Raw genomic sequence first — 41,395 nt, 5'->3', positions numbered from 1 at the left:
TGCGCGCGATCGCGCGCACGCGCGCTCCTACAGGTTCCTCGCCGTCTTTCACCCTGTGTAGCGCATCAATGCCCCAGCGTGATGAACGCCGAAACGAACGAGAACAGCATGAAGTAGCCCAGCGAAAACAGCAGGGCGATCCAGAGCATGCCATCGGGTGGCCGCGGGTCGAGCGATCCGGTGCGCTTCCAGTGCATCGCCCAGTTAAGTTGCCCTTGCAGGTACACCACGCCGAAGAAGAAGACGTAGGTGTTATCGATATCGGGGTTCAGGCCGAACTCCGGCAGTTTCCGGCGAAGGCTGCCGGCGATGCTGTAGACCGCGCCCAGCCCGAATCCGAAGCAGGCCAGTTGGTGGGCGGAGTATGCACTTCGCCGGCCGCCTTTTGGGCGGCGGCCTTTCTGTAGGAGCGCGCTTGCGCGCAAACGCGCGCAACCGCGCTCCGACAAGCAGCGTCACGGCTTTTTGTAGATCGCGCCGCCCTTCATCACGAAGGGCACGCTGGACAATACGGAGATGTCCTTCGTCGGGTCACCGGGTACGGCGATGATGTCCGCGTCGAGGCCGGCCTTGAGCTGGCCGATGTGGTCCTGCTGGCGGAGTACCTTCGCATCGACAGCTGTGGCGGCGAGCAAGGCCTTCGCCGGGGTCATCCCGTCGCGGACCATCCACTCGAGTTCCTTGTAATTCGTGCCGTGGGTGAAGACGCCCACGTCGCTGCCTGCGCCAATGGTGACGCCCGCATCGAGGGCGCGCTTGAACGCCGTGGCCGAAGCCTGCATCGATTCGGTGGGTGGCGTGCCCGGCTTCCAGCCACCGAAGTACTCGGCGTAGGCGGCGCTGGCCTCCAACGTGGGCATGTACGCGACGTTATGCTTTTTCATCAGCGCGAAGACTTCCGGCGTGCCGTCGTAACCGTGCTCGATTGTATCGACGCCGGCGAGCACCGAACGTCGCATGCCTTCCGCCGTGGTCGAATGCACGGCCACGGGCAGGTTCAGCGAGTGCGCGACTTCCACGGCGGCGTTCAGCTCGTCCTGCGTAAGCGTGGGCGAGGAGCCTTTCGCCTTGCCGCAATGGTAGTCGGTGTAGAGCTTGATCCAGTCGGCGCCATGCGCGGCCTGGTCACGCACGGCATCCACCATCTGCGCGACGCCGCTCACGGGGATCGCACCCTGCGGCAGATCCATGTCCTCGCGGAAGCCAAGCGGCCCCGGCCCATAGCAATGCGCGGCCACCGTCGCGCGCGTCGCGACGAACAGGTGCGGGCCGGGAATCAGTCCCTTGTCGATCGCGCGTTGCACGTCGACATCGGCGTAGCCCGCGCCTTCGGTGCCAAGATCGCGCAGGGCCGTATAGCCGGCCATCAGCGTATCGCGCGCATGCTTCACGGCTTCGACGGTACGAAAGGCCAGCGTCTCCTTCAGCACCTGGTCGTTCCACAGAGTCTCGTTATACGGGTGCAGGAAGATGTGCGAGTGCGCGTCGATCAAACCTGGCAACAACGTCATGCCCGGGAAGGAGAGCGTCTCGGTGCCGGCCGGCGCGGTGACCTGGCTTTCCGGTCCGACCGCAGCGATCTTGTCACCCTGGACCAGCACGACCCATTCTGTGTGCGTTTGCTCATCGCGCGCGTCGAAAACACGATCCGCCTTGAGCAGCACGGGATGTGCCGCCGGCTTCGGCAGGTCTTCCGCATGCGCGGCGAACGTGAGCGCGAGGCCCGTGGCGAGAGCAAGCAGCGTCTTCTTCATGGCGTGGTGTCCTTGTCACCGGGATGGTAGGCGCGTTCGACGTGGCCTTCGAGTTCGTCGGGCCAGAAATACACCTTGCGGAGGTTGCCCGTGGTGTAGCGCTCGGCCTCGTCATTGAAATGCTTCGCGCCGGGATGACCGCTTTCGCCGCCGGCGGTGATGGCCCGCGCACTCACCCTGGGCCCGAACTCGACTACGGCGACGAAGCTGTTGCCGCTCGTGCCGTAATAGCGCTTTGTGCCCGGCCAGCGATGCGCACCGAAGGAGGCCAGCGAGCCCCACCGTGAAGAGGTGAACGGCACGGGGATGCTCGGCTTTGTATCGTCGAACACCTGCGCGATCGCCGCGTCGTTGCGCTGGTAGCGGTTGACCTCGCCCCACGGCACTCCCCAGCTACCGAAGTCCTTTTCCAGCCGGTCCGCTGCATCGGCGAGCGCCCGCAGCCGCGCCTGCGGCCCGGCCTTCTCTGCCATCACGTCGTAGATGCTCAGCCCTTCCTGCGTGTCTTCCTTGCTGACCTTGTCCCAGAGGATGTCACCCCAGAACACGGCCAGCGTCGTTGGCATGGAGGCGATGCCCCAACGGTAATCCCACGCCCGCAGCAGCCCGACCGGACCTCGCAGCTTTGCTTTCAGCGGGTCGCTGGCGGGCAGCGCATCGTAGTCCCTGATCAGGATCGGAAGCTGGCGTTCGAAGGCAGGCAGGTACGAATCAAACGCCGCCGCCAGCAGCGAGGCCTTGGTGAAGTCGCGCTGGCCGGTGAGCACGCGCGTGGCGTGGATGCCGCGGGGATTCTCGCCCACCGAGTCCATGTATTTCGGGAAATCCGCCTGCTTCGGGCTATCCGGGCCCGCCGCCGAGTACGGCCAGTCGTTCGTGTTGAAGATCCAGCCGGTGCCGGGATTGAACAGGCGGGGCGCCTTGTCCAGCGGCAGGAGCGCCTGCCAGTCAGTCGCCGGATCGCTGCCGTCCACGGGTTTGGTGTAATCGAAGCGATCGTCTCGCTTCGGGATGAACTGTGGATGCAGGTACGCGATGTTGCCCTTGTCATCCGCGTAGATCGTGTTGTTCGACGAATTGGCCTTGAGCTCGGCGACCTTCATGTAGGCCGCATAGTCGTTGGCCTTCGTCCGCAGCCAGCTTTGCTGAAGCGCCTCGAGCGGCTTGTTCATCAAGGCGAAAGCGATCCACTTATCGCCCTGCGTGCGCACGACGGGGCCATGGTGCGTCGCATAGGTGGTGAAGTGCCGGTCGCCCTGCCCCTTCACCCGCACGACGATCTCGCGCGTCGCCACCGGCCGCGTTTCCTCGCCATAGCGATAGAACAGCTTGCCGCCCTGCTTCACGATCGTCTCGGCGAACTCATCGACCACGTCGATACCCGACGAGGTATGCATCCAGCCGATGTGCTTATTGAAGCCCTGGTAGATGAAGAACTGCCCCCAGGTCACCGCGCCGTACGCGTCAAGGCCCTGGTCGCTCGACATCTGTAGTTCCGAGCGGAAGTAGAACGATGTGTGTGGATTGATCAGCAGAAGCGCGTGGCCATCGGCAGTGAGCTTCGGCGCGATGGCGATGCCATTGGAACCGGTCGGCTCCCACCAGCTCGATGGCGGCGTGACCTGCGCCAGCGCGCCCACCGGGTCCTTGCCATAGAAGGCCTGGAGATCCTTCGTCGGCACGCGTTCGACGTCGCCACCGATGCTGCCTTCCGAGAAGCTCAGCGCCATCCACGGTTCGAAATGGGTGATGACGCGCGGATGCGTATCGGCATGGGTGGCGAGGTAATAGTTCAGGCCATCGGCCCAGCCATCCATCAAGGCCTTGAGCCACGCCGGGCTGCGGGAATACATGGCCTTGAGCTGGGTTTCGTCGACGAAGAGCTTCTGGCGCAGGTCTTTCCAGACCGCAGGCTCGCCTTCTGCTTCGGCGAGCCGCCCGAGCGAGACCAGGTAATTGGTCTCCACCCGGTTGAAGTCGTCCTCGGCCTGCGCATAGGCCATGCCGAACACCGCTTCGGAATCCGTCTTGCCATGCACGTGGGCGATACCCCAGTCATCACGGGTAATCGACACCGCGGCGGCCTCCCGCTGCCAACGCGCGGCATCCGCATCGGCGGCGGCATGCGCCGCCGGCACAAGAAGCGACGCACAAAGCACGGCCAACGCGCGACGGCGAATTCCAGACATAATCGGTTACCCCTGACGGACCGCCGATCGTAGCCCGTTACGGCGCGTCGCGGTCAAGTGCCGGCAGGCAGGCGCCCGCGCAACCGAGGCGCGGCAAAATCCAGGAACGCGCGCAACTTCAGCGGCAACGGTGCCTGCCCTTTATGCACAAGGTGGATCGGCAATGGTGCGGTTTCGTAAGAAGCGAGCACGCTGCGTAGCGAACCCTCGCGCAAGGGCGCGGCGACCTGGTACGAGAGCACGCGTACCAGACCCACACCGAGGATCGCCGCATCGATCGCGGCCTCCGCCGTATTGACGGCGAGGCGCGACGGTACCGGCACCGAGACCTGGGCCTTGCCCTCGCCGAACACCCACGCGCGGGTGGATTCGAGGACTTCGAAACTCACGCACTCTTGCTTCGCGAGGTCGCGCGGCGTGTCGGGCGTGCCATGTGCCGCGAGGTAGCCCGGGCTCGCGCAGACCACGCGGCGCACGTTGCCGACGCCGACCGCCATGAGGTTGCTGTCGGGCAATTCGCCAATCCGGATCGCCGCGTCGACCTGCTCTTCCATCAGGTGCACCACGCGGTCGGTCAGGTTGAGGTTCACCCCGATCTCCGGGTACTGGGCCAGGAACTCGGCCACGACCGGCACGACGTGGAGCCGGCCGAAAACCACCGGCGCGGTCACCGTCAGTTCGCCACGCGGCTGCACGTATTCGCCCATCGCATTCCGCTCAGCCTCGCCCACCTCCTCGAGGATCCGCCGGCAGGCGGCGACGTACGAGGCGCCCGCCTCGGTGAGGGTGAGCTGCCGGGTGGTGCGGAGGAGTAGCCGCGTGCGCAGGTGGGTTTCCAGCGCCGCGACCTTGCGGCTCACCGTCGCCAGCGGCAGCCCGAGCTGCCGCGCGCCGGCCGACAGGCTGCCCGCATCGACCACTGCCACCAGGATCGCCATGGATTCGAGCTGGTTCATGCGGCCCTCTCAGAATATGGAAGGATCATTCCCGATCGTGCCAGATTCTCTTGGATCACGGCCAGACCTATCTTCCGGTCATCCCACCCAGGAGCCTGCCGTGCACGGCCCATCCCCCACCGTTGTACCCGCCCCCGCGGAGGCCGCCTCGCGCGGAAAGATCCTGATGATGGCCGTGGTCGCCGGCGCCGTCATTACCAACCTTTATTGCGTGCAGCCGATTCTTCCTCTGATCGCCGGTGGACTGCATGCCACGCTTACCGCCGTAGACCTCGTCGCTGGCGCGGCGCTGCTCGGCTTCTCCGCCGGCCTGGCGCTTTTGTTGCCGCTCGGCGACCGCTTCGACCGGCGCGCGCTGGTGCTCGCGCAGATCGCCGTCGCCTTTGTCCTCGATATCGTCGCGCTGTTCGTCCCCGGCATCGTCGGCCTGGCCATGGTCTCGTTCGGCATCGGCATGGTGAGCTGCGTGCCGCAGCAGCTGGTGCCGTTCGCCGGCGCGATGTCGGCACCGAGCGAGCGGGGCCGCAATGTCGGTACCGTGGTGAGCGGCATTATGATCGGCATCCTCGTCGGCCGCACGGTCGCGGGCCTGGTCGGACAGGCCTGGGGCTGGCGCGCGGTGTATGGCGTCGAAGCCTTGCTCATGGTGCCTTCCGCCATCGTCGCGCTGTCGATGCTGCCGAAGGGCGTGCCTTCGACCACGCTTTCCTATGGCCGCCTGCTCGCATCGCTGTGGCCGCTGATGCGCGACAACCGCCCGATCCGCGAGTCGATGATCGTGCAAGCGTTGCTCTGGGCGGCCTTCAACGCATTCTGGGTGAACCTCGCCGCGTTGCTGGCGAATGGCCCGTGGCACCTGGGCAGTGCGTGGGCCGGCGGGTTCGGCATCATCGGCGCGGCAGGCGCGTTCGCCGCCTCGTTCGGCGGCCGTATGGCGGACCGTAAGGGCACGCGCTACGTCGTGGGCGCGAGCATCGGCATCGTCACGCTCGCTTACCTGCTGCTCGCTGGCGCAAACAGCTCGCTGTCGCTGCTGGTGGTTGGCGTGATCGTGCTGGATATCGGCGTGCAGGCCGGCCTGGTCTCGAACCAGACCCGCGCCTTCGCGGTAGACCCGAAGGCGCAGGGGCGGATCAACAGCCTGTATATGACCGCCACGTTCCTCGGTGGCGCAGTAGGCACCGTGGTCAGCGGCTGGTTGATGAGCCGGTTTGGGTGGAGTGGTGTTGTGGCGTTGGGCGTGGTGCTGGGTGCGCTCGCGATGGTGTTTCATCGCGGAGGCGCGCGTCATTGCTTGCATGCCGGTGAACGGGCCAGCGCCCACTGAGCGTTGCCACCCGGCCAGGGCCACCGCCGATCGTCGATTCAAGCTGAGCACGGCGTGCGGCGGCGGAGTCGTTCCACAATCAGGGTATTCGCCGAGCGGACGCAAGCGCCGTGAATATCCGCAACAGAGAAATCGTGCTTGTTCTCGCCTTCAACGATATGGAGTGACGCGCCGACCTCGTCGAGGATGCCAAGGAATGCGTTGAGCTCGACCAGGATGGGGTCGTCCGACCTGGACTCCGTCCTTGACGAGGCACACGAGTCAGCTACGAGGTCCGCTATCGCAACGGCGATGCCGTGAATGGCCTCAGGGACAAATGATGGCCCGGTGCCTGGGCTCTTTTTCTCACGCAAGATAAAGCCGAAGGGTTCCGACACCGTCACCGTTAGCTGAAGCGGCGGCAGGGATGACCACTTCTCTCGGCCAGCGTCACTACGTGTGTTTAGCGACGACGCCTGACATTCCAGCAGGCGGATATAACCGTCGATGGCACGATTCGCGAGCGGAAGGTCCACGCCGAACATGCCATGACAAGCACCGCCTGCAAAATCCAGTCCGACCTCGCCAATATCGTGAGGCACGGCCTCGAAGGCCCGCAGCTCAGCTTCCAGTCGCTCGGGCCAGCCGGTCCATTGGATGAGCTCGAAGAAGTCATTATCGCGCTGCGCCCTGTTAAACATTTCCCAGGCATTGGCGACCTCGGACCGTTTGTGACGCAGTTCAACACCGTGAAGCATTAACAACCTCCTGTTTTCACAAAACTACCGAATCGTCGCTCAGGTCGATTCTGACGAAACCCTTCCACCGCGCTTTTTTTCGATCGTGTCCAAACACGTTACACCAGTAGGCCGCGCTCGCCACGAGCCGAGCGGGAGACAAGGATGCGGTGTCAACGTAGTAGGCATCGCAACCATAGGTGGCGCGCACCGAATCATGGCAGAAGAGCGGCGCATTCACGCGGAGGCACTCAACCAGCTCGGTGTGATCGGAGCGTAGCGACAGGATGGGAGCGAACGTCACCACGTCTACGTCAGCGGGAGGGCAGCCCCGCTGCGTCTCAGAATCTTCTACAAAACTCAGGTCTAACCTACCTTCGGTGACCGCTCCGCAGGTGCAGACCCGGTCTCTGGGTTGTATGCAGGATTCGCGCTGTCGGTCGGGCCACGCACATGAGGTACACGCGGCAGCGCACTCTCGCGCCACGCGCGATAGACAAGGTCACGCAGCATCGTCGCGCCAGCGGCCGTGCGTTGGTAGATGAGCGCCCTTGCCTCCGGGTCTTTCGGATCGACCCACGCGCCACGTTTGTCGAGCTGGTAAACCTTCTCGACGCTATCGCCCGATCGGGAGAGGTAGGCCAGCACGGCGTCGAACACGTCACCCTCGATCGGGTTCACGGCAGGCACACGGCGCAACAGGTCCTGGTCGCTCAGCCCCATGCCGTCAACGAAATCGCTCTCCATGCGTCCGTGGATCTTCGGGTCGCGGGTGTAATCGTTCGGATTGGGGCCTTGCCAGCCATCGTGGTGGATCGTGACGTGCAGGGGCTGTGCGCCATCGCCGACGTAGTGGCCCATCCACGCCACGTACATCGCGCATGCAATTTCGATATTCGCGGTGTCTTGCGCGTGTGCCTTGCGTTCGCGATAAGCGCGGAATCCATTGACCAGGTGACCGTAGACCTCCACGACGGCGTAAGGCAGCGTACCCGTCCAGCGCACATTGGTTCGCACCGCTTCGGGCGAGTGCGCCGCGGCCAGACGCTGCTGCTCCTTCTGCAGCGCGAGGATGAACTCAAACCGCGACCGCGGGATCGTCTGCATAAAGGTGAACTGCTCACGGAACCAGCCGTGGTTCGGGTCTTCCTCCATCTTGGAGAACGGCGTGGCATGGTCGCGCCAGTCGTCCGGCAAGGTGGAGGAATCCTCGATCAGGCCGAGATAGTTACGCAGGAACACCGGGCCATCGGGCGGCAGGCTTTCTACCGCGGTGCGGTCGATCACCGAATGGCCACGGTGGCCCCAGCCGAGCGCGGGACCAGCGGCAAGGATGATGACTAGGGAAATGGCGGCAGCAAGGCCACGGGCGCGGCGGGGAGGCACGTCGGTCACTCGTATCGATCGGGGCGGCTTAATGTCTCGGACATCCGTGACAGGCGGCTTACATCCGGTCGGCAACCCGCACATCAATCACCGATAGCGTGATGCCCATAGCTAAAAACACGCGTCGCCTGCCAGCCGCTCGTGGTCTGATGCCAGACGACCATGAAGTGCGCCGCACCGAAGCACTTATCCGACTTCAGGTCGCAGAACTCCTGGTCACCTTCTTCGATCGCACCGAAATCCTTGATCGGATAAATCTGCAAGCTCCCCGCGACCAGCTTGCGACGGAAGTGCCCGCAGACGTTCTTCCCGGTCTTCTCGATGTAGTCCTTCCGCGTCCAGCTGACCCCGCCGTTGTCGTGGTAGAACTCGAGGTTCGGGTCGAGCAGCGCCGCGTGCTTATCGAGCTGCCCTGGCTTGTCGCAGGTATTGAAGGTGTCGAAGAGCTGGGTATCCAGCCCTGTCACCGTGCGAACCAGGGTGTCCTGGCTCGCGTTGCCGGACCCGGACGATTGCCCGAGCGGCGCGGCCACGATGCATGGGGCCGCGAGAGCGGCGGCAAGGACAGTGATTAACCAGAGCGCGCTTCGCATCGTGCATTCGTCCTTGCCGGAGGGAAGCTGCAGGTTACTCGATGTTCTGCACCTGCTCGCGCATCTGCTCAATCAACACCTTGAGCTCAACCGCCGCATTGGTCGTCCGCGAATCCACCGACTTGGAACCCAGCGTATTGGCCTCGCGATTGAACTCCTGCATGAGGAAATCCAACCGGCGGCCGATCGGCTCCTTCAGAGCCAGCACGCGGCGGGCTTCACTGATGTGAGTGGCGAGACGATCCAGCTCCTCGTCCACATCAATACGGGTGATCTGCAATACCAGTTCCTGCTCCAGGCGCCCCGGCTCCGCCGGCTGGCGCACATCGGCCAGGCGGGTTTCCAGGCGCGCACGCAGCGCGGTGCGGATCTCGGGCAGCCAACCGCGGACGTCGCGGAGGATCTTCTCAATCGCATCGAGGCGCTCAAGAAGGATCTCGCCGAGCTTGCTGCCTTCACGGCCACGGGTATCCGAAAGCGCTTCCAGGGCCCGGTCGAGCACCTCGAGCAGGGCGGCCTGAAGCGCATCCGCGTCGGCTTCCGGCTGCTGGAGCACACCGGGGAAGCGCAGCAGTTCGGTGAACTCGATGTTCATCCGCGGGAAGCGCTGTTCCAGATCGAGCGCCAGCTCGGAGAGCCGCGAAAGGATCTGGCCATTCATGCGCAGACCTTCGGCGCTGCCCTGCTCGCTGCGCAGGCGCACCGTGACGTCGACCTTGCCACGCGAAAGGCGGGTGGCGATACGCTCGCGCAGAGCGCTTTCGAAACTTCGCAGATCATCGGGCAGCCGGGGGCTGATTTCGAGGTAGCGGTGGTTCACGGTGCGCAGCTCGCAGGTGAGCGTGCCGGACGGGCCAACGCGCTCGGCGGAGGCATAGGCGGTCATGCTGCGGATCATGGGGGGCTCGCTCGCGCGTCAGGAAAGGCTGCAATGGTAAACTGACCCACCGCCCGCGCCCAACCCAGGCCCCAAATGACCTTCTCCCGACCGAGCGGCCGCGCTGCCGACCAGCTGCGTACCGTCACCATCGAGCGCCATTACACCCGCCATGCCGAGGGCTCCGTCCTCGTCAGCTTCGGCGACACCAAGGTGCTGTGCACCGCCTCCATCGAAGAGCGCGTCCCACCCTGGCTGCGCGGCAAGGGCGAGGGCTGGGTCACCGCCGAGTACGGCATGCTCCCCCGCGCCACCACCGACCGTAACCAGCGCGAAGCCGCGCGCGGCGGCCAGGGCGGCCGGACCATGGAGATCCAGCGCCTGATCGGCCGCTCGCTGCGCGCCTGCGTGGATCGCGCTGCCCTGGGCGAGCGCGTGATCACCCTGGATTGCGACGTGATCCAGGCCGATGGCGGCACCCGCACCGCGGCCATCACCGGTGCCTACGTCGCGCTGACCGATGCCGTGAGCACCCTGCTCAAGCGCAACGCGATCAAGCGCAATCCGATCATGGGCGCGATCGCCGCCGTCTCGGTCGGCATCTACCAGGGCGTGCCGGTGCTCGATCTCGACTACGCCGAAGATTCCAACTGCGATACCGATATGAACGTCGTCATGAACGATGGCGGCGGCTTCATCGAGGTGCAGGGAACGGCCGAAGGCCATGCCTTCCGCCGCGAAGAAATGAACGCCTTGCTCGACCTGGCCAGCAAGGGCATCAACGAACTGGTACTCGCCCAGCGTGCGGCACTGGAAGGCACCCCGTGACCGACGTCCGCGCCGCCACGCCCGCTGACCTTGACGCGATCGTCGCCGTGCACCACGCGGCGTTCTGCCGACCGAACGAGGGCGACCTCGTGCGCCGCCTGGTCGACGCGGGCCACGCGACCATCTCGCTGGTGGCCGTGGATGACAACGACACGGTGATTGGTCACGTGCTGTTCTCGCCCCTCACCATCGAGCACGGTGATGACGGCAAGGCCCTCGGCCTGGCCCCGATCGCGGTCCTGCCCGATTACCAGCGCTCAGGCGTGGGTCATGCGCTTATCGAGGAAGGCATCGGCGCCTGCTTCGTCGCCGATGCCCGCGCGGTATTCGTCCTGGGCTCGCCCGCCTATTACGCCAAGTTCGGCTTCGGCAAGGCCTCGGCTCACGAACTGCATGACGCCTTCGAGGGCGGCAACGCCTTCCAGGTACTGCCGCTCACCATCACGGGCCTCGAAGGCTACAAAGGCCGCGTGAGCTACGCGCCTGCGTTTTCGGAAGGCCTCTGATGCGCATCGTCCTGGCCTCGGGCAACGCCGGCAAAGTGGTCGAGCTGGAACAGCTGCTCGCCGGCAGCGGCGTGCAGCTGGTGCCGCAGACCTCGCTCGGCGTGTCCGACGCCGATGAAACCGGCCTTACCTTTGTCGAAAACGCGCTGATCAAGGCGCGTCATGCGGCGCGCGCCACCGGCCTGCCCGCGCTGGCGGATGATTCGGGTATCTGCGTCGATGCGCTGGATGGCGCACCTGGCCTGTACGCCGCACGCTATGCCGGCACGCACGGCGACAGCGCGGCGAACAACGCGAAGCTGTTGCGCGAACTCGATGGCGTGCCGATGGAAAAGCGCACGGCGTACTTCATCGCCGTGCTGGTCCTGCTGCGCCATGCCGACGATCCCGCACCGCTCATTGCTGAAGGCCGCTGGCACGGGCGGATCCTGCAGGCGCCGCGTGGTGAAGGTGGCTTCGGTTACGACCCGCTGTTCCTCCCCGATGGCTCGGACCTCGGTGCTGCTGAAATCGAGCCCGCGCTGAAGAACCGCCTCAGCCACCGCGGCCAGGCGCTCGATGTGCTGAAGGCGCGCTTCGCCGAACTCGCATGACCATGTTGTCGCCGCCGCTGTCCCTGTACGTGCATATGCCGTGGTGCGTGCGCAAATGCCCGTACTGCGATTTCAACTCGCACGGCGTGCGTGGCACGCCCGAGTACGCGACCTACGTGGAGACGCTGCTGGCCGACCTGGATGCGGACCTGCGCGACTTTGGTGCTGCGCTTGCTGGCCGCCCGATCGAGACGGTGTTCTTCGGCGGCGGCACGCCCAGCCTGTTCACCCCGGAACTGATCGGCCGCTTCCTCGATGGAGCGCGCGAACGCCTGCCGTTCGCGGTGGATGCCGAGGTCACCCTGGAAACGAACCCCGGTACGGTGGAGCACGGTCGTTTCGACGGTTACCTCGCGGCGGGGGTAAACCGCATCTCCTTCGGCGTGCAGAGTTTCGACAACGACAAGCTGCATCGCCTCGGCCGCATCCATTCGGCGCACGAGGCGGCCGATGCGGTGCGCCAGGCCCAGGATGCCGGCATCGACAACATCAATATCGACCTTATGTATGCCCTGCCGCAGCAGGACCTCGCCGGGGCGCTCGCCGATGTCGACAAGGCCATGGCGCTGCGGCCCACCCACATCTCGCATTACCAGCTCACACTGGAACCGAATACGGCGTTCGCCGCCAACCCGCCCCCCCTACCCGATGACGACGCGGCCTGGGCGATCCAGGAAGCCTGCCAGGATCGGCTGGGTGAAGGCGGCTACGGGCAGTACGAGGTGTCGGCCTATGCCCTGCCCGGTCGCCGCTGCCAGCACAACCTGAACTACTGGCGCTTTGGCGATTACCTCGGCATCGGCGCAGGGGCACACGGCAAGGTCAGCGGCCCGGCCGGGGTCCAGCGCCGCTGGAAGACCCGCCTTCCCGCCGCGTACCTTTCGGCGGCCGGTGGCCCTGTGCGCATCGGCGGCGATAGCATCGTCACGGCGGACGACCTGCCCTTCGAATACATGCTCAACGCCCTGCGCCTGATCGATGGGGTGCCCATGTCCGACTTCACCGGGCGTACCGGCCTTCCCCTCGAAACCATCGCCAGGGGCCTGGCCACCAGCCGAAGCCGCGGCTGGATCGAGGCCGACCCGGTCACGCTGCGGACCACGGCCCTCGGCCAGCGCTTCCTCAACGATGTGATCGAAGCGTTCATGGCCTGAGTGGCGGTCTCGCTGCCGGCGAGACCTACACCCTTCGCCTAGGTCTTATGCCCTTGACGCCGCGCTGGCGCAGGGGCCGGATGGCCGTCTAAACTTGCGACCAAGGCCGGGGAGGGGCCGAGCTCATGAATCCTGGCACGCCGCCGTTCGGTCGGACGGGACCGCATCCTGTCGCCCTATCGCCGCGTGCCGAACGCGAGGCGCAGCAGGGCCTGTCACTTTGCCTTACCTGGCTGGACATGCCCCTGCGGGAAGCCTTGCGCGATTTCGACCAGCGTATGTTCGCGGCGGCCGAGAGCAGCCGGAACCACCTTGAGCAACAGGATTGCTTCGACAGCCGCAGCATCGTCCAGCGAGAAGGCCCGGCCTTCCGTACCCGCTTTGCTTCTCACCTTTCCGAACGTTTTCGCCGGCTCGGCGAACTGGCCGATAGCCGCCCCTCGACGAATGAGTATGGCGGGCTGAACCTGAGCCTGGTCGACCCGGAAGAACAAGAGCAGACCGATGCGCTGGCCAGCATGGCCGCACGCGCGGAAGCGCGCAGCGCCAGCAGCCTGTTCGAACTCGGTTACCGCCTGGCCGTGCTGGCCGGCACGCCGCCACTGGATGGCGAGGCCTTGCCCGCCGGCCCGCGCGCGCTGACCGCGGCGTTGCAGGCGGCGATGGAAAACATGCTGCTGGTACCGGTCCATCGCCTGATCCTGTTCCAGGCCGTGGATACCCGTGTACTTGGCCATAGCGAAGCCTTCTACGGGGCGCTGAACGAGCATTACCGGACGCGCGGCATCCTGCCGGGTTTCCGGGTTTACCCGAATGTGCGCGTCACCAGTACACCGGTCGGCGATCGCCGCCCCCGCCCTGGCGAGGGCGGTACGGCTGAAGCGGGTCTCGGCGGCGGTGGCAGCGGCGGTAGTGGCGCGGGCGGCGGCAGCACGGGTAGCGCCGCGCCCGAGGGCAACATCGGCGTGCTCGAGAGCCTGCGCCAGTTGCTCTCCCAGCGTGCCCAGACCGGCCGCGGCGCGGGCTTCGCCCCGGGCCGCCTGGCCTCTGACGATGAACTTCAGACGGCGCTGCTTGCGCTGCAAGGCCATGTCACTGACGTGACCGATGCCGCGCAGCGCGAGATCCGCAGTGCCGACGCCCTCCGCAACGAACTTCTGAGCCAGCTCAACCGCGGCCGTCCCGCCGGGGCACCGCAGGCCGAACTGACGCTCGAGCAAGGCGATACGGTCGAACTGACCGCCATGCTGTTCCAGAACCTGGGCCAGCAGATGGGCGAAGCCAGCGCCGGACGCCGTGTGCTTGGCGGCCTGCAGTGGCCCATGCTGCGCGCGGCCGTCAACGACCGTGGCTTCTTCGACCAGCCGGAGCACCCGGCACGGCAACTGCTCAATACCGTGAGCGAAGCCGCGCACCACTGGCTGGATCCGGCCGAAGGCGAGCCCGAAGCCGCCCTGCTTGATCGCCTGGAACGCCTGGTCGTCGATGCCAGCATCGCGCAGGTGATCGACCCGGCATGGCGCGCCGACATCGAGACCCAGCTCGCCCAGCTCTCGCGCAAGGCGCACGTCGCCGAGCGCCGCCAGATCGAAGCGATGGAAGGCCGCGACCGCCTTGAGCGCGCCCGCCAGCGTGCAAGCGAAGTGATGGGCGAGCGCATGGGCGAGGCAGGCACCGCGCCGCGCGGCGTGGTTCGTATCCTGCTCGAGCGCACCTGGGCGGACGTCCTGGCCCTGCACATCCTGCGCGGCGGCGAGACCGGCGAGGCCTACCTGCATTGCCTGGGCGTCACCGACCAGCTGCTCGGTCGCCGCCCCGTGGCTGACCCGCAGAAGCTGCGTCAGGAAGTGGAGCGTGGCCTCGAACACCTTGGCATGCATCCTGCGGAAGCGAGCCAGGTCGCCACGGGGCTGTTCGAGCCCGCGCAGGAGCGCCAGGGCGACGACACCCTGACGACCACCGATGTAGCCATGCGCCTGAAGCAACGCCCACGCCTGGGCGAAGGCACCGCCCACGGCGAACCCGTGGCACCGGTCGAACCGACACCGCTGGACGCTGCGGCGCGGGCGGTTTACGAAGGCTTCGCAAGCCTGCGCTTCGGTACCTGGTTCGAGTTCACCCAGGCCGATGGCGACGTCGCCCGACGCAAACTGGCGTGGTTCTCGCCGGCCACGGGCCGCTGCCTGTTCGTGAACCAGCGTGGTGCGCGCAGCGATGACATGGATCTCACCCGCCTGGCCCGCATGATTTCAACGGGCGAAGCGCGCGAATGGCGCGACGAGCGCGTACCGCTCATCGACCGGGCCTGGCAGGCGGTGGCCCGGGCACTGCGCCGTGAACGGATGAACGAGCGAGTGGCGGGCCACGCATGAAGAACGAATTCGAACAGCGCCGCGCCCCACGCAAGCGGGCCACCTCGCCGATGCCGGTGGTCGATGTGATGAACGACGCCGTGCTGGGCCAGTTGGGCAACCTTTCCGCGACCGGCATGATGCTGCTGGGCACGCGCACGCCGCGTACGGGTGCGGTCTACCAGGTCACGTTCAACCTGCCCAACGCGCAGCACCGCGAGCACGCGGTGGTGATCGGCATCCAGGAGCAGTGGCACGAACCCGCCGCCTCCCCTGGCCAGTTCTGGTCGGGCTACCGGATCATTTCCGGCAGCGAGGATGATGTCCGCGCCATCGACGAATGGATCGGGCCGCCTGCCGACTGAACTGAACGGTGGCCACCGGTGGCGCTTTACCCCGGTAGCCACCAAGCGCCACCATCGCCACGATGAGCCAGCCCACCACCCTGTTAGTCGACACCGACCTCGAGCGCGATGACGCCGCCGCCGCCGCGAACGCGCTGTACCTGAAACTGGTGGGCGATGGCACGATTTCACCCCTGCCCGGCATGGCCGAAGACGCGCCATTTGAAGTGCTCGACCGACGCCTGACGGCCGATACCGGCATCACCGCCATTGGCCTGCATGCCAGCGGGCACCGCTGGCGCCTGGAGGGCCAGGCCGCGGAGATGGTCGACGGTGGCCGTGAAAACGGCATCTTCTGCCGTTACGACGGCAGTTTCACCATCCGCTGCCCGCAGTGTCTCGCACCGCTCTCGCCCGGAGACGAGGGCAGCGATGCGCTTGAGGAAGCCCTGATCGTGTGGTGCGATTCGCCCGATTCGGCGTTCGTGGCCTGCCCCAACTGCTCCACCTGGACCCCACTGACCACCTGGCAATCGCCCCGTCATGATTTCGCCGTAGGCCACTTCGCGATCAGCCTGCACGGGGTGCACCTGCATGCGTTCACCGACCACCGCAACCACGCGGCCATGGCCCTGCGCCAGCGCCTCGGCGACCTGGCCAGCGACTACACGGTCGTCTACTCCTCCACCTGACCGACGCCCCTGTAGGCGCGCGCTTGCGCGCGATCGGGCTTGCGGCAAGCACTCATCGCGCGCAAGCGCGCTCCTACAGGGGTTGGCTCGGCCGGGCGGGAAGCGCACCATGGGGGACTGCCCAAACAACGTCCCCGGAGATTCACGATGAACGACGCGCTGGCCGCGCTTTACCCGCAGCACCTCGCCACCCTGCGCGCACGCACCGATGCCGCCCTGGCGCGCGGCGGTTTCGACCACCTGGTGGTCCCGGCCGGCCGCGCTATCACCAAGTTCATGGATGACCTGGACTACCCGTTCACGGTGAACCCGCATTTCAAGCACTGGTTGCCGCTGGTGGATGCCCCGGGCAGCTGGCTGGTCTACACCCCCGGTAACAAGCCGAAGCTGGTGTTCCTCCAGCCACACGATTACTGGCATGTGGTGCCGGAAGCGCCCGCCGGTTACTGGGTAGACCACTTCGATATCGTCACCGTGCGCAAGCCGGCCGACGCGATCGCCGAACTGCCGGCCATGCTGTCGCGCTGCGCCGTCATCGGCGACCAGTACTGCGGCGTGAATGAGGTAAAGGCGAACAACCCGGCGGCGGTGCTCGATTACCTGCACTACCACCGTGCGTACAAGACGCCGTACGAACTGGAATTGATGCGCGAAGCGAGCCGCCGTGGCGTGCGTGGCCACCGCGCTGCCGAGCAGGCGTTCCGCGCGGGTGCCAGCGAGCTGGGCATCCACCAGGCCTACCTCGCCGCCGTAGGCCAGACCGATGCCGAGCTACCCTATGCCAGCATCGTCTGCCTCAACGAACACGCCGCGATCCTGCATTACACGCATTTCGGCCGGACCCCGCCCGTTGAGAGCCGCTCGTTCCTGATCGACGCCGGCGCCAGTGCCTTTGGCTACGCCAGCGACATCACCCGTACGTACGCCGGCAAGAACGCCGGTGAGTTCCAGGCCTTGATCGATTCGATGGATGCCGCGGAGCGTTCGTTCGTGGCCAAGGTGCGCGCCGGGCAGAGCTACCCGGACCTGCACGTGCACGCCCACCACGTTATCGCCGGCGTGCTGCGCGAGCATGGCTTCATCCGGATGAGCGCCGAGAGCGCGGTGGAATCGGGCGTCACGTCCGCGTTCTTCCCGCACGGTCTCGGCCATGGCATCGGTATGCAGGTGCACGATGTGGCAGGATTCCACGCATCGGATGCTGGCGGCACGATCGCCAAGCCGGAAGGCCACCCCTACCTGCGCCTCACCCGCCAGCTTGAAGCGGGCATGGTCGTCACGATCGAACCGGGCCTGTACTTCATCGACATGCTCCTGGCCGAACTCAAGGACAAGCCTGTCGCGAGCGATATCCACTGGGAGAAGGTCGATGCGTTCCGCAAGTACGGCGGCATCCGCATCGAGGACGATGTGGTCTGCACCGCCGACGAGCCGGAAAACATGACCCGCGACGCGTTCGCACAGCTGGCGTAAAAACATCGCGCGCAAGCGCGCTCCTACAAGGGCCTGCGCAGGTCTTGTGTAGGAGCGCGCTTGCGCGCGATGGCCACGCCGCAAACGTCCAAGAAACGATCGAATCCGGCATGCGCAGCGCGCGGCGTAACGCCGCATGCCACAACGGCGCCTTTGCTACGCCGGCGTTGATCTGGCGTATGCTCAGCCCAGGGGATTGAACCAAACGACACGCGGTCAGGCCGCTGCGGCAATTGGCCATCGGTCGCGAACGCATGCGCAGGCTTATGCTGCCGGCAGATGTTCCAAAGGCAACCGCTGGAGTCGCACCTATGGATGTCGACGTTCTCGCAAAACGCCCGCGTTGGCGCAACAAGCCCCTGCCGAGGCTCGCCCTCGAGCTCTCGGTCATCGTCGTCGCCAAGCTCGCCCTGTTGATGCTCATCTGGTACGTCGCCATCCGGCCCCTGCCGCGCGCGGATGTCTCGCCCGCTGGCGTGGGCCGGGTGCTTGCCCCCGCTTCCGCATCCACCCAGGAAACCAAGCCATGATCGTCGACCCCGAAGTCGTCGGCCTGTCGCGCCTGCAGTTCGCGCTCACCGCGCTCTATCACTTCCTGTTCGTCCCGCTCACGCTAGGCCTCGCCTTCATGCTCGCCATCATGGAGAGCGTGTATGTGATGACCCGGCGCGAAGTCTGGAAACGCATGACCCAGTTCTGGGGCGTGCTGTTCGGGATCAACTTCGCCATGGGCGTCGCCACCGGCGTCACCATGGAGTTCCAGTTCGGTACGAACTGGGCGTACTACTCGCATTACGTCGGCGACATCTTCGGCGCGCCACTGGCGATCGAAGGCATGATGGCCTTCTTCCTCGAGTCCACCCTGGTCGGCGTGTTCTTCTTCGGCTGGGAACGCACCACCCCGCTAAAGCACTTGATCGCCACATGGTTCATGGCCTTCGCTACGTCGCTCTCGGCCTTGTGGATCCTGATCGCGAATGCATGGATGCAGAACCCCGTCGGCGCGGCCTTCAACGCGCAAACCATGCGCATGGAAGTCACGAACTTCAGCGAAGTCATCCTCAACCCGGTGGCACAGGCGAAGTTCGTACACACGGTAAGTGCCGGCTACACGATGGGGGCGATGTTCGTGCTCTCCATCAGTGCGTGGTACCTGTTGCGCGGCCGCAACGTGGATTTTGCCAAGCGCTCGATGACCGTGGCAGCCAGCTTCGGGCTCGCGGCATCCCTGTCCGTCGTCGTGCTCGGCGATGAGTCCGGTTACACGGTCTCCGAAAACCAGAAGATGAAGATGGCTGCGATCGAGGCCATGTGGGAAACCGAGCCCGCACCGGCCTCGTTCACCCTGATCGGCTTCCCTGACGTCGCGAAGCGCGAGACGCATGCGGCGATTCGCGTACCCTGGCTGATGGGCCTGATCGGCACCCGCTCGATCAGCGAACCGATCCTCGGCATCAGCGCGCTCGTCGACGACGCCAAGCTGCGTATCAGCGATGGCATCAAGGCTTACGACGCCATGCTGGTGTTGCGCGAGAACAAGGATGACGCACAGGCGAAGGCGATTCTCACCCTGCACGACAAGGACATGGGTTACGCGCTGCTGCTGAAGCGCTTCATGGATGATCCGCGCAAGGCCACGCCCGCGGATATCGAGCGCGCGGCGCAGAGCACCATTCCCAACGTACCGGTGTTGTTCTGGTCGTTCCGGCTGATGGTCGCCTGCGGCTTCTGGTTTATCGGCCTGTTCGCGTACGCCTTCTGGCGCGCCAGCAAGCGCCGCCTCGAGGGCCGCGCCTTCCTTCGCGTGGCCTTGTGGAGCCTGCCGCTGCCATGGGTCGCGGCGGAACTGGGATGGATCGTGGCGGAATACGGCCGGCAACCATGGGCGATCGAGGGCGTGCTGCCGACCGCACTGGGCGCGTCATCCCTCACCACCGGCCAGGTGTGGATTTCGCTTGGCGGCTTCGTCCTGTTCTACACCGCGCTGGCAGTGATCGATGGCTACCTGATGGTGAAGTTCGCGAAGAAGGGACCGGATGGCCTCGGCATGTGGCCACCCTCGCCCGACCCCCTGCCCATCACGGCCCAGGCCGTCTGAAGGAGCATGCGCCATGTTTGATTACGAAACGCTCCGCGTCATCTGGTGGGCCCTGATCGGTGTCCTTCTTGCCGCCTTCGCCATCATGGATGGCTTTGACTTCGGCGTTGCCGCCCTGCTCCGCGTGCTCGGCCGGGATGAACACGAGCGCCATGTACTGCTGGAAACGATCGAGCCGACATGGGAGGGCAACCAGGTGTGGTTCGTCCTGGGTGGCGGTGCCGTGTTCGCGGCATGGCCGCTGCTGTACGCCGCCTCGTTCTCCGGGCTGTATGTCGCCATGTTCGTCCTGCTACTGGCCTTCATCATCCGGCCGGTGGGCTTCAACTTCCGCGAGAAGGTGGAAAACCCCCACTGGACACGGATCTGGGACTACGGATTGGTCACCTCGGGCATCATCGTGATGACGGTGTGCGGCGTGGCCTTCGGCAACCTGTTCCTTGGCCTGCCCTTCCATTACGACGGCGACCTGCGCCTGGTGTGGGCGGGCAGCTTCTTCCAGCTGTTCCACCCATTTGCCCTGCTTTGCGGCCTGGTGAGCCTGAGCATGCTGCTGACCCACGGTGCGGCGTGGGCCTCGATGAAAGCCGACGAGAGCATCGCGGTGCGCGCGGCGCGGATCGCCCGTTTGACCTCGCTGGTCTACGTGCTGCTGTTCGTCCTCGCCGGCATCTGGCTGGCGTACGGGATACCGGGTTACGCGGTGGCCGGGCCGGTGATTACCGATGGCGTATCGAATCCACTGGCCAAGCAGGTGGCGGTGGGGAGCTCGTGGTTCGCGGGGTATCTCACCCACCCGTTCTTCTGGGTCGCGCCGGTCATCGCCTTCATCGGCGCACTGGGGGTTCAGCTGTTCGTTGCCCGGCAAGGCTTCCTCGGCTTCTTCAGCAGTTGCCTTTCGGTCGCGGGAACCATCTGTTCGGCGGGGTTCGCCCTGTTCCCCTTCCTGTTGCCGTCCTCGCTGGACCCACGCTCCAGCCTCACCGTGTGGGACGCCTCGTCCAGCCAGGGCACGCTGTTCCTGATGATGTGCCTGGCGGCAGTGTTCCTGCCGATCATCATTCTCTACACGACCTGGGTGTTCCGCGTGATGCGCGGCCGCGTCAGCCTCGAACAGGTGCGTAAATCGCACCACATGTACTGAAGAAGGAGCGCGAACGATGTGGTATTTCGCCTGGATCCTCGGCTTAGGCCTGGCATGCGCCTTCGCGATCCTCAATGCAATGTGGTTCGAAGTGTACGCCGACGACGAAGCCCACCAGCAAAAAGACAAACCCGTGTAGGAGCGCGCTTGCGCGCGATGGGGTTGCCGCAAGACCCATCGCCCTCGAAGAGGGAATAAACGCGCAATCCCAGCGCGCTCCTACCGGGATTAGAACGTCGAGGGGTCTTTCGGCACCATCGCCGTCATCACTTCAGGCGCGCCCTTGGTGACGGCCACGTCGTCTTCGATGCGGATACCGATGCCGCGCCAGCGTTCCGGCACGTTTTTGTCGTTGGGCGGGATGTAGATGCCCGGCTCCACGGTCAGGACCATGCCTTCTTCGAGCACGCGTGGTTCGCCGTCGATGCGATAGTCGCCGACGTCATGCACATCCAGCCCAAGCCAGTGGCCGGTCTTGCTCGGGAAGTACGCCTTGTAGGTGCCATCGGCGATCACGCGCTCGACGCTACCTTTCAGCAGACCCAGCGCGCAGAGCCCCGTGGCGATGACACGCACGGCCGCCTCATGGGAATCGGCGAAGGCACGGCCCGGCCGTACCGCGTCGATCGCCGCCAGCTGCGCTTCGTAGACCACGTCATACAACGCCCGCTGCTCGTCGCTGAAACGGCCATCCACGGGATAGGTCCGGGTGATGTCCGAGGCATAACACTCCACTTCGGCCCCCGCGTCGACCAACAGCAGGTCGCCGGCCTTCAGCGTCGCGCGGTTGGCCTGGTAATGCAGGATGCAGGCGTTCGCGCCACCAGCGATGGTCGGCGGGAACGCCGGTACCGCGCCGCGGCTGCGGATGGTACGAAGGATCTCGCCCTCGATCTCGTATTCCGCCACACCGGGGCGGGCGAGGGCCATCGCGGCCAGGTGGGCGGCACCGGCCACTTCAGCGGAGCGGCGCATCAAGGCCAGCTCGTCACGCGACTTGAACAGGCGCAGGTCGTGTAACAAGTGGCCCAGGGCTACCAGGTCCTTGGGAACGACACCGCCGCCGCGCGCGGTGCGCAGGCGGCGCATCCAGCCGAGCAGCCGGGCATCGAAATCGGGTTCCTGACCGAAATGGCAGTACACCCGGGTCCTGCCCTCGATCATCCCGGGCAGGATGTCGTCGATGTCATCGATCGGAAACGCGTCATCCAGTTTCAGTTCCCGTGCCGCGCGATCCGTGCCCATGCGCTCGCCATCCCAGCGCTCACGCTCGGCGTCCCGCTCGCGGCAGAACAACACGGTCTCGCCATGGGCGCGACCGGGCAGCAGGGCCAGCACCGCTTCCGGTTCACCGAAGCCAGTGAGGTAATGGAAATCGGAATCCTGCCGGTACGGCCACGGCGCATCCGCATTGCGCATGCGCTCGGGCGCCGCGGCGAGGATCAACACCGCATCCTCGCCCGCCATGCGCATCAGCTCCCGGCGGCGCCGGGCGTATTCAGCGGCCGCGATCAATGCAGGGTATCGCTGGCCGGTTCCTGGCGCGGGGCCATTTCAGCATGCAGCGTCAGCGCGCCTACGCGTACGTATTCTTCGAGTTCGACCAGGGAGTCTTCATCGCCTTCTACATCTTCGTCCAGGGTGACTTCCGTGGACGCGATGGTGGCCATGTCACGGAGAATTTCCCGGGCGTCTTCACTCAGGCGCCTGGCCGCTTCCGGCGAGCCGCCGAGGCCGAAGCCACCGAGGAAACCGCGTGACCAGTCGGCCAGGCCTTCGACGCGCTGGTGCAGCGGCGACTCACCATCGGGGACCCACGGCATGAAGCTGAGATCGGTATCCGCCAGCCATTCTTCGGTCTGGTGGCGCAGGCGCACCAGCATGGCGCTCTCATCGGCGGTAAGTGCCGGATCGGGCTCGAGCTTTAGCGCATCCAGCACGTCACCGGCCGGAAATGTGCCACCGGCACTGATGTAGCCCACCAACGAGCCATGGAACTCACTGATGGTGGTGGCCAGGTTGCAGCGCCCGATGAGTTCGGCGATGTCTTCGGGATCGACGGTCTGGTTGGCCGACATGGCGGCTACTCCTTAAGGATCGGCTTTAAGTCTAATGCACCCGGCCAGCAGGGTCGTGGACGAATTACCCTCGACGGCCTGCTGACAAGCCACGAAGCCCTGTTATAGTCCGCGCATGACGAACCCGGATGCCTTCAAGACCGAATTGGAAGCCCTGAGCGCCACGCTCGACCGGCTCGTCGATACCGTCCGTCGCCTGACGGAGGAAAACCGCAGCCTGCGTCACAGCCAGGAACAGCTGGCGAATGAGCGTTCAAGCCTCATGGCGCGCAACGAGCAGGCTCGCAGCCGCGTCGAAGCCATGATCCAGCGCCTGAAGGCGCTCGAAAACACGGGTTGAATCCAAGCATGAACACACCTGCCCACGAACCCGTCTCCCTTCGGCTCCTCGACCGTGAATTCCACATCGCCTGCGCGCCTGAAGAGCGTGAAGGTCTCGTGGCAGCGGCGCGTTTCCTGGATGACAAGATGCGTGAACTGAAATCCAGCGCCAAAGTGCCGGGTTTCGACCGTATCGCCGTCCTGGCCGCGGTCAGCATCGCCCATGAGCTGCTTACGTTACGTGGGCAGCACAACACCCAGGAACAATCCCTGACCGATGGGCTGGCCGCTCTTCGCAAAAAACTTGATGGTCTGCTCGACGCATCGGTAAAATAGCAGCGGGCGTTCCCTGCGGTGCTCGCCAGCGCACTTTACATTTGCCTTGTTCCTACATACGACCCCGGGTCGGCCTTACACGGTTGTTGTGCATGTCCGCCTTCGTACGGAAAGCCTCGAGACCGTGTGGCTCTCCCACCTGATCCTTTGGATCAAGGTCGTTTGGTGCGCAGCGGCATCGCGGAGAACGCCTCTTTCTTTTGCCGGCCGGCCCCACCCGGGGCCGGTCAGCGCCTTGCCCGCGGCACCGGGCGTGGCGGCTCGGGGGCGCCCAGACCGTGCCGTTCGGCTGAACGACCATGTCAAAGCTCCCCGAGAGACGTGAACTGCGGGCCGATCTTGTCCAGCGCCGCCGCGAGCTGAAGCCCGCCGAGCGGGTCGCTGCGGCCGCAGGCCTGCGCCGTTCGCTGGAACAGCTCCCCGAATACCTGACCGACAAGCACGTGGCTGGCTACTGGGCTACCGGCGGCGAGTTGCCGCTGAACGTGGCCATCGGGCCGCTGGCCGAGCGCGGCCAGACCTTCTACCTGCCGATCGTGACCAAGACAGCCGGGAAGAAGCGCCTTACCTTCGCCCCGTGGACCACCGGCGAGGATGTGGACACGAACGAGCTTGGCATTCCCGAACCGAAGGCGGCGCAGCACATCATCGAGGCCGACAAGCTCGACCTGGTGCTGGTACCGCTGCTGGGCTTCGACCGCAAGGGCAACCGCCTGGGTTTCGGCGGCGGCTACTACGACCGTAGCTTCGAGTTCCTCCGCGACAAGGCGCGCCCGGCACAACCCTTGCTGGTGGGCGTGGGCTACGCGTTCCAGGAGCTGGACGACATCCAGACCGCCGAGTGGGATATCAAGCTCGACTACATCGCGACGGATAAAGAACTGATCGACTGCACGGGTGGCGCCGAATGAAATACTGGCTCATGAAGTCCGAGCCGGACGCGTTTTCCATCGATGACCTGGAACGCAAGGGTGTCGAGGCATGGGATGGCGTACGTAACTACCAGGCGAGGAACTTCATGCGAGATGGCATGAGGGTCGGTGACAAGATTTTCTTCTATCACTCGAATACCGATGTCCCGGGCATCGTCGGCATCGCCACCGTCGCCTCGCCGGCGTACCCCGATGAAAGCCAGTTCAACCCGAAGTCGAAGTACTACGACGAAAAGGCAAAGCGCGAAGAACCGCGCTGGATGCTGGTCGATGTGAAATTCGAGCGGAAGTTCAAGCGCACCATTTCGCTGGACGAAATGAAAAATCTCGACGCACTGGCGGAGATGCCGCTGGTACGCAAGGGAAACCGCCTTTCCGTCATGCCGGTCGCCAAACACGACTGGGATGTCATCCTGAAGCTGGAAAAAGCATGAGCCAGGACAACGAGAAGCGCCTCGCCGCCGAAACCGCCGCGTTCAAGTATGTCGGCAACGGTCCCAAGGGCCGCATCATCGGCGTAGGCACCGGGTCCACGGTGAATTTTTTCATCGATGAGTTGCCGCAGTATCGCGACTTCATCAAGGCCTGCGTTTCCAGCTCGGAAGCCTCCAGCGATCGCCTGCGCAAGCTCGGCTTCGACGTGCTCGACCTGAATGCTGCCGGCCGCCTCGACCTGTACATCGATGGCGCCGACGAGTGCGACAGGAACAAGTGCCTGATCAAGGGCGGCGGTGCTGCACTCACCCGCGAGAAGATCGTTGCCGCGGCGTCGGATAAGTTCGTCTGCATTATCGATGCCACCAAGCAGGTCGAGGTGCTGGGCACGTTCCCGCTGCCGATCGAAGTGATCCCGATGGCGCGCAGCCTGGTGGCCCGTGAGATCACGGCCATGGGCGGCACGCCCGTGTGGCGCGATGGCGTCACCACGGATAACGGCAACTGGATCATCGATGTGCATCACTGGCGCATCAGCGACCCGGTCGCCCTTGAGGCGCAGCTCAACCAGATCACCGGCATCGTCTGCGTCGGCCTGTTCGCCAAACGCCCCGCCGATGTCGTCATCGTGGGCAATCGCGAGATCTGAGATCCCCGACGCGGACGCTATCTTGTGGCATCGCGCTTACGCGTGGTCGTCACATCCCGCACCGGCAGATCCCCCTGTAGGAGCGCGCTTGCGCGCGATGGGTGCTTGCCGCAACCCCGATCGCGCGCAAGCGCGCTCCTACAGGTAATCTCTCGTCATGAATCTGGAAACGATCCTTCTTATCGCCCTTCTCCTGGTGGGCCTGGCTTGCCTCGGGCTGCTGCTCACCCTGCTCTCGCGCGGCAAGCGCGATGACGGCAGTGCCACCCGGCTCGACGCCCTGCGCGACGACACCCGCCGCCTCGAGGGCGTGCTGCGCGATGAACAGCGCGCTGGCCGTGGCGAACTCGGCGAGAGCTTCGGCCAGTTCCGCGGCCATGTGCAGGACCAGTTGCAAGCGGCCGCCACCCAACAGCACGAGCGCATCGATGGCTTCGGCCGCCGCCTTGACCAGCTCACCGAGCGCACCGACCTCGGCCTGCAGTCCCTGCGCCAGGGCATGGCTGATGACGCCCGCAAGACCCGCGAAGAGTCATCCCTCACCCTCAAGCACTTCGGCGAACTGCTCGACCAGCGTTTCACCGCGCTGAGCGCCGACAGCGAGAAACGCATGGGCGACATGCGCGGCACACTGGAAACCCGGCTCGCCGCGATCCAGCAGGACAACGCGGCCAAGCTGGAACAGATGCGCGCCACCGTCGACGAGAAGCTGCAGTCCACGCTGGAAACCCGGCTTGGCCAGTCGTTCCAGCTGGTTTCCGAGCGCCTTGAGGCCGTGCAGCGCGGGCTTGGCGAGATGCAGGCGCTTGCCGCCGGTGTCGGCGACCTCAAGCGCGTGCTCACCAACGTGAAGACCCGCGGCACGTTCGGCGAAGTGCAGCTGGGCGCCTTGCTCGAACAAATCCTCGTCGCGGAGCAGTACGACTCCAACGTGGCCACGGTGCCCGGCTCGGCCGAGCGCGTGGAGTTCGCCATCCGCTTGCCTGGCGCAGAGGATGGCGCACCGGTCTGGCTGCCGATCGACGCCAAGTACCCGATCGAGGACTACCAGCGCCTGCTCGATGCCCAGGATGCCGCCGATGCCGAAGGCGTTATCAGCGCCGGCAAGGCCCTGGAACTGCGCGTGCGCGAAGAGGCGAAGCGCATCCGGACCAAGTACGTGGCTCCGCCGCATACCACCGATTTCGCGATCCTGTTCCTCCCGACCGAAGGCCTGTACGCCGAGGTGATCCGCCGCCCGGGCCTGTCGGACCAGTTGCAGCGCGACCACCGGGTCACCGTGGCCGGCCCGACCACCCTGACCGCCCTGCTCAACAGCCTGCAGATGGGCTTCCGCACCCTGGCGATCGAGAAGCGCTCGTCCGAGGTCTGGCAGGTGCTGGGCGCGGTGAAGTCCGAGTTCGGCAAGTTCGGCGTGGTGCTGGAAAAAACCCGCAAACAGCTCGATACCGTGCGCAACAGCATTGATAGCGCGGGGATTCGCACCCGGGCCATCGAGCGCAAGCTGCGCGGGGTGGAGACCCTGGGCGGGGACGAATCGCAGCGGCTGCTCGACATGCCGCCTGGGCTGGATGAGGGTGAGCCTGAAAGCGAATCCGAGGAATGAGGCGCCCGGGGTCGCGCGCAAGCGCGCTCCTACAGGGCCTGCGCAGGTCTTCTGTAGGAGCGCGCTTGCGCGCGATGCCCCCGGGGCCGCGACCCCGGTCATGGCCCGGCCACCCTCCCCCCGCGCTACAATGACGGTTTGCTTACGTGCCCGAGGAACCCACCCCGATGAGCGACGACGCCAAGTCCCGCCCGGTCACCCGCGAGCAGGCTGAAGAGGCCGTTCGTACCCTGCTGCTGTGGTCGGGCGAAGACCCGACCCGCGAGGGCCTGCTCGACACGCCCAAGCGCGTGGTCAAAGCCTACTCCGACTGGTTCAAGGGCTACGACGAGGACCCGGCCGAGTACCTGCGCCGCACCTTCAAGGAAGTGGAAGGCTACGACGAGATGATCGTGCTGCGCGATATCGAGTTCGAGAGCCATTGCGAGCACCACATGGCGCCGATCATCGGTCGTGCGCATGTCGGTTACGTACCCACCGATCGCGTCGTCGGCATCAGCAAGCTGGCCCGCGTGGTCGATGGTTTCGCCCGCCGCTTCCAGGTGCAGGAAAAGCTCACCGCGCAGATCGCACATTGCATCGAAGACACCTTGCGTCCGCGTGGTGTCGGCGTCGTCATCGATGCCAGCCATGAATGCATGACCACGCGCGGCGTGCACAAGCGCGGCGTCTCCATGGTCACCAGCCAGATGCTGGGCAGTTTCCGCGAAGATCCGCGTACACGGGGCGAATTCCTCCGCTTCGTCGGCGTCGACCGTCGCTGACCTTGAACGGGCCAGCTGATACCTCCGTCCACGACGAACGCCTGCAGGATCTCTTCCGCGACGGCATCGTCGCGGAGGACCTCCCCGCCGTTTTCCCGCTGCTGCGCGGCCGTAGCCTGCTGCGTACGTTTTCCGCGCTGTTCCACGGCAGCGAAGCGCAGGTGTTGTTGCGTCTGCTGGTGCTGCGCACGCTAGGTGCGCGCACACATGCCACGGAGTGGGCGCCGCAGGAAATCCGTGATCACCTCGCCTTCGTCGATCCGGTCAAACTCGAAACCGTCGTCCAGCGCCTGAAAGACCATGATCTGCTGGTCTACGACGCAGAGACCCTGCGTTATCGCGTAGGCCCGATGGGCCGCAAAGCGCTCGGTGCGCTGGCGACGATGCTCGAGTTCGAGAACGACGATGACGACGGGCTTGGCTACCTCACGGCACAGCTGGCCGCCGGCCAGGCCGTGGGCCGCGTCTCGGCCGATGAACTCGGCCATCTGCTATCGCGCCTGACCGAGCTGAAGGAAGACTTCGACCGCGCCGTGCTTTCCGGCTCCGAGCATCGCATCCGCCGTGCCGCCGATCGGCTGGACTCGGTGTGGACGTGGGTCGAGAAAGGCACCGAGATCGTCGCCGCGATCACCGAGGCCGAGGAACTGGAGCCGGTCGCGCACCGCCTGGCCCAGGCCGTGGGTCGCGCCCAAAGCGGCTTGCTGCGCCAGGCCGGCGTATTCCAGCGCGAACTCAACAAGATCGACCAGCACCGCGTGCACCTCGGTCGTACCGGCCTTTCGTCTTCTGACCTGGTTGGCTGGCTGCGCGCGCAGGATATCGACACCCTGGCTTCGTTCGAGGAAGGCCAGCTTTCGCTACCGTTGCCGGCGCCGTTCCTGCATGACCAGATCGCGCTGGATGTCGCCGAATACGAGCTGCTCGAACGCGAGCGCCTTGCCGCTGAAGTCACGACCTTGCCCGGTGCCGAGGAACCGCCCGATACGGCGGACCTGCCGATGGGCGAAGAAGACCTGCGCTACCTCGAGGACTGGCATGCCGAGCTGGCCGCCATCGTCGCGCCGCGCGAACTGGCCGAGACGTTGATCGGCCATGACTATGCGCTGTCGGCGTATCGCCTCTCGCTGCTCGGCCTGCTCGGCGACCCCGAATCCGCGGCGCTGGAAGGTGGCACCGCCGACCTCGCCCGCCTGCCACTCGCGCTCGAGATCGAGCCCGTGCTGATTGACCCCGACTTGCCCCAGATCGCGCTTGTGAGCGCCGGCCGCCTACGCCCGCGCACCACCGCGAAGGACACCTCCGATGCATGATGAAACCGCCAGCCTGGTGACCCGCCTGCTCGCGCAACGCTGGTTGCCGCGCGACGACGTGCAGGCACGCAAGGCCTTGCTCGACGAAGCCTTCCGCGAAGACCTCGACCGCCGCCTTGAAGCGGTCGGCCTCGAGCTGCGCGAACACCCCTACGCCGCCTACATCGGGCTGGCCGTCGCCCGCCGCAGCGAACGCGCGGTGTTCGGCGGCAGCGATAGCTGGATCTCCAACACCATGCAGCTGGATCGCGATGGCGTCGCGCTGCTCGTGGTGATCTGGGCGCTGATCGTGCTACCCAAGCGCCAGCGCCAGGTCGAGCGCCAGGAGGTCGAGGCCGCCGCGTCGCAGTCGCAGATGTTTGCCGAAGAAAAGCCCATTCCGCGCGACCCGACGATTTCGCCGGTGATCGCCGAGCGCACGCTGCTTGCTGACTTCGCCGAAAAATTGGGTGGCAAAACCCGGGTCAACTTCAACCTCGGTACGCTCAACCGCCTCGGTTTCATCGTACGTCGCAAGGGCGAAGTAGCGGAAGGCCCCTTGCTCGACCTCGCCTTCGACTACGAACGCACTGCGCGACGCATCCTGGATGGCGCACTGGGCGACCTGCTCGCCGATGCCGCGACGCGCGCAGCGAATGCGCCCGCGGATGAAGGTGACGACGAACCGCTCTACGACACCGAAACCGATCCCGAGGCTACCGACGATGTTTGATTTCCGCAGCCTCGAAGTCGTCCACTGGGATTACTGGCAGCGTTTCAGCCTGCCGCTGGATACGAACATCGTCACCGTGGTGGGCCCGAATGGTTCGGGCAAGACCACGCTGCTGGATGCCCTTCGCACCCTGCTCACCATCGACTGCGCGGGTAACCGCGACTACAAGAGCTACCTGCGCCACAACGGCAAGCCGTTCGCCTGGCTGCGCGCTCGCGTGGGCAATATCCCTGGCCCGAACGGCGAGCGGCCGTTCTTCCCGTTGATGGATCGTGAGGTCACCCTCGCCTGCCGGATTCAGAAGAAGGGTGGCGAGTGGACCCGCCAGTACGCCGTGGTCGGCGGCGACGTGACCATTGAAGAGATCGAAGCGCGTAACGACTTCCTCGGTCTGCGTGAGTACCGCGTACGACTGGAAGGCGCTGGCTTGTCGCAAGCGATCCGCCGCGTACTTACGCTGGAACAGGGCGCGACCGACAAACTCTGCCAGCTGCCGCCGAAGGCGTTGCTCGATCTCGTCTTCGACGTGTTCGGCGACAAGGCGGTGCTGGATGACTATCAGCGCGCCCGCAACGAGCAGTCCGAGGCCGACCGCGAACAGCATGGCCTGGAGCACCAGCTTTCGCTGATCGGCGTGAGCCTGCAGGAAGCCGAGGCGCGCGCCCGCTCCTACCAGGAATGGAATGCGCTGAAAGACGAACGCGTGTCGCTGGTCGCCGAGGTGCTCCCGCGTACCGAGTTTGCCGACCTCACCGCCAGCGTGCGCGGCGCCCGCCCCGCACTGAACGGCGTGAAGCACCGCGTCACCGAGCTTGAGCAGCGCGATGCGGAACTCACCCAGCAGTTGGGCGAGCTGGATGCCACCGGTGAGCAGCTGCGCGGCGAGCAACACGAAGCCGATATCGCCCGCCAGGCAACCCAGAAAAGTCTGGACGCCGCCCGCGCTGCCCTCGCGCAGAACGACCTTGTCATCCGCCAGGAAAATCGCCTGCGTGAAATGGTCGCGGCCCAGAACGGCGCTGATCATGAGCGCCTGGCCGACATCGCCCGCGATGCCCGCGCCCGCCTGCACACGCTGCAGAACGAAGAGGCGGGCCTGCGCCAGGAACTCGGGACCCTCACCACCAAGCTCACCGCCTGGCGCAGTGGCCGCCGCTACACACCCGAATTCGAAGCCGGCTTCCGCCGCGCGCTCGATGACGCGGGCATCCGCCACAGCATGCTCAGCGAAATCGTCGAGATCACCCAGCCGCGCTGGCAGCCCGCGGTTGAAGCCGTGCTCGCAGGCTACCGCCACGTGGTGCTGCTCGATGATCCGCGTGATCGCGAGACGGCCTGGAAGCTCGGTGAGTCGATGCGCTACAAGCACTTCGTCGTCGCCGACCGCGCGCCCTCGGAGAAGGCCACCACCGGTTCGCTACATGAAGTGGTGGAGTTCTCCGCCGCTGCGCCCGACTGGCTGCTGCGCAACCTCGATCGCATCCAGCGCGTGGAAGATGTGCCCGAGGGCTCGAAGCTCGGCCGTGACCAGGACTGGATCACGCCGCAGGGTTACTTTCGCGAACGCCGCGGCGGCCGCCACCTTGGCGTGGACGACATGTACTTCGGTGCCTCCGCGCGCGAGCGCCAGCTCCGCGATGGCGAGACCAGGCTGCGCGAGATCGAAGACCGCCTGCGTGCCATCGCCGACGAGCGCAAGACCAGCTCAGCACAGGCCAGCGACGCGGAAAGCATCCTGCGCGGTGCCAATGCCAGCAGCCAGCTGGCCGATCGTGCGGAAGAGTTCAACGAAGCACGCGAACAGCAGCCACGGCTGCAGGAAGATGTGCAGCGCACCGCTGACAGCCACGCCGCTGCCGAGCAGTACTACGAAGGCGTGCGCGAAAAGCGCCTGAAAACCTCGAACAGCCGCGACAACGGCGCGCGTGAGCAGCGCAGCGTGCAGAACCAGCTCGCCGATTCCGTACGCCACTACCACCAGTCGCGCAGCGAACAGGTCGAGCGGCTCAAGGCGTTCCGTGCGAAGCGAAAGCACGTCGCCCTCGCCCATCGCTCACGCGCCGCGATCGCCGCCCTGCGCGAGCGGTTCGAATCCCCGGCCGCCGTGCGCCGTGAAATGGATCGCGTCGAGCGACGCCTGGAAGAAGGCCACTGGGAGCAGGACACCAGCGTGCTGGCACTGCGCGAGAAGCTCGGCGCCGACCATGAGGGCCTGAAGCGCGATCTCGAAAAGCGCCGCCTGCACCTCGAACGCGCCGGTCGCATCACGCACGAAGCCCGTGGCGCCTATATCCATGTGCTGCGCAATACGGTGCGTCGCTACGCCAAGAATCTGAAGATGCTCGCCGAGCTCGCAGGCATCGGCGTCGACGTCGACCTGCCCGAACTCGCCAACGATGACCTCGCGCTCGCGTCGGCCGCGCTACAGGTGCGCTTTGAGTTCGACAAGAAGGGCTGGATCGGCATGGACGACGGCGAAGCCTCCGGCGGCCAGCAGGTCATGAAGTCGCTGCTGCTACTTGTTGCATTGATGCGCGACGAAGATCGCCCCGGCGGCTTCGTGTTCATCGACGAACCGTTCGCCCACCTGGATATCTTCAACATCGACAAGGTCGGGGCATTTCTCAAGAGCACCCGCGCGCAGTACATTCTCACCACACCCGCCACGCATAACGTCAACGTGTTCCAGCCTTCGGAGCTGACGCTGGTGACCAGTAAACGTCGGCCAGGGGCGACCTGGGCGCAACCGCTGGCGGTGCTCCGCCGCCGCGCCGAGGTGGCGTAATGGCCCGGGCGGCTCCTCAGGACGGGGGACTGCCCGATGCGGAGCTGCTGCCTGACGGGCAGTGACATGAACCACCTTGTGCCCGCCCGCCTCGACAAGGCAGTCCAGCGCTCGCGCGGCGTGTAGGAATTCCGCTACGAGAAACGGATCAGTACAACCCGGTCTCGCCTGGAATCGGATTATCCTCACCCGACCCATCCAACGCATCGCCTGAGTCATTGCTAGCACGGTAGCGGGTGGGGTCGTGTTCGTCGTGGTCCAGGTACGCCTGCTGTTTCAGCTGGTACCGGCGCAGCAACCATGCAGCGGCAAGCGCAGCGACCCCGAGGCCCGCGCCTACAGCGATCGAGGCACGCGGGTGGTTGCGCACCTGCTTGCCAGCGCGGCTGGCCATTCTGCTGGCCTGCTTACCGGCGAGAGCCGCAACGCCACTGCCCTGCTGACCGAGGCGCGCCGCAACCTCGCTGGCCTGCTGACCTAGACGGGCGCCTCGATCGCTGACCTGACTGCCGGCGCGTGCCGCCATGACACCCGCATGCCCGGCGTACTGCCGGGCGGCCCCCTTCCACTCAAGGGGGCGGTCGTGGGTCACAGCGCCAGCAAGACGCTGGACGCGACCACTGAGTTCTGCCGTGAGGCTCTTCCGGAATAGGGTCATGGGCGGTGGTCTCCTTAAGGGTGCAGAGGAGTCCACCGTGCCGCCGCTGGCGTGATGATTGCGCGTTGGCGATGTTCCGATCCCGTCACCGGTTCAGGTAACCGGCTGTCTGTAGGAGCGCGCTTGCGGGCGATGGGTACTTGCCGCAACCCCCATCGCGCGCAAGCGCGCTCCTACAAGATCACGAGAGGCTGTTCAGCCAGTCTTCGTCGGTGCCTTCGTTGACGCCTTCGAAGAGGAAGGTGGAAAGGTAGCGCTCGCCGGTGTCGGGGAGCATGGCGAGGATGACGCTGCCTTCGGCGGCGGTCTTCGCGTAGTCCAGGGCGGCCGCCACGGTGGCACCGGCGGAGACGCCGACGAACAGGCCTTCTTCGGCGGCCAGGCGGCGGGCGGTGTCGCGGGCGACCACCTCATCCACCGTGAGATCCTGGTCGAACACTTTGCGGTTCAGCACCGCGGGCACGAAATCCGGGGTCCAGCCCTGGATCTTGTGCGGCGACCACGGCTTGTCCTGGAGCATGGGCGCGGCGGCGGGCTCACAGGCGATGACCTTGACCTCGGGGCGAGCGACCTTCAGCACCTCGCCCACGCCAGTCAGCGTGCCGCCGGTACCCCAGCCTGTCACGAAGGCATCCAGCCGGCGGCCGGCGAAGTCCTGGAGGATTTCCGCCGCGGTGGTCTGGCGGTGGTAAGCCGGGTTGGCCGGGTTCTCGAACTGGCGCGGCAGGAACCAGCCATGCTTCGCGGCGAGTTCCTCGGCCTTGCGGACCATGCCCGTGCCGCGTTCGGCAGCGGGGGTGAGGATGACCTTGGCGCCATAGGCCCGCATCAGCTTGCGGCGTTCGATGGAGAAGGAATCGGCCATGGTCGCTACGAACTTGTAGCCCTTGGCCGCACAGACCATGGCCAGGGCGACGCCGGTATTGCCTGAGGTGGCCTCGATGACCGTATCGCCGGGCTTGAGCAGGCCCTTCTGCTCGGCATCCAGGATGACGGCGATGGCCAGGCGATCCTTGACCGATCCGCCGGGATTGAAGGATTCGACCTTCGCATACAGACTGACGTGCGCGGGGGCGATGTGGGGCAGGCGCACGATCGGCGTGCGGCCGATCGTGTCGAGGATGCTCTCGTAGATCATGGAGGGTTCCCAGGCTGGACGCAGTTCTCCGAGAGTACGCCGCTGCGCGCATACCGACAAACACCGAAGCAGGTATCCATGAATCGACGTTCCCGCGGCCTGCTGGCCACCTTCGCCCTGCTAGCGTACGCCGCCTCAGCCCAGGACTTTCCACGTACGCCGAAAGAATACCTCCAGCGCATGGATACCAATGGCGATGGCAAGGTCGATGAGGCGGAATACGTCCGCTACATGAGCCAGGGCTTCCAGCGCATGGACGTGAATGGCGATGGCGTGATCGATGCGAACGACGGCCCGATGCGTCCGGGGGCACGGCCGATCCACCTCGATGCGTTCCAGCAGAGCCTGATCCACCAGTTCCACAAGCTGGATACGAACAAGGATGGCTACCTCAATGCGCGCGAACTGACCCAGCCACCGCAATAGGCAGGATTGGCGCGGTCACGCGCGTCCGCTACCCTCTGCCGATCCTGGGGAGGGATTGATGAGTACAACCGAACTGTTCCTGATCGCCATGGTGATCATCCTTGGCGTGCCTTATCTCATCTGGCGCGTCTTTCGTACCGACTACTGGGCACCACTGGTGGTGGTGCAGATCCTTACCGGCATCCTGCTCGGCCCGGGCGTGCTGGGCAAAGCCTTTCCGGATTACTACGCCACGGTGTTCTCGGCGCCGGTCATCGGTGCGCTGAACGGCATCGCGTGGTGGGCTGTCATGCTCTTTGTCATGATCGCCGGCATCGAGCTGGATCTTCGTGAGGTCTGGCGGCAGCGCAAGGAGTGCGGCACCACGGCGGCACTGGCGCTGGGTGCGCCGCTGGCGGCGGGTTGCCTTGCCGCGCTCGGCCTCATGGCATGGCGTACTGGCTGGATCGGCGAAGGCACGCAGCCGTGGCAGTTCGTGCTCGGCATCGGCATGTCGTGCGCGGTCACGGCCCTGCCTATCCTGATCCTGCTGATGGAGAAGCTGGATATCCTGCGCGCCCCGCTCGGCCAACGCGTGCTGCGTTACGCCAGCCTCGACGACATCGCGATCTGGGCCGTGCTCGCGATCCTGCTGCTGGACTGGAAGCGTGTCGGCCACCAGGCCGCTTTCCTCGCGATCTTTGCCGCGGCCTCGTGGGCGTTCCGCCTATTGATGGCGCGGCTGAAGGAATCCGATCGTTACTACGTCAGCCTGATCTGGCTGGCCGCCGTGGCCTACGGCGCCGACTGGTGCGGCCTGCATTTCATGGTGGGTGCGTTCCTCGCGGGCGCGATCATGGAACGTGAGTGGTTCAACCTCGAGAAGCTCGATGGGCTGCGCCACAACGTGCTGCTGACCATCATGCCGATCTACTTCCTTTCCACCGGCCTGCGCACGAACTGGAATATCGGTGGTACGGCGGTGTTCGTCGCCGCGGGCGTGCTGCTGGTCGCGTCGGTCGCCGGCAAGCTGGCGGGCGTAGGGCTTGCAGGCAAGATACTGGGCTGGAAGCGTGGCGATGGCTGGCTGATCGGCTGGTTGCTGCAGACCAAGGCGCTGATCATGATCATCTTCGTCAACGTGCTGCTCGACAAGCACATGATCACCAGCGAAACCTTCACCGCCTTGCTGCTGATGGCGGTTGCCAGCACGATGATGACCATCCCGATCGTCGCCCCGCGGCTCAAGGCGCTCGGCTATGTCTGACGGCGAGCACATGCCGCTGGCGCCACCCGTGCGGCGTGCGGCAGTCGCCTTCATCTTCATCACCGTGCTGATCGATATCCTCGCATTCGGCATCATCATCCCGGTGTTGCCGCACCTGATCGAAGCGATGACCGGTGGCGGCGTGAGCAACGCCGCGTGGTGGGTAGGTATCTTCGGCACGGTGTTCGCGGCCGTGCAGTTCTTTTCGTCGCCGATCCAGGGGGCGCTCTCGGATCGGTTCGGCCGGCGCCCGGTCATCCTGCTGTCGAACCTGGGCCTGGGCCTGGATTTCGTGCTGATGGCGCTCGCGCCCTCGCTCTGGCTGCTTTTCGTGGGCCGGATCATCTCCGGCATGACGGCGGCGAGCTTCACCACGGCCAATGCCTACATCGCCGACGTCACCCCGCCGGAGAAGCGCGCTAGCGCGTTCGGCCTGCTCGGAGGCGCGTTCGGCATTGGGTTCATCATCGGGCCGGCGCTGGGCGGCTTCCTCGGCGGGATCGACCTGCGCCTGCCGTTCTGGGTCGCGGCGGGGCTTGCGCTGGCCAACTTCATGTATGGCTTCTTCATCCTGCCCGAGTCGCTGCCACCGGAACGGCGCGCGCCGCGCTTCGAACCGCACACCGCTCACCCACTCGGGGCGCTGCGCCTGCTCCGTTGCAGCCCCACGGTGTTCGGGCTGGCGATCGTCACCTTCCTGTTCTACCTGGCGCACTACGTGCTCCAGACCACCTTCGTGCTCTACGCCGACTATCGCTACCACTGGGGTGCGCAGGCGGTCGGCTTCGTGCTGGCCCTGGTCGGCGCATGCGATGGCTCGGTGCAGGCGTTCCTGACCGGCCGCCTTACGGGCCGGTTTGGCGAGCGCAAGGTGCTGGTGGCGGGCCTGACGTTCGGTACGGTGGCTTTCGCCGTCATGGGCCTGGCGGCCACGGGCTGGGTGTTCCTCATCGCCATTCCGCTCATGGCGCTGTGGGGCCTTTCCGGTCCGCCGATGCAATCGATCATGACCCGCTGCGTCTCGCCGAGCGAGCAAGGTCGGCTGCAGGGGGCGATCACGAGCCTCGGCAGCTTCGCCGGCATCTTCGGTCCGTACCTGTTTGCCCAGATCTTCGCCTTCTCGATCGCCCCCGAACGGGAGGTGCACCTGCCCGGTGTGGCATTCCTCCTGGCGGCCGTGCTGATCGGCGCCGGCGCGGTCGTGGCGGCCCGGGCAACCCGGTGGATGGCACCCGCCCAGGATCCGCCATAAGACAGATCGAAATTGTCAGGTTTCATCGTATGATGCGCGACGTACTTAAGACACTTCACGCGACGGTCGGGGCGTGCGTTTGGACAACCAGCTCTGGGAAAGCAAATACCGCGAGTCCGTTGAGCGGCTCACCCGCGAGGAAGCCCAGTGGCGGGGCGTGGAGTCCGTGCTTCGCCAGCTCGTCGCCAGCCTTACCCGGGCCGCGCATGGCGCGCACGACCAGGTCGATCCGCATATCGAGCGGCTGAGCGCAGCCCTGTCCACCGGCTCAGCCGATGCCATGGTGCTGGAAACCCTTTCCAACAGCCTGCGTGATGCGCTGGAAGGCCTGGCCACCCGGCCGCAGCGCACCCCGGAAGAACGCGCCGTCCCGATCACCCGCCCGCAACGCACGGAGTACGGCTCCTCGGTCCAGGCCTCCCTGCACCGCCTGGTCGACCGGATCGTGGTCCAGCCCAAGCTATCCGAACGGGCCAACGACCTGCGCCGCGACGTGTCCGATGCGGGCGACCTCGTGGGCCTTGCCACCTGCAGCGATCGCCTGGCCGACCTGGTCAACGAGCAGCGCATCGGCATGCAGCGCGAGATCGATGCCCTGCAGGCCGTGCTCCGCCACATGGCGGGCCGGCTCGATGAGCTGACCCAGTACATGGCCCGCGAACTAGCGGACCAGTCCACGGGGGAGGCCAACGGCCAGGCCCTGGATGCCTCGGTGGCGCACGAAATGCGCCTGCTCAGCGAGGGAATCCTTGAGGCCGAGGATACCCACGAGCTGCGCGAGCGGGTCAATGCGAGCCTGGAGACGATCGCCGCATGCTTCCGCGATTTCCGTGATCGCGAAGGTGGCCGGCTGACCGCGTACCGCGACCGCGCCGAGAAGATGCGCCAGCGCGTCGAGCAACTGGAGACCGAGCGCAACGCGCTGCAGCGCTCGCTGGAACGCGAGCACGAGCTGGCCCAGACCGACACGATGATCGGCATGCCGAACCGCCTGGCCTACGAGAAGCGCATCGAAGCCGCGTACGAAAGCTGGCTCACGACGTCGCGCACCCTCTCGATCGCTGCGATCGATATCGATCACTTCAAGAGCATCAACGACACCTACGGCCACACCGCGGGCGACGCGGTGCTGCGCGTGATCGGCCAGGCCCTGCTCAAGCATGTACGGCCAGTCGATTTCGTGGCCCGTTACGGTGGCGAAGAGTTCATCGTGATTTTTGATGGTGCGGATGAAGCCGAATCACTGCAGGTATGTGAACGTCTGCGCGGCAAGATCCAGCACCTGGCGTTCCACGCCAGCCGGCAGCCGGTGCGCGTGACCGCCTCGATCGGGGTTGCCCAGTTCCGTCAGGGCGATACGCCGCAAGCCGTCTTCGAACGCGCCGACCTGGCGCTGTACACCGCCAAGAACGGCGGCCGCAATCGCTGCGTCGCCGGGTAAGAGCATCGCGCGCAAGCGCGCTCCTACAGGGTGTCGACAGGACAGGGTTGTAGGAGCGCGCTTGCGCGCGACGCCCTCACGCGGCGATCCCGAAGATCCGGCCAACCGCCGCGGTGAGCGCCATGGCCGCCGCGCCCCAGAACAGGATGCGTGCCACGCCGCGCCACATGGCGGCGCCTGCGAGCCGGGCTGAGGTTGCGCCGAGTACGCCGAGTGCCGCCAGCGAGACCACCACCGTCACCTTCGCCATGTGCTCGCGCGGCGAGGCCGCCGTAGCGAGGATCGGCACGATCGCGCCCACCGCGAAACTTACCGCCGAGGCGGCCGCCGCCTGCAACGGCCGCGCCGCGGTTGCCGAGGACAGACCCAGCTCATCGCGTGCATGCGCCGCCAGCGCGTCATGCGCCATGAGCTGGTCGGCCACCTTGTGGGCTAGTTCGCGGTCGAGGCCGCGGTGCACGTAGATCTCGGTCAGCTCCTTGTGCTCGCCGTGCGGGTCTTCGCGCAACTCGCGTGATTCCACCGCCAGTTCGGCGCGCTCGCTATCCGCCTGCGAGCTCACGGAAACATATTCGCCCGCGCCCATGGACATCGCGCCGGCGACGAGACCCGCGACGCCAGCGATCATGACGCTCGAGGCACCCGCTTCCGCCGAGGCCACACCCACCAGCAGGCTGGCGGTAGAGAGAATGCCATCGTTGGCGCCCAATACGGCAGCACGCAGCCAGCCCAGACGTTCCAGTCGATGATGTTCGGAATGTTTGCGGCTCAACCCTCGTCCCCTTGTGCCTTTTCTTCCACGTGGTGCTCCAGGCGCGATACCAGCCAGCCTACCGCCAGTGCACACGCCGTACCGCAGACCACTTCACCCAGCCGCCATGCGGCCACTTCCCAGCGCGGCCCGGTGGTCGGCACGAGCAGGACGATCGCCGACGTGATCCCGCCGATGCGCGCCGCCGCCCCGGCATTCGCCGTCCAGCAGGCCACGGTCACCAACGCGAGCGCCAGCGCAAACGAAAGCAGGTCACCCGTCCCACCGACCCATAGGCCGAGCAGCCCGGCCATGCCGCCAAAGATCGTCCCCAGCACGCGATCACGCCCCGCGCCACGGGTGTCCCCGTAGTGCGGCTGGGTCACGGCGACGGCGCTGATCGCGGCCCAGAACGCTTCATCCGGCCGCAGCAGGAAGCCCGCGCCATAGGCCACCAGCGAGGCCAGCACCGCCTTGAAGGCCATGAAGGCACCCACCCGCATGCGCGAGGCCAGCGGTAACCCATGGAACAGCGTGTCGAGAACGCGCTGCGCCCGGCGTACCTGGAAGATCGCCCGGGGGCCGCTCCGCTTCGACCTGGGTGGGTGGGGTTGGCTCATGCCGTTATCGTAGCTTCTCGCGGCGTCGACGGGCCGCCAGCACGCGCGCACAATACGCGCCGCCCCGGCCCACGGCCGATTCACCCACCAAGAGCCTGTCCATGTCCATCACGATGTACCAGATCACCGTCCCCGTCCTCGTCCGCGCCTTGATGAACCTCTCCGGCGTGCTGAAGAAAGGTGCCGATCACGCGAAGGAGCGCAACATCGCTGAAGAGGTGCTGCTCAACACCCGCATCACCCCGGATATGTTCCCGCTGATTCGCCAGGTGCAGATCGCCACTGACATGGCCAAGGGCGCCGGCTACCGCCTGGCCGGCGAAGAAGCGCCGAAGATGGAAGACAACGAAACCACGTTCGAGCAGTTGCAGGCGCGCATCGCCAGCGTCATCGGCATGCTCAATGGCTTCAAGCCGGAGCAGATCGACGGCAGCGAAAACCGCGACATCGTGCTGAAGATGCGCTCAGGCGAGATGCACTTCCAAGGCCAGCCGTACCTGCTCGACTTCGTGCTGCCCAACGTCTATTTCCACTGCACCACCGCCTACGCGATCCTGCGCGGCGTGGGCGTGGTGCTCGGCAAGTCCGATTTCATCGGCAAGCACGACTAAGCCACCCCTGCAGGAGCGCGCTTGCGCGCGATGGGTGCTGGCCGCATCGTGGGTCGCGCGCAAGCGCGCTCCTACAGGAGAACAAAAAAGGCCCGCGGGTAGCGGGCCTTTTGATCAGACGTTGAAGCGGAAGTGGAGTACGTCGCCTTCCTTCACGATGTATTCCTTGCCCTCCAACCTCAGGCGGCCCGCTTCCTTGGCGCCCTGCTCGCCCTTGAACTTGATGTAGTCGTCGTAGGCGACCGTTTCCGCACGGATGAAGCCGCGCTCGAAATCGGTGTGGATGACGCCGGCGGCCTGCGGCGCGGTCGAGCCGGCGCGGACCTGCCAGGCGCGGACT

At 65.7% G+C, this 41,395-nt stretch carries 44 protein-coding genes and 1 other RNA gene; 29 read left to right on the top strand and 16 right to left on the bottom strand.

The features are described 5' to 3' along the window. Positions 1-65 precede the first annotated feature (65 nt). From VGN46_RS06460 to VGN46_RS06445, 4 genes are read right to left on the bottom strand one after another with little or no spacing between them, the layout of a single operon-like run. Positions 66-425: a hypothetical protein gene (locus VGN46_RS06460; protein WP_331641875.1), complete on the bottom strand. Its 360-nt coding sequence runs from the start codon at positions 423-425 to the stop codon at positions 66-68. A gap of 30 nt (positions 426-455) precedes the next feature. Beyond that, positions 456-1,754 carry an amidohydrolase family protein gene (locus VGN46_RS06455; protein ID WP_331641873.1) on the bottom strand — a complete coding sequence of 433 codons (1,299 nt, stop codon included), beginning with the start codon at positions 1,752-1,754 and terminating at the stop codon, positions 456-458. Then, positions 1,751-3,943, bottom strand: coding sequence for a penicillin acylase family protein (locus tag VGN46_RS06450; RefSeq protein ID WP_331641871.1), 2,193 nt, complete (start codon positions 3,941-3,943; stop codon positions 1,751-1,753). Before VGN46_RS06450 ends, VGN46_RS06455 begins: the two co-directional genes overlap by 4 nt. A gap of 53 nt (positions 3,944-3,996) precedes the next feature. Next, positions 3,997-4,899: a LysR substrate-binding domain-containing protein gene (locus tag VGN46_RS06445; protein ID WP_331641870.1), complete on the bottom strand. Its 903-nt coding sequence runs from the start codon at positions 4,897-4,899 to the stop codon at positions 3,997-3,999. A gap of 100 nt (positions 4,900-4,999) precedes the next feature. Between VGN46_RS06445 and VGN46_RS06440 the strand changes: the two genes are divergently transcribed. Continuing rightward, entirely contained in the window at positions 5,000-6,226 is a 1,227-nt protein-coding gene (locus VGN46_RS06440) for an MFS transporter (RefSeq protein ID WP_331641868.1), read from the top strand. 38 nt (positions 6,227-6,264) lie between these two features. On the opposite strand, the gene VGN46_RS06435 is transcribed toward VGN46_RS06440, so the two are convergent. The 5 genes from VGN46_RS06435 to VGN46_RS06420 all read right to left on the bottom strand — a co-directional run bounded on the left by VGN46_RS06435 (position 6,265) and on the right by VGN46_RS06420 (position 9,819). After that, positions 6,265-6,963: a hypothetical protein gene (locus VGN46_RS06435; protein ID WP_331641866.1), complete on the bottom strand. Its 699-nt coding sequence runs from the start codon at positions 6,961-6,963 to the stop codon at positions 6,265-6,267. A 16-nt stretch (positions 6,964-6,979) separates the two neighbouring features. Further along, complete coding sequence (locus tag VGN46_RS20325; protein WP_414675231.1) at positions 6,980-7,306, bottom strand: DUF6932 family protein; 327 nt, start codon at positions 7,304-7,306, stop codon at positions 6,980-6,982. A 2-nt stretch (positions 7,307-7,308) separates the two neighbouring features. Next, complete coding sequence (locus VGN46_RS06430; RefSeq protein WP_331641864.1) at positions 7,309-8,328, bottom strand: nuclease; 1,020 nt, start codon at positions 8,326-8,328, stop codon at positions 7,309-7,311. Between the two features lie 83 nt (positions 8,329-8,411). Then, positions 8,412-8,921, bottom strand: coding sequence for a nuclear transport factor 2 family protein (locus VGN46_RS06425; protein ID WP_331641862.1), 510 nt, complete (start codon positions 8,919-8,921; stop codon positions 8,412-8,414). A 34-nt stretch (positions 8,922-8,955) separates the two neighbouring features. Beyond that, positions 8,956-9,819, bottom strand: a complete 864-nt coding sequence (locus VGN46_RS06420; protein WP_331641860.1) for a YicC/YloC family endoribonuclease — start codon at positions 9,817-9,819, stop codon at positions 8,956-8,958. A gap of 75 nt (positions 9,820-9,894) precedes the next feature. Here VGN46_RS06420 and rph point away from each other — a divergent pair, with 75 nt between their 5' ends. The 12 genes from rph to cydX all read left to right on the top strand — a co-directional run bounded on the left by rph (position 9,895) and on the right by cydX (position 21,120). Further along, positions 9,895-10,626, top strand: a complete 732-nt coding sequence (gene rph / locus VGN46_RS06415) for a ribonuclease PH (RefSeq protein WP_331641857.1) — start codon at positions 9,895-9,897, stop codon at positions 10,624-10,626. Next, complete coding sequence (locus VGN46_RS06410; RefSeq protein ID WP_331641854.1) at positions 10,623-11,132, top strand: N-acetyltransferase; 510 nt, start codon at positions 10,623-10,625, stop codon at positions 11,130-11,132. The genes rph and VGN46_RS06410 overlap by 4 nt, the downstream gene beginning before the upstream one ends. After that, complete coding sequence (gene rdgB, locus VGN46_RS06405; RefSeq protein ID WP_331641852.1) at positions 11,132-11,725, top strand: RdgB/HAM1 family non-canonical purine NTP pyrophosphatase; 594 nt, start codon at positions 11,132-11,134, stop codon at positions 11,723-11,725. Before VGN46_RS06410 ends, rdgB begins: the two co-directional genes overlap by 1 nt. Further along, the gene (gene hemW, locus VGN46_RS06400) at positions 11,722-12,879 is read left to right on the top strand and encodes a radical SAM family heme chaperone HemW (RefSeq protein ID WP_331641850.1); all 1,158 of its coding nucleotides are present in this window, start codon (positions 11,722-11,724) and stop codon (positions 12,877-12,879) included. The genes rdgB and hemW overlap by 4 nt, the downstream gene beginning before the upstream one ends. Positions 12,880-13,004: 125 nt before the next feature. Next, positions 13,005-15,251, top strand: a complete 2,247-nt coding sequence (locus VGN46_RS06395; RefSeq protein ID WP_331641848.1) for a DUF1631 family protein — start codon at positions 13,005-13,007, stop codon at positions 15,249-15,251. After that, the gene (locus VGN46_RS06390; RefSeq protein WP_331641846.1) at positions 15,248-15,595 is read left to right on the top strand and encodes a PilZ domain-containing protein; all 348 of its coding nucleotides are present in this window, start codon (positions 15,248-15,250) and stop codon (positions 15,593-15,595) included. Before VGN46_RS06395 ends, VGN46_RS06390 begins: the two co-directional genes overlap by 4 nt. Positions 15,596-15,657: 62 nt before the next feature. Next, the gene (locus VGN46_RS06385; protein ID WP_331641844.1) at positions 15,658-16,266 is read left to right on the top strand and encodes a hypothetical protein; all 609 of its coding nucleotides are present in this window, start codon (positions 15,658-15,660) and stop codon (positions 16,264-16,266) included. A 147-nt stretch (positions 16,267-16,413) separates the two neighbouring features. After that, on the top strand, positions 16,414-17,739 hold the full coding sequence (gene pepQ / locus VGN46_RS06380) for a Xaa-Pro dipeptidase (RefSeq protein WP_331641842.1): 1,326 nt from the start codon (positions 16,414-16,416) through the stop codon (positions 17,737-17,739). A 311-nt stretch (positions 17,740-18,050) separates the two neighbouring features. Next, the gene (gene cydP, locus VGN46_RS06375) at positions 18,051-18,269 is read left to right on the top strand and encodes a cytochrome oxidase putative small subunit CydP (RefSeq protein ID WP_331641840.1); all 219 of its coding nucleotides are present in this window, start codon (positions 18,051-18,053) and stop codon (positions 18,267-18,269) included. Continuing rightward, positions 18,266-19,837: a cytochrome ubiquinol oxidase subunit I gene (locus VGN46_RS06370; protein WP_345786188.1), complete on the top strand. Its 1,572-nt coding sequence runs from the start codon at positions 18,266-18,268 to the stop codon at positions 19,835-19,837. Before cydP ends, VGN46_RS06370 begins: the two co-directional genes overlap by 4 nt. Positions 19,838-19,850: 13 nt before the next feature. Then, positions 19,851-20,981, top strand: coding sequence for a cytochrome d ubiquinol oxidase subunit II (gene cydB, locus VGN46_RS06365; protein ID WP_331641838.1), 1,131 nt, complete (start codon positions 19,851-19,853; stop codon positions 20,979-20,981). A 16-nt stretch (positions 20,982-20,997) separates the two neighbouring features. Beyond that, the gene (gene cydX / locus VGN46_RS06360; RefSeq protein WP_331641836.1) at positions 20,998-21,120 is read left to right on the top strand and encodes a cytochrome bd-I oxidase subunit CydX; all 123 of its coding nucleotides are present in this window, start codon (positions 20,998-21,000) and stop codon (positions 21,118-21,120) included. Positions 21,121-21,209: 89 nt separating this feature from the next. Here the strand turns inward: cydX and VGN46_RS06355 are convergent, their stop codons facing one another. Both VGN46_RS06355 and VGN46_RS06350 read right to left on the bottom strand, forming a co-directional pair. After that, positions 21,210-22,454 (bottom strand): aminopeptidase P N-terminal domain-containing protein, encoded by a 1,245-nt coding sequence (locus VGN46_RS06355; protein ID WP_414675230.1) that lies wholly within the window; start codon positions 22,452-22,454, stop codon positions 21,210-21,212. Between the two features lie 38 nt (positions 22,455-22,492). Beyond that, complete coding sequence (locus VGN46_RS06350; protein ID WP_331641832.1) at positions 22,493-23,059, bottom strand: UPF0149 family protein; 567 nt, start codon at positions 23,057-23,059, stop codon at positions 22,493-22,495. 115 nt (positions 23,060-23,174) lie between these two features. Here VGN46_RS06350 and VGN46_RS06345 point away from each other — a divergent pair, with 115 nt between their 5' ends. The 11 genes from VGN46_RS06345 (at position 23,175) to VGN46_RS06295 (ending at position 32,912) form a co-directional block, all read left to right on the top strand. Beyond that, on the top strand, positions 23,175-23,399 hold the full coding sequence (locus VGN46_RS06345; protein WP_139984971.1) for a TIGR02449 family protein: 225 nt from the start codon (positions 23,175-23,177) through the stop codon (positions 23,397-23,399). Between the two features lie 8 nt (positions 23,400-23,407). Next, entirely contained in the window at positions 23,408-23,716 is a 309-nt protein-coding gene (locus VGN46_RS06340) for a cell division protein ZapA (protein ID WP_331641828.1), read from the top strand. Positions 23,717-23,723: 7 nt separating this feature from the next. Continuing rightward, a non-coding RNA gene (ssrS, locus tag VGN46_RS06335) (6S RNA) lies at positions 23,724-23,907 on the top strand. 108 nt (positions 23,908-24,015) lie between these two features. Continuing rightward, on the top strand, positions 24,016-24,627 hold the full coding sequence (locus tag VGN46_RS06330; RefSeq protein WP_331641826.1) for a 5-formyltetrahydrofolate cyclo-ligase: 612 nt from the start codon (positions 24,016-24,018) through the stop codon (positions 24,625-24,627). Beyond that, positions 24,624-25,082: an EVE domain-containing protein gene (locus VGN46_RS06325; protein WP_331641824.1), complete on the top strand. Its 459-nt coding sequence runs from the start codon at positions 24,624-24,626 to the stop codon at positions 25,080-25,082. The genes VGN46_RS06330 and VGN46_RS06325 overlap by 4 nt, the downstream gene beginning before the upstream one ends. Beyond that, positions 25,079-25,732, top strand: coding sequence for a ribose-5-phosphate isomerase RpiA (rpiA, locus tag VGN46_RS06320; RefSeq protein ID WP_331641822.1), 654 nt, complete (start codon positions 25,079-25,081; stop codon positions 25,730-25,732). The genes VGN46_RS06325 and rpiA overlap by 4 nt, the downstream gene beginning before the upstream one ends. Positions 25,733-25,889: 157 nt before the next feature. Further along, positions 25,890-27,338: a DNA recombination protein RmuC gene (locus VGN46_RS06315; protein WP_331641820.1), complete on the top strand. Its 1,449-nt coding sequence runs from the start codon at positions 25,890-25,892 to the stop codon at positions 27,336-27,338. A 167-nt stretch (positions 27,339-27,505) separates the two neighbouring features. Then, on the top strand, positions 27,506-28,102 hold the full coding sequence (folE, locus tag VGN46_RS06310; RefSeq protein ID WP_331641818.1) for a GTP cyclohydrolase I FolE: 597 nt from the start codon (positions 27,506-27,508) through the stop codon (positions 28,100-28,102). A gap of 2 nt (positions 28,103-28,104) precedes the next feature. Beyond that, entirely contained in the window at positions 28,105-29,415 is a 1,311-nt protein-coding gene (locus VGN46_RS06305) for a hypothetical protein (protein WP_331641816.1), read from the top strand. Continuing rightward, positions 29,408-30,127 (top strand): hypothetical protein, encoded by a 720-nt coding sequence (locus tag VGN46_RS06300; RefSeq protein ID WP_331641814.1) that lies wholly within the window; start codon positions 29,408-29,410, stop codon positions 30,125-30,127. The genes VGN46_RS06305 and VGN46_RS06300 overlap by 8 nt, the downstream gene beginning before the upstream one ends. Further along, positions 30,120-32,912 (top strand): AAA family ATPase, encoded by a 2,793-nt coding sequence (locus VGN46_RS06295; protein ID WP_331641811.1) that lies wholly within the window; start codon positions 30,120-30,122, stop codon positions 32,910-32,912. The genes VGN46_RS06300 and VGN46_RS06295 overlap by 8 nt, the downstream gene beginning before the upstream one ends. A gap of 148 nt (positions 32,913-33,060) precedes the next feature. Here VGN46_RS06295 and VGN46_RS06290 read toward each other — a convergent pair whose 3' ends face one another. Then, entirely contained in the window at positions 33,061-33,570 is a 510-nt protein-coding gene (locus tag VGN46_RS06290) for a hypothetical protein (protein WP_331641809.1), read from the bottom strand. Between the two features lie 181 nt (positions 33,571-33,751). Beyond that, positions 33,752-34,708, bottom strand: coding sequence for a cysteine synthase A (gene cysK / locus VGN46_RS06285; protein ID WP_331641807.1), 957 nt, complete (start codon positions 34,706-34,708; stop codon positions 33,752-33,754). Positions 34,709-34,786: 78 nt separating this feature from the next. On the opposite strand from cysK, the gene VGN46_RS06280 reads away from it, so the two are divergent. The 4 genes from VGN46_RS06280 (at position 34,787) to VGN46_RS06265 (ending at position 39,073) form a co-directional block, all read left to right on the top strand. Continuing rightward, positions 34,787-35,134 (top strand): hypothetical protein, encoded by a 348-nt coding sequence (locus VGN46_RS06280; protein WP_331641805.1) that lies wholly within the window; start codon positions 34,787-34,789, stop codon positions 35,132-35,134. Between the two features lie 58 nt (positions 35,135-35,192). Next, the gene (locus tag VGN46_RS06275) at positions 35,193-36,380 is read left to right on the top strand and encodes a cation:proton antiporter (protein WP_331641804.1); all 1,188 of its coding nucleotides are present in this window, start codon (positions 35,193-35,195) and stop codon (positions 36,378-36,380) included. Further along, the gene (locus VGN46_RS06270; RefSeq protein WP_414675229.1) at positions 36,373-37,632 is read left to right on the top strand and encodes a TCR/Tet family MFS transporter; all 1,260 of its coding nucleotides are present in this window, start codon (positions 36,373-36,375) and stop codon (positions 37,630-37,632) included. Before VGN46_RS06275 ends, VGN46_RS06270 begins: the two co-directional genes overlap by 8 nt. 73 nt (positions 37,633-37,705) lie before the next feature. Continuing rightward, positions 37,706-39,073: a GGDEF domain-containing protein gene (locus VGN46_RS06265; RefSeq protein WP_331641802.1), complete on the top strand. Its 1,368-nt coding sequence runs from the start codon at positions 37,706-37,708 to the stop codon at positions 39,071-39,073. A gap of 76 nt (positions 39,074-39,149) precedes the next feature. Here VGN46_RS06265 and VGN46_RS06260 read toward each other — a convergent pair whose 3' ends face one another. Beyond that, positions 39,150-39,845: a VIT family protein gene (locus tag VGN46_RS06260; protein ID WP_331641799.1), complete on the bottom strand. Its 696-nt coding sequence runs from the start codon at positions 39,843-39,845 to the stop codon at positions 39,150-39,152. Further along, entirely contained in the window at positions 39,842-40,444 is a 603-nt protein-coding gene (locus VGN46_RS06255; RefSeq protein ID WP_331641797.1) for an FUSC family protein, read from the bottom strand. The genes VGN46_RS06260 and VGN46_RS06255 overlap by 4 nt, the downstream gene beginning before the upstream one ends. A 101-nt stretch (positions 40,445-40,545) precedes the next feature. Between VGN46_RS06255 and VGN46_RS06250 the strand changes: the two genes are divergently transcribed. Then, on the top strand, positions 40,546-41,055 hold the full coding sequence (locus VGN46_RS06250) for a DUF1993 domain-containing protein (RefSeq protein ID WP_331641795.1): 510 nt from the start codon (positions 40,546-40,548) through the stop codon (positions 41,053-41,055). A 114-nt stretch (positions 41,056-41,169) separates the two neighbouring features. Here the strand turns inward: VGN46_RS06250 and VGN46_RS06245 are convergent. Beyond that, the coding region (locus tag VGN46_RS06245) for a DUF933 domain-containing protein (RefSeq protein WP_331641793.1) at positions 41,170-41,395 on the bottom strand (226 nt) is incomplete at its 5' end.

Origin of the sequence: Luteibacter sp. (assembly GCF_036500425.1) — a bacterium.
Taxonomy (GTDB): domain Bacteria; phylum Pseudomonadota; class Gammaproteobacteria; order Xanthomonadales; family Rhodanobacteraceae; genus Luteibacter.
This window is presented reverse-complemented; position numbering and strand designations above follow the sequence as displayed.

Bases quoted from the DNA above. Each gene is read 5' to 3' on its own strand.
- VGN46_RS06385 (WP_331641844.1), top strand. From the start codon at position 15,658: ATGAGCCAGCCCACCACCCTGTTAGTCGACACCGACCTCGAGCGCGAT.
- VGN46_RS06250 (WP_331641795.1), top strand. From the start codon at position 40,546: ATGTCCATCACGATGTACCAGATCACCGTCCCCGTCCTCGTCCGCGCC.
- VGN46_RS06450 (WP_331641871.1), bottom strand. From the start codon at position 3,943: ATGTCTGGAATTCGCCGTCGCGCGTTGGCCGTGCTTTGTGCGTCGCTT.
- VGN46_RS06270 (WP_414675229.1), top strand. From the start codon at position 36,373: ATGTCTGACGGCGAGCACATGCCGCTGGCGCCACCCGTGCGGCGTGCG.
- VGN46_RS06345 (WP_139984971.1), top strand. From the start codon at position 23,175: ATGACGAACCCGGATGCCTTCAAGACCGAATTGGAAGCCCTGAGCGCC.
- folE (WP_331641818.1), top strand. From the start codon at position 27,506: ATGAGCGACGACGCCAAGTCCCGCCCGGTCACCCGCGAGCAGGCTGAA.
- VGN46_RS06350 (WP_331641832.1), bottom strand. From the start codon at position 23,059: ATGTCGGCCAACCAGACCGTCGATCCCGAAGACATCGCCGAACTCATC.
- VGN46_RS06435 (WP_331641866.1), bottom strand. From the start codon at position 6,963: ATGCTTCACGGTGTTGAACTGCGTCACAAACGGTCCGAGGTCGCCAAT.
- VGN46_RS06300 (WP_331641814.1), top strand. From the start codon at position 29,408: ATGCATGATGAAACCGCCAGCCTGGTGACCCGCCTGCTCGCGCAACGC.
- rph (WP_331641857.1), top strand. From the start codon at position 9,895: ATGACCTTCTCCCGACCGAGCGGCCGCGCTGCCGACCAGCTGCGTACC.
- VGN46_RS06390 (WP_331641846.1), top strand. From the start codon at position 15,248: ATGAAGAACGAATTCGAACAGCGCCGCGCCCCACGCAAGCGGGCCACC.
- VGN46_RS06355 (WP_414675230.1), bottom strand. From the start codon at position 22,454: ATGCGCATGGCGGGCGAGGATGCGGTGTTGATCCTCGCCGCGGCGCCC.
- VGN46_RS06280 (WP_331641805.1), top strand. From the start codon at position 34,787: ATGAATCGACGTTCCCGCGGCCTGCTGGCCACCTTCGCCCTGCTAGCG.
- VGN46_RS06395 (WP_331641848.1), top strand. From the start codon at position 13,005: ATGAATCCTGGCACGCCGCCGTTCGGTCGGACGGGACCGCATCCTGTC.
- VGN46_RS06340 (WP_331641828.1), top strand. From the start codon at position 23,408: ATGAACACACCTGCCCACGAACCCGTCTCCCTTCGGCTCCTCGACCGT.
- hemW (WP_331641850.1), top strand. From the start codon at position 11,722: ATGACCATGTTGTCGCCGCCGCTGTCCCTGTACGTGCATATGCCGTGG.
- cydX (WP_331641836.1), top strand. From the start codon at position 20,998: ATGTGGTATTTCGCCTGGATCCTCGGCTTAGGCCTGGCATGCGCCTTC.
- VGN46_RS06295 (WP_331641811.1), top strand. From the start codon at position 30,120: ATGTTTGATTTCCGCAGCCTCGAAGTCGTCCACTGGGATTACTGGCAG.
- cysK (WP_331641807.1), bottom strand. From the start codon at position 34,708: ATGATCTACGAGAGCATCCTCGACACGATCGGCCGCACGCCGATCGTG.
- VGN46_RS06290 (WP_331641809.1), bottom strand. From the start codon at position 33,570: ATGACCCTATTCCGGAAGAGCCTCACGGCAGAACTCAGTGGTCGCGTC.
- VGN46_RS06275 (WP_331641804.1), top strand. From the start codon at position 35,193: ATGAGTACAACCGAACTGTTCCTGATCGCCATGGTGATCATCCTTGGC.
- rdgB (WP_331641852.1), top strand. From the start codon at position 11,132: ATGCGCATCGTCCTGGCCTCGGGCAACGCCGGCAAAGTGGTCGAGCTG.
- pepQ (WP_331641842.1), top strand. From the start codon at position 16,414: ATGAACGACGCGCTGGCCGCGCTTTACCCGCAGCACCTCGCCACCCTG.
- cydB (WP_331641838.1), top strand. From the start codon at position 19,851: ATGTTTGATTACGAAACGCTCCGCGTCATCTGGTGGGCCCTGATCGGT.
- VGN46_RS06455 (WP_331641873.1), bottom strand. From the start codon at position 1,754: ATGAAGAAGACGCTGCTTGCTCTCGCCACGGGCCTCGCGCTCACGTTC.
- VGN46_RS06370 (WP_345786188.1), top strand. From the start codon at position 18,266: ATGATCGTCGACCCCGAAGTCGTCGGCCTGTCGCGCCTGCAGTTCGCG.
- VGN46_RS06315 (WP_331641820.1), top strand. From the start codon at position 25,890: ATGAATCTGGAAACGATCCTTCTTATCGCCCTTCTCCTGGTGGGCCTG.
- VGN46_RS06255 (WP_331641797.1), bottom strand. From the start codon at position 40,444: ATGAGCCAACCCCACCCACCCAGGTCGAAGCGGAGCGGCCCCCGGGCG.
- rpiA (WP_331641822.1), top strand. From the start codon at position 25,079: ATGAGCCAGGACAACGAGAAGCGCCTCGCCGCCGAAACCGCCGCGTTC.
- cydP (WP_331641840.1), top strand. From the start codon at position 18,051: ATGGATGTCGACGTTCTCGCAAAACGCCCGCGTTGGCGCAACAAGCCC.
- VGN46_RS06425 (WP_331641862.1), bottom strand. From the start codon at position 8,921: ATGCGAAGCGCGCTCTGGTTAATCACTGTCCTTGCCGCCGCTCTCGCG.
- VGN46_RS06420 (WP_331641860.1), bottom strand. From the start codon at position 9,819: ATGATCCGCAGCATGACCGCCTATGCCTCCGCCGAGCGCGTTGGCCCG.
- VGN46_RS06445 (WP_331641870.1), bottom strand. From the start codon at position 4,899: ATGAACCAGCTCGAATCCATGGCGATCCTGGTGGCAGTGGTCGATGCG.
- VGN46_RS06330 (WP_331641826.1), top strand. From the start codon at position 24,016: ATGTCAAAGCTCCCCGAGAGACGTGAACTGCGGGCCGATCTTGTCCAG.
- VGN46_RS06325 (WP_331641824.1), top strand. From the start codon at position 24,624: ATGAAATACTGGCTCATGAAGTCCGAGCCGGACGCGTTTTCCATCGAT.